Source organism: Saccharothrix sp. S26 (assembly GCF_021390395.1).
Classification (GTDB): Bacteria; Actinomycetota; Actinomycetes; order Mycobacteriales; family Pseudonocardiaceae; genus Actinosynnema.
The window spans coordinates 1-55326 of record NZ_JAJUWT010000022.1; the positions used below are offsets into that span (position 1 = coordinate 1).

The 55326-nt window shown below is 72.7% G+C and carries 60 protein-coding genes (1 of these 60 only partly in view); 27 read left to right on the forward strand and 33 right to left on the reverse strand.

The annotated features are described in order from the left end of the window. Positions 1-129: 129 nt before the first annotated feature. Entirely contained in the window at positions 130-648 is a 519-nt protein-coding gene (locus LZG04_RS30555) for an SRPBCC family protein (protein WP_233823445.1), read from the reverse strand. A 149-nt stretch (positions 649-797) separates the two neighbouring features. Between LZG04_RS30555 and LZG04_RS30560 the strand changes: the two genes are divergently transcribed. The 10 genes from LZG04_RS30560 to helR all read left to right on the forward strand — a co-directional run bounded on the left by LZG04_RS30560 (position 798) and on the right by helR (position 11176). Continuing rightward, positions 798-1313 carry an HAD-IIIA family hydrolase gene (locus LZG04_RS30560; protein ID WP_233823447.1) on the forward strand — a complete coding sequence of 172 codons (516 nt, stop codon included), beginning with the start codon at positions 798-800 and terminating at the stop codon, positions 1311-1313. Continuing rightward, positions 1310-2302, forward strand: coding sequence for a glycosyltransferase family 9 protein (locus LZG04_RS30565; RefSeq protein WP_233823449.1), 993 nt, complete (start codon positions 1310-1312; stop codon positions 2300-2302). The genes LZG04_RS30560 and LZG04_RS30565 overlap by 4 nt, the downstream gene beginning before the upstream one ends. Then, the gene (locus LZG04_RS30570) at positions 2299-3186 is read left to right on the forward strand and encodes a glycosyltransferase (RefSeq protein ID WP_233823451.1); all 888 of its coding nucleotides are present in this window, start codon (positions 2299-2301) and stop codon (positions 3184-3186) included. Before LZG04_RS30565 ends, LZG04_RS30570 begins: the two co-directional genes overlap by 4 nt. After that, entirely contained in the window at positions 3183-4388 is a 1206-nt protein-coding gene (locus LZG04_RS30575) for a glycosyltransferase (RefSeq protein ID WP_233823453.1), read from the forward strand. Before LZG04_RS30570 ends, LZG04_RS30575 begins: the two co-directional genes overlap by 4 nt. Then, on the forward strand, positions 4385-4960 hold the full coding sequence (locus LZG04_RS30580) for an SIS domain-containing protein (RefSeq protein ID WP_233823455.1): 576 nt from the start codon (positions 4385-4387) through the stop codon (positions 4958-4960). The genes LZG04_RS30575 and LZG04_RS30580 overlap by 4 nt, the downstream gene beginning before the upstream one ends. A 100-nt stretch (positions 4961-5060) precedes the next feature. Beyond that, the gene (gene rfaE2 / locus LZG04_RS30585; RefSeq protein WP_233823457.1) at positions 5061-6347 is read left to right on the forward strand and encodes a D-glycero-beta-D-manno-heptose 1-phosphate adenylyltransferase; all 1287 of its coding nucleotides are present in this window, start codon (positions 5061-5063) and stop codon (positions 6345-6347) included. Then, positions 6347-7027, forward strand: a complete 681-nt coding sequence (locus LZG04_RS30590; protein WP_233823459.1) for an SDR family oxidoreductase — start codon at positions 6347-6349, stop codon at positions 7025-7027. Before rfaE2 ends, LZG04_RS30590 begins: the two co-directional genes overlap by 1 nt. Further along, positions 7018-8196, forward strand: coding sequence for a cytochrome P450 (locus LZG04_RS30595; protein ID WP_233823461.1), 1179 nt, complete (start codon positions 7018-7020; stop codon positions 8194-8196). Before LZG04_RS30590 ends, LZG04_RS30595 begins: the two co-directional genes overlap by 10 nt. Before the next feature lie 29 nt (positions 8197-8225). Next, positions 8226-8723, forward strand: coding sequence for a DUF6328 family protein (locus LZG04_RS30600; RefSeq protein WP_233823463.1), 498 nt, complete (start codon positions 8226-8228; stop codon positions 8721-8723). 266 nt (positions 8724-8989) lie between these two features. After that, a complete protein-coding gene (helR, locus tag LZG04_RS30605; protein ID WP_233823465.1) occupies positions 8990-11176 on the forward strand; it encodes an RNA polymerase recycling motor ATPase HelR in 2187 nt (728 codons plus the stop codon). Between the two features lie 227 nt (positions 11177-11403). On the opposite strand, the gene LZG04_RS30610 is transcribed toward helR, so the two are convergent. The 3 genes from LZG04_RS30610 to LZG04_RS30620 all read right to left on the reverse strand — a co-directional run bounded on the left by LZG04_RS30610 (position 11404) and on the right by LZG04_RS30620 (position 13719). Beyond that, positions 11404-12078 carry a DUF6766 family protein gene (locus LZG04_RS30610; protein ID WP_233823467.1) on the reverse strand — a complete coding sequence of 225 codons (675 nt, stop codon included), beginning with the start codon at positions 12076-12078 and terminating at the stop codon, positions 11404-11406. 82 nt (positions 12079-12160) lie between these two features. Continuing rightward, the gene (locus LZG04_RS30615) at positions 12161-12529 is read right to left on the reverse strand and encodes a hypothetical protein (protein ID WP_233823768.1); all 369 of its coding nucleotides are present in this window, start codon (positions 12527-12529) and stop codon (positions 12161-12163) included. A 17-nt stretch (positions 12530-12546) separates the two neighbouring features. Continuing rightward, the gene (locus LZG04_RS30620; protein WP_233823469.1) at positions 12547-13719 is read right to left on the reverse strand and encodes a zinc-dependent alcohol dehydrogenase; all 1173 of its coding nucleotides are present in this window, start codon (positions 13717-13719) and stop codon (positions 12547-12549) included. 86 nt (positions 13720-13805) lie between these two features. Between LZG04_RS30620 and LZG04_RS30625 the strand changes: the two genes are divergently transcribed. Beyond that, positions 13806-14627 carry an SDR family oxidoreductase gene (locus LZG04_RS30625; protein WP_233823471.1) on the forward strand — a complete coding sequence of 274 codons (822 nt, stop codon included), beginning with the start codon at positions 13806-13808 and terminating at the stop codon, positions 14625-14627. A 76-nt stretch (positions 14628-14703) separates the two neighbouring features. On the opposite strand, the gene LZG04_RS30630 is transcribed toward LZG04_RS30625, so the two are convergent. Beyond that, on the reverse strand, positions 14704-15099 hold the full coding sequence (locus LZG04_RS30630; protein ID WP_233823473.1) for a ChaB family protein: 396 nt from the start codon (positions 15097-15099) through the stop codon (positions 14704-14706). 71 nt (positions 15100-15170) lie between these two features. Here LZG04_RS30630 and LZG04_RS30635 point away from each other — a divergent pair, with 71 nt between their 5' ends. Further along, a complete protein-coding gene (locus tag LZG04_RS30635; RefSeq protein WP_374202924.1) occupies positions 15171-16562 on the forward strand; it encodes an aldehyde dehydrogenase in 1392 nt (463 codons plus the stop codon). On the opposite strand, the gene LZG04_RS30640 is transcribed toward LZG04_RS30635, so the two are convergent. Together LZG04_RS30640 and LZG04_RS30645 are read right to left on the reverse strand one after the other, a co-directional pair. Further along, a complete protein-coding gene (locus LZG04_RS30640) occupies positions 16520-17122 on the reverse strand; it encodes a DNA-binding response regulator (RefSeq protein ID WP_233823477.1) in 603 nt (200 codons plus the stop codon). The two genes, LZG04_RS30635 and LZG04_RS30640, sit on opposite strands and share 43 nt — an antisense overlap. After that, entirely contained in the window at positions 17119-18249 is a 1131-nt protein-coding gene (locus tag LZG04_RS30645; RefSeq protein WP_233823479.1) for a histidine kinase, read from the reverse strand. Before LZG04_RS30645 ends, LZG04_RS30640 begins: the two co-directional genes overlap by 4 nt. Positions 18250-18358: 109 nt before the next feature. Between LZG04_RS30645 and LZG04_RS30650 the strand changes: the two genes are divergently transcribed. Together LZG04_RS30650 and LZG04_RS30655 are read left to right on the forward strand one after the other, a co-directional pair. Then, entirely contained in the window at positions 18359-19273 is a 915-nt protein-coding gene (locus LZG04_RS30650) for an ABC transporter ATP-binding protein (protein ID WP_233823481.1), read from the forward strand. After that, positions 19270-19959 carry an ABC transporter permease gene (locus LZG04_RS30655; RefSeq protein ID WP_233823483.1) on the forward strand — a complete coding sequence of 230 codons (690 nt, stop codon included), beginning with the start codon at positions 19270-19272 and terminating at the stop codon, positions 19957-19959. Before LZG04_RS30650 ends, LZG04_RS30655 begins: the two co-directional genes overlap by 4 nt. A 22-nt stretch (positions 19960-19981) precedes the next feature. On the opposite strand, the gene LZG04_RS30660 is transcribed toward LZG04_RS30655, so the two are convergent. The 6 genes from LZG04_RS30660 to LZG04_RS30685 all read right to left on the reverse strand — a co-directional run bounded on the left by LZG04_RS30660 (position 19982) and on the right by LZG04_RS30685 (position 26924). Beyond that, on the reverse strand, positions 19982-20455 hold the full coding sequence (locus LZG04_RS30660) for a VOC family protein (protein WP_233823485.1): 474 nt from the start codon (positions 20453-20455) through the stop codon (positions 19982-19984). Between the two features lie 613 nt (positions 20456-21068). Further along, complete coding sequence (locus tag LZG04_RS30665) at positions 21069-22352, reverse strand: UDP-glucose/GDP-mannose dehydrogenase family protein (protein ID WP_233823487.1); 1284 nt, start codon at positions 22350-22352, stop codon at positions 21069-21071. Next, positions 22310-23200, reverse strand: coding sequence for a glycosyltransferase family 9 protein (locus LZG04_RS30670; RefSeq protein ID WP_308199498.1), 891 nt, complete (start codon positions 23198-23200; stop codon positions 22310-22312). Before LZG04_RS30670 ends, LZG04_RS30665 begins: the two co-directional genes overlap by 43 nt. Beyond that, entirely contained in the window at positions 23197-24327 is a 1131-nt protein-coding gene (locus tag LZG04_RS30675) for a glycosyltransferase family 2 protein (protein WP_374202925.1), read from the reverse strand. The genes LZG04_RS30670 and LZG04_RS30675 overlap by 4 nt, the downstream gene beginning before the upstream one ends. After that, positions 24324-25940, reverse strand: coding sequence for a carbamoyltransferase C-terminal domain-containing protein (locus tag LZG04_RS30680; RefSeq protein WP_233823489.1), 1617 nt, complete (start codon positions 25938-25940; stop codon positions 24324-24326). The genes LZG04_RS30675 and LZG04_RS30680 overlap by 4 nt, the downstream gene beginning before the upstream one ends. 57 nt (positions 25941-25997) lie before the next feature. Then, positions 25998-26924 (reverse strand): UDP-glucuronic acid decarboxylase family protein, encoded by a 927-nt coding sequence (locus LZG04_RS30685; RefSeq protein ID WP_233823491.1) that lies wholly within the window; start codon positions 26922-26924, stop codon positions 25998-26000. Between the two features lie 57 nt (positions 26925-26981). Here LZG04_RS30685 and LZG04_RS30690 point away from each other — a divergent pair, with 57 nt between their 5' ends. Beyond that, a complete protein-coding gene (locus LZG04_RS30690; RefSeq protein ID WP_233823742.1) occupies positions 26982-27833 on the forward strand; it encodes a glycosyltransferase family 2 protein in 852 nt (283 codons plus the stop codon). 9 nt (positions 27834-27842) lie between these two features. Here the strand turns inward: LZG04_RS30690 and LZG04_RS30695 are convergent, their stop codons facing one another. Continuing rightward, entirely contained in the window at positions 27843-28343 is a 501-nt protein-coding gene (locus tag LZG04_RS30695; RefSeq protein WP_233823493.1) for a winged helix-turn-helix domain-containing protein, read from the reverse strand. 82 nt (positions 28344-28425) lie between these two features. Here LZG04_RS30695 and LZG04_RS30700 point away from each other — a divergent pair, with 82 nt between their 5' ends. Then, complete coding sequence (locus LZG04_RS30700; RefSeq protein ID WP_233823495.1) at positions 28426-29241, forward strand: aldo/keto reductase; 816 nt, start codon at positions 28426-28428, stop codon at positions 29239-29241. 40 nt (positions 29242-29281) lie between these two features. On the opposite strand, the gene LZG04_RS42740 is transcribed toward LZG04_RS30700, so the two are convergent. Then, positions 29282-29791 (reverse strand): DUF2087 domain-containing protein, encoded by a 510-nt coding sequence (locus LZG04_RS42740; protein ID WP_233823497.1) that lies wholly within the window; start codon positions 29789-29791, stop codon positions 29282-29284. A 62-nt stretch (positions 29792-29853) separates the two neighbouring features. Here LZG04_RS42740 and LZG04_RS30710 point away from each other — a divergent pair, with 62 nt between their 5' ends. Further along, on the forward strand, positions 29854-30651 hold the full coding sequence (locus LZG04_RS30710) for a hypothetical protein (protein ID WP_233823499.1): 798 nt from the start codon (positions 29854-29856) through the stop codon (positions 30649-30651). Between the two features lie 404 nt (positions 30652-31055). On the opposite strand, the gene LZG04_RS30715 is transcribed toward LZG04_RS30710, so the two are convergent. The 4 genes from LZG04_RS30715 to LZG04_RS30730 form a co-directional block, all read right to left on the reverse strand. Continuing rightward, a complete protein-coding gene (locus LZG04_RS30715; protein ID WP_233823501.1) occupies positions 31056-32192 on the reverse strand; it encodes an extracellular solute-binding protein in 1137 nt (378 codons plus the stop codon). 171 nt (positions 32193-32363) lie between these two features. Next, a complete protein-coding gene (locus LZG04_RS30720; protein WP_233823503.1) occupies positions 32364-32528 on the reverse strand; it encodes a hypothetical protein in 165 nt (54 codons plus the stop codon). Between the two features lie 406 nt (positions 32529-32934). Further along, positions 32935-35253: a glycoside hydrolase family 65 protein gene (locus LZG04_RS30725; protein ID WP_233823744.1), complete on the reverse strand. Its 2319-nt coding sequence runs from the start codon at positions 35251-35253 to the stop codon at positions 32935-32937. A 23-nt stretch (positions 35254-35276) separates the two neighbouring features. Further along, positions 35277-35993: an HAD family phosphatase gene (locus LZG04_RS30730; protein WP_233823505.1), complete on the reverse strand. Its 717-nt coding sequence runs from the start codon at positions 35991-35993 to the stop codon at positions 35277-35279. A 69-nt stretch (positions 35994-36062) separates the two neighbouring features. Here LZG04_RS30730 and LZG04_RS30735 point away from each other — a divergent pair, with 69 nt between their 5' ends. Continuing rightward, positions 36063-37367, forward strand: coding sequence for an NAD(P)/FAD-dependent oxidoreductase (locus tag LZG04_RS30735; protein WP_233823506.1), 1305 nt, complete (start codon positions 36063-36065; stop codon positions 37365-37367). A gap of 3 nt (positions 37368-37370) precedes the next feature. Here LZG04_RS30735 and LZG04_RS30740 read toward each other — a convergent pair whose 3' ends face one another. Further along, the gene (locus LZG04_RS30740; RefSeq protein ID WP_233823508.1) at positions 37371-37691 is read right to left on the reverse strand and encodes a DUF3140 domain-containing protein; all 321 of its coding nucleotides are present in this window, start codon (positions 37689-37691) and stop codon (positions 37371-37373) included. 105 nt (positions 37692-37796) lie between these two features. On the opposite strand from LZG04_RS30740, the gene LZG04_RS30745 reads away from it, so the two are divergent. Further along, on the forward strand, positions 37797-38171 hold the full coding sequence (locus LZG04_RS30745) for a hypothetical protein (protein WP_233823510.1): 375 nt from the start codon (positions 37797-37799) through the stop codon (positions 38169-38171). A 5-nt stretch (positions 38172-38176) separates the two neighbouring features. Further along, positions 38177-38308: a hypothetical protein gene (locus LZG04_RS42085; RefSeq protein ID WP_267938390.1), complete on the forward strand. Its 132-nt coding sequence runs from the start codon at positions 38177-38179 to the stop codon at positions 38306-38308. A gap of 4 nt (positions 38309-38312) precedes the next feature. On the opposite strand, the gene LZG04_RS30750 is transcribed toward LZG04_RS42085, so the two are convergent. Then, on the reverse strand, positions 38313-38930 hold the full coding sequence (locus LZG04_RS30750; protein WP_233823512.1) for an SRPBCC family protein: 618 nt from the start codon (positions 38928-38930) through the stop codon (positions 38313-38315). Beyond that, positions 38927-39271, reverse strand: a complete 345-nt coding sequence (locus LZG04_RS30755; RefSeq protein WP_233823746.1) for a helix-turn-helix transcriptional regulator — start codon at positions 39269-39271, stop codon at positions 38927-38929. Before LZG04_RS30755 ends, LZG04_RS30750 begins: the two co-directional genes overlap by 4 nt. Positions 39272-39387: 116 nt before the next feature. Between LZG04_RS30755 and LZG04_RS30760 the strand changes: the two genes are divergently transcribed. From LZG04_RS30760 to LZG04_RS30770, 3 genes are all read left to right on the forward strand, one after another. Continuing rightward, positions 39388-40035: a hypothetical protein gene (locus LZG04_RS30760; RefSeq protein WP_233823514.1), complete on the forward strand. Its 648-nt coding sequence runs from the start codon at positions 39388-39390 to the stop codon at positions 40033-40035. A 236-nt stretch (positions 40036-40271) separates the two neighbouring features. After that, a complete protein-coding gene (locus tag LZG04_RS30765) occupies positions 40272-41426 on the forward strand; it encodes a hypothetical protein (protein WP_233823516.1) in 1155 nt (384 codons plus the stop codon). Between the two features lie 83 nt (positions 41427-41509). Further along, a complete protein-coding gene (locus tag LZG04_RS30770; protein WP_233823518.1) occupies positions 41510-42274 on the forward strand; it encodes an ATP-binding protein in 765 nt (254 codons plus the stop codon). A 6-nt stretch (positions 42275-42280) separates the two neighbouring features. Here LZG04_RS30770 and LZG04_RS30775 read toward each other — a convergent pair whose 3' ends face one another. The 5 genes from LZG04_RS30775 to LZG04_RS30795 form a co-directional block, all read right to left on the reverse strand. Beyond that, positions 42281-42628: an STAS domain-containing protein gene (locus LZG04_RS30775; RefSeq protein WP_233823520.1), complete on the reverse strand. Its 348-nt coding sequence runs from the start codon at positions 42626-42628 to the stop codon at positions 42281-42283. Positions 42629-42710: 82 nt separating this feature from the next. Further along, positions 42711-43256 carry a hemerythrin domain-containing protein gene (locus LZG04_RS42090; RefSeq protein ID WP_267938392.1) on the reverse strand — a complete coding sequence of 182 codons (546 nt, stop codon included), beginning with the start codon at positions 43254-43256 and terminating at the stop codon, positions 42711-42713. A 44-nt stretch (positions 43257-43300) separates the two neighbouring features. Next, complete coding sequence (locus tag LZG04_RS30785) at positions 43301-44302, reverse strand: C40 family peptidase (RefSeq protein ID WP_233823522.1); 1002 nt, start codon at positions 44300-44302, stop codon at positions 43301-43303. Positions 44303-44426: 124 nt separating this feature from the next. Continuing rightward, positions 44427-44789 carry a DUF397 domain-containing protein gene (locus LZG04_RS30790; protein WP_233823524.1) on the reverse strand — a complete coding sequence of 121 codons (363 nt, stop codon included), beginning with the start codon at positions 44787-44789 and terminating at the stop codon, positions 44427-44429. Next, on the reverse strand, positions 44789-45664 hold the full coding sequence (locus tag LZG04_RS30795) for a helix-turn-helix transcriptional regulator (RefSeq protein WP_233823526.1): 876 nt from the start codon (positions 45662-45664) through the stop codon (positions 44789-44791). The genes LZG04_RS30790 and LZG04_RS30795 overlap by 1 nt, the downstream gene beginning before the upstream one ends. Positions 45665-45799: 135 nt before the next feature. Here LZG04_RS30795 and LZG04_RS30800 point away from each other — a divergent pair, with 135 nt between their 5' ends. Next, entirely contained in the window at positions 45800-46339 is a 540-nt protein-coding gene (locus tag LZG04_RS30800) for a Scr1 family TA system antitoxin-like transcriptional regulator (RefSeq protein ID WP_233823528.1), read from the forward strand. On the opposite strand, the gene LZG04_RS30805 is transcribed toward LZG04_RS30800, so the two are convergent. Further along, positions 46316-47209, reverse strand: a complete 894-nt coding sequence (locus LZG04_RS30805) for a PfkB family carbohydrate kinase (RefSeq protein WP_233823530.1) — start codon at positions 47207-47209, stop codon at positions 46316-46318. The two genes, LZG04_RS30800 and LZG04_RS30805, sit on opposite strands and share 24 nt — an antisense overlap. A 133-nt stretch (positions 47210-47342) precedes the next feature. On the opposite strand from LZG04_RS30805, the gene LZG04_RS30810 reads away from it, so the two are divergent. Further along, the gene (locus LZG04_RS30810) at positions 47343-48635 is read left to right on the forward strand and encodes a lytic polysaccharide monooxygenase (RefSeq protein ID WP_233823532.1); all 1293 of its coding nucleotides are present in this window, start codon (positions 47343-47345) and stop codon (positions 48633-48635) included. A gap of 20 nt (positions 48636-48655) precedes the next feature. Then, entirely contained in the window at positions 48656-49198 is a 543-nt protein-coding gene (locus LZG04_RS30815; protein ID WP_233823534.1) for a hypothetical protein, read from the forward strand. 10 nt (positions 49199-49208) lie between these two features. On the opposite strand, the gene LZG04_RS30820 is transcribed toward LZG04_RS30815, so the two are convergent. From LZG04_RS30820 to LZG04_RS30840, 5 genes are all read right to left on the reverse strand, one after another. Then, the gene (locus LZG04_RS30820) at positions 49209-50252 is read right to left on the reverse strand and encodes a LacI family DNA-binding transcriptional regulator (RefSeq protein WP_141976779.1); all 1044 of its coding nucleotides are present in this window, start codon (positions 50250-50252) and stop codon (positions 49209-49211) included. A gap of 378 nt (positions 50253-50630) precedes the next feature. Beyond that, a complete protein-coding gene (locus LZG04_RS30825) occupies positions 50631-51674 on the reverse strand; it encodes an endo-1,4-beta-xylanase (RefSeq protein WP_233823537.1) in 1044 nt (347 codons plus the stop codon). A gap of 40 nt (positions 51675-51714) precedes the next feature. Next, positions 51715-52533 carry a carbohydrate ABC transporter permease gene (locus LZG04_RS30830; protein ID WP_233823539.1) on the reverse strand — a complete coding sequence of 273 codons (819 nt, stop codon included), beginning with the start codon at positions 52531-52533 and terminating at the stop codon, positions 51715-51717. Continuing rightward, positions 52530-53384, reverse strand: coding sequence for a carbohydrate ABC transporter permease (locus tag LZG04_RS30835; protein ID WP_233823541.1), 855 nt, complete (start codon positions 53382-53384; stop codon positions 52530-52532). Before LZG04_RS30835 ends, LZG04_RS30830 begins: the two co-directional genes overlap by 4 nt. Then, positions 53384-54643: an extracellular solute-binding protein gene (locus LZG04_RS30840; protein ID WP_233823543.1), complete on the reverse strand. Its 1260-nt coding sequence runs from the start codon at positions 54641-54643 to the stop codon at positions 53384-53386. Before LZG04_RS30840 ends, LZG04_RS30835 begins: the two co-directional genes overlap by 1 nt. A 229-nt stretch (positions 54644-54872) precedes the next feature. Between LZG04_RS30840 and LZG04_RS30845 the strand changes: the two genes are divergently transcribed. Then, on the forward strand, positions 54873-55326 hold the 5' portion of the coding sequence (locus LZG04_RS30845; protein WP_233823545.1) for a LacI family DNA-binding transcriptional regulator. Its footprint extends 536 nt past the window's final position; 454 of the gene's 990 nt are visible here — the first part of the coding sequence; the start codon lies at positions 54873-54875; its stop codon lies off the right edge, out of view.

Consider the following 55326-nt stretch of genomic DNA (forward strand, 5'->3'; position numbering starts at 1 on the left):
TGCGAAAGCCCCGCGGCCGGAGCTCGCGGGGCTTTCGCACGTCGACTCAACTGCCGTCGACCGGCGGCCGGGGGTGGGGGAGCGGAGGGTCTGACCAGCTCCGCCGCCGCTCCCGGGCCGCCTCGGTGCTCATCGCAACGGGTCTCCCGGACGGCCCGCGTCCGGCAGGTCGTGACGCGTCTCGCCGGCCTGCGGCGGACGGCTCACGTCACCGCGCCACGCGCCGGTCTCCAGGCCGCGCCCCTCGATGAACTCCTTGAACCGCTCCAGGTCACCGGACACCCGGTGGTCGACCAGACCGATCGCCGCGCCGGCCTTCTCGGTCAGCGTCTGCGGGTCGTACTCCATCTGCACGTGGACCCGCGTGCGGCGCTCGTCGAGCCGGTGGAAGGTCACCACACCACCCTGCGGCGGGCCGTCGACGGTGTGCCACGCCACCCGCTCGTCGGGGTGCTGCTCGGTGATCTCCGCGTCGAACTCCCGCGTCACCCCACCGATCTTGGTGACCCAGTGGGTCCTGGTGGGAGTGACCTGGGTGATGCGCTCGACGCCCTCCATGAACTGCGGGAACGACTCGAACTGCGTCCACTGGTTGTACGCGGTCGTGACCGGGACCTCGACGTCCACGGACTTCTCGATCGTCGTCACAGCTAACAACCTCTCCTCGGGAATCGAGTTCGACACTTGAGTACCCCCCAACACGGGTTCCACACACATGTCAACCCATCGGCTGGTAACCGGGAGTAGCGCTTCTCCGGGAAGTGTTTGCTTCGCTTCTCACCGGCTAACTCTCCTCTGTGGACCAGTACCCCGACGCGGTTCTCTTCGACCGCGACGGCACGCTCATCACCGACGTGCCCTACAACGGCGACCCCGACCGGGTGCGCCCGATGCCCGGTGCGCGTGACGTCCTGCGCCTGCTGCGCGCCCACGGTGTGCGCACGGGCGTGGTCACCAACCAGTCCGGCATCGGTCGTGGTCTGCTCACCCGCGCCCAAGTGGACGCGGTGAACGCGAGGGTGGAGGCGCTGCTCGGCCGGTTCGGCACCTGGCAAGTGTGCCCGCACCACCCCGACGACGGCTGCGCGTGCCGCAAACCCGCGCCCACCATGATCCTCGACGCCTGCGAGGCCCTCGGCGCGCGCCCCGAGCGCACTTACTTCATCGGCGACATCGAGGCGGACGTCAAAGCTGCCCTCGCCGCCGGCGTCACGCCGATCCTCGTGCCCACCCCGGTCACCCTGCCCGACGAGGTCGACCGCGCGCCGCACACCGCGCCCGACCTCCGGTCCGCGTTGGCGATGGTCCTATGAGGACGATCGTGGCCAGGCTCGACAACGACGGCGACGTGCTGCTCGCCGGCCCGGCCGTGCGCGCCGCCGCGCACGCGGGCGAAGTCGTGCTGCTGTGCGGGCATTCCGGCGCGCAGGCGGCGGAGCTGCTGCCCGGCGTGCAGCGGGTCGTGCGCTGGGACTGCCCGTGGATCACCAACCCCGCGCCCGAGGTCCGCAACCCCGACATCGAGGGGATGGTGGCCCTGCTCAAGGGGATCCGCGCGGACGTGGCCCTGGTCCTGACCTCCTTCCACCAGAGCCCGCTGCCGCTGGCGCTGCTGCTGAAGCTGGCCGGCGTGCCGAAGGTCGTGGCCCGCTCCACCGACTACCCCGGCTCGCTGCTCGACGTCCGGCTGCGCGACGACCCGGACATCCCGGAGGCCGAGCGCGCGCTCCAGGTCGCACGGGCCGCCGGTTTCGAGCTCCCGCCCGGCGACGACGGCCGGCTGGCGATCGTCGCGCCGCCGGAGCCGGGCGAGATCGGGCCGTACGTCGTCGTGCACCCGGGCGCGTCCGTGCCCGCCCGCGCCTGGTCGCCGGACCGGTGCGCGCAAGCCGTCACGGCGCTCGCCCAAGCCGGGCACCGCGTGCTGGTCACCGGCGGCCCGAACGAGACCGCGCTGACCAAGCACGTGGCCGGCGCGCACGGCGTGGACCTCGGCGGCCGCACGACGTTCGCCGAGCTGGCCGGGTTGCTGGCCCGCGCGGACGCCGTCGTGGTCGGCAACACCGGCCCGGCGCACCTCGCCGCCGCCGTGGGCACGCCCGTCGTGTCCTTGTTCTCCCCCGTCGTGCCCGCCAGTCGGTGGGCGCCGCACGGGCCGCACGTGTTGCTGGGCGACCAGGACGCGCCGTGCCGCGACTCGCGCGCACGCGAGTGTCCGGTGCCCGGCCACCCGTGCCTCGACCGGGTGACGGCCGACCGGGTCGTCGCCGCCGTAGCCGACCTCGTGGGGGTGCGGACGTGAAGATCCTGCTGTGGCACGTGCACGGCTCGTGGACGAACGCGTTCGTCCGGGGCGGTCACGACTACCTGGTCCCCGGCCCGCCCAAGGGCATCGGCCTGGCCGGGCGCGACTGGCCGGCCGCCCGCGAGGTGGACGTGTCCGAGGTGCCCGATCTCGGGGCGGACATCGCGGTGCTGCAACGGCCGGAGGAAGTCGGCCTGGTGCCGACCGGGATCCCGGTCGTGTACCTGGAGCACAACACCCCCAAGTACCCGAACCAGACCCACCCGCTCAAGGACTGGCCGGGCACGATCGTCCACGTCACCCACTTCAACGACCTCATGTGGGACTGCGGCACCGCGCGGACCGTCGTCATCGAACACGGGGTGGTCGACCCCGGGCCTCAGTACACCGGTGAGCTGCCCCGTGCGGCCGTGGTGGTCAACGAGCCGGTGCGGCGCGGCCGCGTCGTCGGCACGGACCTGCTGCCCCGGTTCGCCGAGGCCGCGCCGCTGGACGTCTACGGCATGAAGACCGAGAAGCTGGGGGAGATGGGGCGCGGTGACCACGACCTGGTCTCGCTGCACCGCGAGCTGGCCCGGCGACGCCTGTACCTGCACCCGGTGCGGTGGACGTCGCTGGGGCTGTCGCTGATCGAGGCGATGCACCTGGGGATGCCCGTGGTCGCGTTGGCGTGCACCGAGGTCGTGCGCGCGGTGCCGCCGGAGGCGGGTGTGGTGTCCACCGACGTGGACGAGCTGGTGCGGGCGGTGGCCGAGCTGGTCGCCGACCCCGCGCTGGCCAGGCAGAAGGGGAAGCAGGCCAGGGAGTTCGCCCTGGCCCGGTACGGACTCGACGCCTTCCTGCGGAGTTGGGACCGGTTGCTGACAGGAGTGAGCGGATGAGGATCGCGATGGTGTCCGAGCACGCCAGCCCGTTGGCCGCCCTGGGCGGTGTCGACGCGGGCGGCCAGAACGTGCACGTCGCCGCGCTGTCGGCGGCGCTCTCGGCACGCGGGCACGACGTGGTGGTCTACACCCGCGGCGACGACCCGGACCTGCCCGAGCGGGTGCGCACCGAGCAGGGCTACGACGTGGTGCACGTGCCGGCCGGACCGGCGTGCGCGGTGCCCAAGGACGAGCTGCTGCCGCACATGGGCGAGTTCGCCCGGTTCCTGGAGCAGCAGTGGGACCAGGAGCGCCCGGACGTGGTGCACGCGCACTTCTGGATGTCCGGGCTGGCCTCGGTGCTCGCCGCGCGCAAGGTCGGCGTGCCCGTGGTGCAGACGTTCCACGCCCTGGGCACGGTCAAGCGCCGCCACCAGGGCGCGGAGGACACCAGCCCGGCCGAGCGGATCGGCATCGAGCGGATGATCGGGCGTGAGGCCGACCGGATCGCGGCGACGTGTGACGACGAGGTGGCCGAGCTGATGCGCATGGGCGTGCAGCGGTTGCGGATCTCCGTCGTGCCGTGCGGGGTGGACCCGGCCCGCTTCCGGCCCGAGGGCCCCGTGGACCGCCGCCGCTACCGGCACCGGATCGTCTCCGTCGGCAGGCTGGTGCCGCGCAAGGGTTTCCAGGACCTGATCACCGTGCTGCGGTCTTTGCCGGACACCGAGCTGGTCATCGCGGGCGGCCCGGTGGACGTCGAGTCCGACCCGGAGGCGCGGCGGCTGGCGGCGCACGCCGAACGCCTCGGCGTGCGGCCCCGGCTGTGCCTGGCGGGGCAGGTGTCGCGGGACGCGATGCCCGCGCTGCTGCGCTCGGCCGACGTGGTGGCGTGCGTGCCGTGGTACGAGCCGTTCGGCATCGTGCCGCTGGAGGCCATGGCGTGCGGCGTGCCGGTGGTGGCCAGCGCGGTCGGCGGCCTGACCGACACGGTGGTGGACGGCGTCACGGGCGTGCTCGTGCCGCCGCGCGACCCGGCGGCGCTGTGCCGGGCGCTGCACTCGCTGCTGTCCGACGAGGCCCGCCGCGAGGCGTGCGGCCTCGCGGGCCTGGACCGGGTCGGCGTGCGCTACACGTGGGACCGGATCGCCGAGGACACCGAACGCGTATACGAGCGGGTCACGGCGGGTCGGGCCGTGGCCGTGGGAGGAACCCGATGACAGTCGAGGCGCACTTGAACGGACTGGCCCAGTCGTTGGCCGGGCTGCGAGCCCAGGCGCCGCGCCTGACCCGCTGGGGCGGTGTGCTGGCCCGCAGGCTGGCCGACGGCGGCCGGCTGCTGGCGGCGGGCAACGGCGGGTCGGCCGCCGAGGCGCAGCACCTGACCGCCGAGCTCGTCGGCCGGTTCCGCGACGACCGGCGGCCGTTCTCGGCGATCGCGCTGTGCGCGGAGTCCTCCAGCGTCACCGCGATCGGCAACGACTACGGCTACGACCAGGTGTTCGCCCGGCAGGTCACCGCGCACGCCCGGCCGCAGGACGTGGTCGTGCTGCTGTCGACCAGCGGGCGCAGCCAGAACCTGCTGGAGGCGGCGAAGGCGGCCCGGGAGGCGGGCGCGCACGTGTGGGCGATGACGGGCCCGGCCCCGAACCCGCTGGCCGAGGCGGTGGACGAGGTGCTGGCGCTGCCCGGCGAGCCCGCGAACGTGCAGGAAGCCCAGCTGGTGGCCGTGCACGCCCTGTGCGCGGCGTTCGAGGCGGCTCTGCCGACGTCGGAACGGAGGGTCTCGTGAAGCTGGGCTGTGCTGGGTCGCCGCTGCTCCGCGGACGGCCGGCGAGGACGCCTGGACCGACGCGACCTCGCGGCGAGGGTGGCGGAGAAGGAGGGTTGTCGTGAAGCTGGTCGTCGTCGGCGACTCGTTGCTGGACATCGACGTGCTGGGCACCGCGGAACGCCTGTGCCCGGACGCGCCCGCGCCCGTCCTGGACGTGCGGGAGGAACGCGCCCGACCCGGTGGCGCGGGACTGGCCGCGGCCCTGGCCGCCGCCGACGGCGTCGACGTCACGCTGGTCAGCGCCGTGGCGGACGACGAGGACGGCCACCGGCTGCGCGAGGAGCTGGCCCGCGTGCCGAGCGTGCTCGGGCCGTCACCCGCGCCCACCCCGGTCAAGACCCGGCTGCGCTGCGGCGACCAGTCGATCGCCCGGCTCGACCGCGGCGGCGGGTCCGGCGTGCCGCAGGCCACCGACGCCATGCTCGACGCGGTGCTGGAGGCCGACTGCGTGCTGGTCTCCGACTACGGGCGCGGCCTGCTGCGCGACGAACGGCTGCGCGGCGTGCTCGCCCGCCGTCCCGTCGTCTGGGACCCGCACCCGCGCGGACCGGACCCGGTGCCCGGTGCGCGGCTCGTCACGCCGAACGCGGCCGAGGCCAAGGCGTTCAGCGGTCACGCCGACCCGATGGACGCCCTCGAAGCGCTGCGCGCGAAGTGGCGGGCACGGGCCGTCGTGGTGACCCTCGGGGCCGACGGCGCCCTGCTGCACGGTGGCGGCACGCCGGTCGCCGTGCCCGCGCCCCGCGTGCCGGTGGTCGACCCGTGCGGCGCGGGTGACCGGTTCGCGGTGACGGTCGCCGCCCGGCTCATGGGCGGTGCGGCGATGGACGACGCGATCGCCGACGGCGTCACGTCGGCCGCCGACTTCCTGAGTCACGGCGGCGCGTCCGGGTTCCGACCGGTCGACCGATTGTCCACAGTGGACGCGGTGCGGGCGCGCGGCGGCACGGTCGTCGCCACCGGCGGCTGCTTCGACCTGCTGCACGCGGGCCACGTCCGCACGCTGCGCGCCGCCCGGTCGCTCGGTGACTGCCTGGTGGTGTGCCTGAACTCCGACGAGTCCGTGCGCCGGCTCAAGGGCCCGGACCGGCCCGTCACCAAGGAGCAGGACCGGGTCGAGGTGCTGCGCGCGCTGGGCTGCGTGGACGACGTGATCGTGTTCGAGGACGACACCCCGGAACGCGTGCTGGCCGCACTGCGCCCGGACGTGTGGGTCAAGGGTGGCGACTACACCGTGGAGTCGCTGCCGGAAGCGGACTTGGTCCGGGGGTGGGGTGGGCGCACCGTCGTCGTGCCCTACCACCGCGGCCGTTCGACCACCGAGATGCTGTCGAGGAGGGGCTGATGCTCGGCCAGGTGTTGGTGACCGGAGGCGCGTCCGGCTTGGGCGCGGCGGTGGTGCACGCGGTGCACGAGTTGGGCGGGCAGCCGCTGGTGCTGGACAAGGCCGCGCCGTCGTCGTCGGAGGTGGCCGACTTCGAGTCGGTCGACCTGTCCGACACCAGGGCGGCGGAACGCGCGGTCAAGGCGATCGCCGAGCGCAACGGCGGCCTGCGGGCCGTCGTCACGGCGGCGGGCACCGACGCGTGCGGTCGGCTGGACGAGGTGTCCGGCGCGGACTGGGACCGGGTGGTGATGGTGAACCTGCTCGGCACCGCCGCGGTGGTGCGGGCGGCGCTGCCCATGCTGGACGGCGGCCGGGTGGTGACGATCGCGTCCACGCTGGGCATCAAGGCCGTCAGCGACGCCACCGCGTACTGCGCCTCGAAGTTCGGCGTGGTCGGCTTCACCCGGGCGCTGGCGGCGGAGACCGCGGGCCGGGTCGGCGTGACGCTGGTGATCCCCGGCGGCATGCGCACGCACTTCTTCGACGACCGCGCCGAGCAGTACCGGCCGCCGGACGACAGCAAGCTGAACCCGCCGGAGCGGGTCGCCGACGCGATCGTGTTCGCGTTGCGCCAGCCCGAGGGGTGCGAGGTGCGCGAGCTCGTCGTCGCCCACGCAGAGGAGGGGTCGTGGCCGTAGCCTCCCGGCTGGACACCGGGAGGGCCTTCGCCAAGGTGCTGCTGCCGACGCTGGCCAAGGGCGTGATCCTGCGCCGGCCGTCGGCGACGGCGCTGGCGGCGAAGGCACGGGCGGACGCGGCGGCGGTGGCGACGATGAAGCGGTTGCGGGAGCGGTACGGCCCGCAACCGCTGCGCCTGCGCGTGACCGGGCGCAGCGTCGCGCTGCTGCTCGACCCGCTGGACGTGGCGCGGCTGCTGGCCGAGTCACCGTCGCCGTTCGCCCTGGCCACCGTCGAGAAGAGGGCGGCGCTCAAGCACTTCCAGCCGCACGGCGTGCTGATCTCGACGGGGCGGGAGCGGGCGCGGCGGCGCGCGGTGAACGAGGACGTGCTGCGACCGGACAAGATCGACGTCCGGGCGATCGTGGCCGACGAGGCCGACCTGCTGCTGCGGCACGCCCGCGGCACCGGTCGGCTGACCTGGGACTCGTTCGCCCAGGCGTGGTGGCGGGCCGCGCGGCGGATCGTGCTCGGGTCGTTCGCGCGGGAGGACGTCGAGCTGACCGACATGCTCCAGACCCTGCGCGCGAACGCCAACTGGGCCTACCTGCACCCGCGCCGGGAGGCGTTGCGCCGGCGGTTCGAGGACCGCTTGTGCGGGCACCTGGAGCGCGGCGAGCCGGGCAGCCTGGCGAGCCTCGGGCCGGCCGACGAGCTGGTCGAACAGGCGCCCCACTGGCTGTTCGCGTTCGACGCGGCGGGCATCGCGACCATGCGCGCGCTGGCGATCGGCGGCGAGGGCGAGGCCGGGATCTGGGAGTCGGTGCGGTTGTGGCCGACGACGCCGGTGATCCTGCGCGAGAGCACCGAGCCGACCCGCTGGCACGGCACGTGGCTGCCCGCCCGCACCACGTTCATCGTGTTCGTGCCGTACTTCCACCGCGACCCGGACCGGCTGTCCCGCGCCGACTCCTACGCGCCGGAGAACTGGCCCGCGCCCGCCGACCCGGGTCTGGTGCCGTTCAGCGGCGGTCCGGGCATCTGCCCCGGTCGCGACCTCGTGCTGGTGGCCGGCGGCGCGATGCTGGACGCGTTGCGCCCGCACCTGGACGTGCCGACGCTGCACCCGCCGCTGCCCGCCACGCTGAACCACTTCGGGCTGTCGTTCGTCACCCGCAGTGATGATTGAAACACCACGCGGTTGGGTATGTGGTGGCGGTGAGTCAGGCTGAGGAGTCACACCAACGGCGGTTGGCCCGCAACCTCAACGAGTTGTTGCAGGAACTGCGAGTGGCCCAGGCGGGCGTGCAGATCCTGTTCGGCTTCCTGCTGTCCATAGCCTTCACCGACCGCTACGCCTCGGCCGACGGCTACATCCGCGTGACCCACCTGATCACGGTCCTGTTCGCCGCGGGCGCGGTGGCGCTGCTGACCGCGCCCGCGGCCTGGCACCGGCTGCTGTTCCGCCGCGGCAGGCGCGAGGACGTGATCGAGGTGGCGAACCGCTTCGCGATCGCCGGCCTGGCGTGCCTGGCGGTGGCGATGACCGGCACGATCCTGCTGCTCGGCGAGGTCGTCGCGGGCGGCTGGGTGGCCGTCGTGCTGGGCGTGTTCGCCGCCGTGGTGTTCGGCACGCTGTGGTTCGCCTGGCCGTGGCGCGAGCGCGTGCGCGACACCATCTCCGAGGGCGAGGACGACGAGGACCGCCTCGAGTGAGCGGGGATTCCGCGGTGATCGCCACTTCGTGAAGGTGCCGGGAAAGCCCCTCCTGCCACTTTCAACTTATAGCGCACCCCGGGTCTTGCGGCAAGCCCCCGGCCGTGCCGCAGAATTCTCCGGCAATGCCCGAGACCTGCGGAAACCGGAGCGCGTGAGCCACCCGTCGACTTGACACGCGGTGGAGAATGAAAAATCGGCGTGCACTCCGAAAGCACAGGAGTACCCGCCGAATCTAAATCGAGCTTAGCTGTTGTGAGGGGCACGTGTCAACTCAGGGGTATGAAGAGGAATTGCGTTCCGAGCGCGCCTACGTGGCCGATCTCCACCGGCGGCTCGACGTCGAGCGGGCGCGGGTGAAGGCGCGGTACGAGGCGGCGCTGCGGGGGACCGGCGGCACCGCGCTGGAGCGCGACGACGAGGTGCGCGCGCTGGCCAAGGACGCCAAGCGGCTGGCCGTGGCCGACAACGGGCTGTGCTTCGGCCGGCTGGACTCCGTCACCGGCGAGCGCTCCTACATCGGCCGGATCGGCCTGTTCGACGAGGAGCGCGACTACGAGCCGGTGCTGCTCGACTGGCGGGCACCCGCCTCCCGCCCGTTCTACGTCGCCACCGGGGCCAACCCGGAGAACATGCGCCGCCGTCGCCAGTTCCACACCCGCGGGCGGCAGGTGGTCGAGTTCACCGACGAGGTGCTCGGCCGCCCCGACGGCGCGCAACGCGGTGACGCGGCGCTGCTCGCGGCGGTCAACGCGCCGCGCGGTGAGGGCATGCGCGACATCGTGGCCACGATCCAGGCCGAGCAGGACGAGATCATCCGGCTCGACCACCCCGGCGTGCTGGTGATCGAGGGCGGTCCGGGCACCGGCAAGACCGTCGTCGCCCTGCACCGCGTCGCGTACCTGCTCTACACGCAGCGCGAGCGGATGGAGCGCCACGGCGTGCTCGTGGTCGGGCCCAACCCGGCGTTCCTGAACCACATCGGCCGCGTGCTGCCGTCGCTGGGCGAGTCCGACGTGGTGTTCACCACCCCCGGCGGCTTCGTGCCCGGTCTGCGGGTCACCGCCGAGGACGCGCCGGAGGTCGCGCGGCTCAAGGGCTCGCTGAAGATCCTCGACGTGCTCAAGGCGGCGGTGGCGGACCGGCAGCGGCTGCCGGAGGAGCCGCTGACCGTCGAGCTGGGCGGCGTGCGGGGGCGGATCGACGCCGAGACCGCGCAGTGGGCGCGAGAAGAGGCGCGTGCCGGCGGCCTGCCGCACAACGAGGCCCGCGCGGTGTTCGCCGAGATCGTCACCTACGTGCTCACCGAACGGGCGATCCCCCGGATCGGCAAGGACTGGCTGAGCCGGTCGGACCGCGAGTCGTGGGAACGGCTGCGCGCCGACCTGGTCAAGGAGCTCGCGCAGGACGAGGCGTTCACCGCCGCCCTGGACGAGCTGTGGCCGGTCCTGACGCCCCGACAGCTGCTGTCCTCGCTGTACACCTCGCCGGAACGGCTGCGCGCGGCCGGGGCCGACCAGGCGTTGTGGCGCGCCGACGGCGAGGCGTGGACGGTGTCGGACATGCCCTTGCTGGACGAGCTGGTCGACCTGCTGGGCCGGGACAAGGCCGACGACCGGGCCGCCGAGCGCGCGCGCAAGGCGGAGACCGAGTTCGCCGCCGGCGTGCTGGACAGCCTCGTCAGCCGCCAGGACTCGATGGACGACGAGGACCACCTGTTCGCCACGGACCTGCTCTACGCCGAGGACCTGGCGGACCGCGTGATGGAGCGCGACACCCGGGAGCTGGTGGAGCGCGCCTCGGCGGACCGGGACTGGACCTACCGGCACGTCGTGGTGGACGAGGCGCAGGAGCTGTCCGAGATGGACTGGCGGGTGCTGATGCGCCGCTGCCCGGGCCGTTCCTTCACCGTGGTCGGCGACCTCGCTCAACGCCGGTCGCCGGCCGGTGCGACGTCGTGGGACTCGGTGCTGGAGCCGTACGTGCCGGGCCGCTGGGTCTACCGGTCGTTGACGGTGAACTACCGCACCCCGGCCGAGATCATGGCGGTCGCCGCCGCGGTGCTGGCCGAGTTCGCGCCCGACGTCGCGCCGCCGGAGTCGGTGCGGGCGTGCGGCGTGCGGCCGTGGTCGAGGCAGGTGACGGAGGACGAGCTGCCCGCCGCGGTGGAGGAGTTCGTGCGGGCAGAAGCGGGCCGTGAGGGCACCAGCGTGGTGATCGGGCCGCCCGACGTGCCGGGCGCGGTGGCCGCGTCGGAGACCAAGGGGCTGGAGTTCGACGCCGTCCTGGTCGTGGAACCCGAGCGGATCATCGCCGACGGCCCGCGCGGGGCGGCCGAGCTGTACGTGGCGCTGACCCGGGCCACGCAACGCCTCGGCGTCCTGCACCGCGGTCCGCTGCCGGCGGCGTTGAGCGGGCTGGTCGAGCTGGGCACCCTCGCCGGCAGGGCTTAGCGGATCGCGGCCGGCCCCGGCGTTCGGGGCCGGCCGCGAAACGCCGGTTGGCGCGTTGTCGGCCGGGTCGTGTGGCGACACCCGGCTGCGGGTGCCGGGTGGCCGGACCGGTCGGTCGGGCGAGTGGCGTCGCCCCGGGCCGGCCGCGGACAGTGGTCGGCGGACTCGGCGGTCGGAACGCGTCACCCCGCGTCACCCGCGGACCTCGCGCCGGTCGCGGATGGCGGTCAGCCCGACTCGTCGGTCGAGTCGTGCGGCGCGCCCACCGGTTTCGACTGCGACGAGCCGCGCTGGCGCAGGTACACGCTGAACACCACCATCGAGCCGATGGCGAGGAACTCGGACTGCCAGTTCTGCAACGACCGGTTCCAGAAGTCCGCCGACAGCACGTAGTCCCACCAGGACACCGGGTCCTGGAACGAGTTGAGCTGGTCGTTGTTGTGCTGGCTGCGTCCGGCGATCGACTGGGTCAGCCACGAGCCGAGGAACAGCCCGAGCATGACCAGGCCGAGCGAGTTCGAGTACAGCTTCGTGCGCCAACCGCCCGCCTTCGCCCACGGCGGCGACTGCTCCTTCAGGTGCGCGCCGAGCAGTTGGTCCCGATCGGACTCGGCGCCCAGCCGCTCGGCGGTCTTCGACTCGGTCGACCCCTTCTGCATCAACCACACCGTGGCGAAGATGAACAGGAAGAACTGCAGGTACTCCGACTGCCAGTTCTCGGCCACGTCCACCGCGAACTCCGACGACGTCACGTACTGCCAGAAGCCGATCGGGTCGCCGCCGTCGGCGAGCAGGCGGTTGTTCAGGTCGGCGTTGCCCGAGAACGCCTGGCCGACCAACGACGCCAGGAACAGCAGGCCGAACGCCAACCCCAACCCGTTGTCGCGCAGGAACCTCTTCACAGGCCCACCAACCCGATGACGCTGAAGCACACCATCAGCGCGAGCACGCCGATCAGGTAGACGTAGAACATCCCGCGTTGCGTCACGGCCCACCCACCTCGCACTTGTACGGCCGCTCGCCCTGCGGTCGGCAGCCCGCGCCGGACACCCGCCAGCCCGAGGTCACGTCGCGCAGGAACAGCACGTCGTCCGACGTGCGGACCTGCGCCGCGTCACCCCACGCCTCGACCGACCGCACCGCGCCGCCGGGCACGTCCAGCGACGAGCACTCCACGTCCTCGCGGGCCTTCTCGGTCAGCAGGTCGCACGCCCGGTCCGAGTCGCCCGCGGCCACCGCCGAGGTGAACTCCTCCGCCGTCCGCCGGACCAGGTCGTCCGAGCTCGTGCCACACCCGCCCAGCACCAACACCGCCGGCAACGCCACGGCGGCACACCACCGAAAGCGGATCATTGCCGGACGATAGCCCCTCACGGGCGCAGCAGCACCTTGACCGCGCTGTCCTGCTTGCGCTGGAAGATGTCGTAGGCGTGCGGGGCCTGGTCGAGCGGCAGGTGGTGGGTGGCGAAGGAGTCCACGCCGAGCGGGTCGTCGTCGGTCAGCAGCGGCAGGATCTCCGGCACCCAGCGCCACACGTTGGCCTGGCCCATGCGCAACTGCACCTGCTTGTCGAACAGGGTCAGCATGGGCATCGGGTCCGCCATCCCGCCGTACACACCGGAGATGGAGATGGTGCCGCCGCGCCGCACGATCTCGATCGCCAGCCGCAGCGCGTGCAACCGGTCGACGCCCGCGGTCCGCATGAACGGGGCCGCGATCGCGTCCGGGAGCAGGCCGACGGCCTGGTGGGCGAGCTTCGCGACCGGCGCGCCGTGCGCCTCCATGCCCACGGCGTCGATCACGGCCTCCGGGCCGCGCCCGCCGGTGAGCTCGCGGATGTGGTCCACCAGGTGGCCGTCGCGCACGTTCAGCACGGTGACGCCGTGGCCGCGGGCCCGGGCCATGCGCTCGGGCACGAGGTCGACGCCGATGACGGTCTCCACGCCGCGGTGCTGCGCGATGCGGGTCGCCATGTCGCCGATCGGGCCGAGGCCGAGCACGACCAGGCTGTCGCGCGTGCCCGCGTACTCCACCGCCTGCCACGCCGTGGGCAGCACGTCGGACAGGTACACGAACCGGTCGTCCGCCGGGCCCTCCGGCACCTTGATCGGCAGCGTGTTGCCGAACGGCACCCGCAGGTACTCGGCCTGCGCGCCGGGCACCTGCCCGTACAGCTTGGTGTAGCCGAACAGCGCCGCGCCCGAGCCCTGCTCGCGGACCTGGGTCGTCTCGCACTGGGACTGCAGGCCCCGTTCGCACATGAAGCACGTGCCGCAGGAGATGTTGAACGGCACCACGACCCGGTCGCCCGGCTTGACCTCGGTGACCTCCGCGCCGACCTCCTCGACCACGCCCATCGGCTCGTGCCCGAGGATGTCGCCCTCGTCGATGAACGGACCCATCACCTCGTACAGGTGCAGGTCGGAGCCGCACAGGCCGGTGGACGTGATGCGGACGATGATGTCGGTCGGCTCCTTGAGGGTCGGGTCGGGCACGGTGTCCACGCGCACGTCCCGCTTGCCGTGCCAGGTGACGGCCTTCATGACGCTCCTCCCAGCTTGCCGGGTCGACTGCCCGGAGCGTTCCCGGCACGGCGTGTGGCAAACCCGGGCCGGGGTACCCGCACGCCATGAGCGCACCACTGCCCCAGGACCGGGTCGGCGCGCCGATGCGCGCGGTCGTCACCGGGGCCGACTCCGGCATCGGCAAGGCCGTCGCGGTCGCCCTCGCGGGCGGCGGCGTGGACGTCGGCATCACGTTCCACACGGACGCCGACGGCGCCGAGGCGACCGCCCGGGAGGTCCGCGAGCACGGCGTCCGGGCGGCCGTGCGGCAACTGGACCTGACCGACCTGCCGACCGCGGCGTCCGTGGTGGACGAGCTGGCGGCCGAGCTGGGCGGGATCGACGTGCTGGTGAACTGCGCGGGCACGGGGACCGCGCAGAAGGCCATGGACATGGACTTCGACACGTGGCGCAGCGTGCTGTCGGTGGACCTCGACGGCGCGTTCCTGTGCGCGCAGCGGGCGGCGAAGCACATGATCGAGGCGGGCCGGGGCGGTCGGATCATCAACATCACCTCGGTCCACGAGCACCAGCCGCGGGTGGGTGCCGCGCCGTACTGCGCGGCGAAGGCCGGGTTGGGCGCGTTGACCAAGGTGCTGGCGCTGGAGCTGGCCGAGCACGCGATCACGGTGAACTCGGTCGCGCCGGGGGAGATCTCGACGCCGATGACGGGCCAGGAGGACGTGGACCCGCGGACCGTGGCGCGGCCCGGTGTGCCCTTGGGACGTCCGGGGCACGCGGGCGAGGTGGCCTCGGTGGTGGCGTTCCTGGCGACGCCGGCGGCCGGTTACGTGACCGGCGCGTCGTTCGTGGTGGACGGCGGCATGACCTTGATGGGCCCTCAGGCGAGCCAGCTCCTGACCGATCGGTCCTGGCTGCGGACGTGACCGCCGGCTGACGGGACAACGGCCCGGGCGTCACGCGGTCCTTCCGCTCGTGACGCCCGGACCGTCCACAAAGGTGCTACGACCGGGCCTTCGCGGTCTTGCGGTTGTTCGCCTTGCCGATCGCGTCCACCAACTGCTGCTTGGTCATGGTCGACCGGCCGGGCACGTCCAGCCTCTTGGCCAGGTCGTAGAGGTGCTGCTTGCTGGCGTTGGCGTCCACACCGCCGGCCGTGCGGCCCTGCTTCGGCGTGCTGCGCGCCGCCTGCGCGTCGGACGGGCCCTTCTCCTTCTTCGGCTCCCAGTGGTCGCCCACCTTCTCGAACGAGTGCTTCAACGCGGCGAACGCGGTCCGGTGCGAGCGCTGGCCCTCGCCGTAGGTCTGCACGGCCGAGTCGTGCGCCTTGATCCACGTCCGCTGCGCCTTCTTCGACGAGCGCGCGATCGTGCTCGGCAACTCCTCACGTCCGGGCATGGCTCTCCCTCCTCGGGGCTTCGCCTCGGGTTTCACCTCGGCCACCGGGGTACCCGGAGCCCATGACGGACATGCGTGTCGATGCACTCGACGTCCACAGCCCGGTCGACGGTCAGCTGATCGGCTGGCTGCCCATCGCCACGGACGAGGACGTGGCCGGCTCGGTGCTCACCGCGCGTGAGGCGCAACCCGGCTGGGCGGCGACACCGGCCGCCGAACGGGGAGCCGCGCTCAAGGCCGCGGCCCAGGCGATCCGGGACCACGCGGACGACCTGGCGAACGTCCTGCACTCCGAGACCGGCCGCCCATTCGCGTCCGCGCGGGACGGTGTGCTGGCCGGGGTGTCCACGTTGGAGCAGTACGCGGAGCTGGGCCCGGTCCACCGCGGCCGGTCGTTGCGCGGCTCGCACGACGCCGCCGACTTCATGGTCCCCGAACCGCGCGGCGTGGTCGTCGCGCTCACCCCGTGGAACGACCCGGTCGCCGTCTCCTGCGGCCTGCTCGGCGCGGCCCTGGTCACCGGCAACACCGTCGTGCACAAGCCGAGCGAGCGGTGCCCGCACACGGGCGTGCTGCTGGCCCAGCTCATGGTCGACCACTTCCCGCCGGGCGTCCTGCAAAGCCTCACCGGCGACGCCTCGGTGGGCGCCGCGCTGGCCGCGTCACCGCACGTGGACGTCGTCGCGCACGTCGGCGGCACGGCCACCGGCCGCTCGATCGCCGCCGCCTGCGCGCGGACCGGTGCGAAGGCGCTGCTGGAGAACGGCGGCAACGACCCGCTGCTGGTCGACGCCGACGTGGACCCGGTCTGGGCGGCCGAGCAGGCGGCGGTCGGGGCGTTCACCAACGCGGGCCAGTTGTGCACGTCCGTCGAGCGGATCTTCGTGCACGAGGCCGTGGCCGAGGAGTTCCTGGCCGCGCTGTGCGAGCAGGCCCGTCGGTGGAACGCCGACCCGCAGCCCCTGGTGGACCTGCGGATGCGCGAGCACGTGCACGCGCACGTCGCCGAAGCGGTGGCGGACGGCGCCCGGCTCCTGGTCGGCGGCGAGATCGGGGACCGCGAGGGCGCGTACTACCCGGCCACCGTGCTCGACCACTGCACGCCGGACATGCGCGTGATGCGGGAGGAGACGTTCGGGCCGGTCGCGCCCGTGCGCGTGGTGCCGACGTTCGAGCTGGGCCTGGCGGAGGCGTGCGTGGACGAGCACGGCCTGGCCGCGACCGTGCTGACCGGGTCGATGGCGCACGCGCAGCAGGCGTGGCGGGCGCTGCCCGTGGGCACGGTGAAGGTCAACGCGGTGTTCGGCGGCGCGCCCGGCGGTGCGGCCCAGCCGCGCCGGATGTCGGGCACCGGGTTCGGCTACGGCCCCGAGCTGCTCGACGAGATGACGACGGTGAAGGTCGTGCACCTCGGCCAGGCTCAGATCCAGCCCTCGTCCCAGGCCAGCCGGGCGGCCTCGTAGCGGGTGGTCACGCCGAGCTTCGTCATGGCCGACGACAGGTAGTTGCGCACCGTGCCCGCGGCCAGGTGCGCCTCGCCCGCGATCGTCGCCACCGTGCCGCCCCGCAACGCGTGCCGCAGCACGTCCAGCTCCCGTGCCGTCAACGGGCACGCGCCCTCGGTCAACGCGGCGGCGGCGATCTCGGAGTCCACGTACCGCCGCCCGGCGTGCACGTCCCGCAGGATCGAGGCGAGCTGGGCGGCCGGCGTGGTCTTGGGCACGAACCCGCGCACGCCCGCGCTCAACGCCCGCCGCAGCACACCGGGCCGCGCGTGCCGCGTCACGATCACCACCGCCACGCCGTCCAGCCCGCGCACCGCCTCGGCCGCGAGCACGCCGTCGCGCCGGGGCATCTCCAGGTCGAACACGGCGATGTCGGGCCGGTGCGCCCGGACGGCCGCGACCGCCGCGTCACCGTCGCTGGCCTGGGCGACCACCTCGATGTCGTCCTCCAGCTCCAGCAACGCGGCCAACGCGCCCCGGATCAGATCCTCGTCGTCGGCCAGCACCACGCGGATCACCGGCCCACCCCGGCCTTCCCTACCAGCTCGAACCCCTCCGGTGGTGTCGGACCGGCCTCGACCCGCCCGCCCACGGTGGCGAACCGCTCGCGCAACCCGGCCAGCCCCGCGCCCGACTCGCCCTCGAACCCGGCCGGCACGCCGTCGTTGCGCAGCCGCACGCGCACCTGGCCGTCGACCACGTCGATCAGCACGTCGCAGCGCCGCGCCCGGCTGTGCCGCAGCACGTTCGTCGTGCCCTCCCGAACCAGCGCCCCGAACAGCGGCTGCAACGGCGGCGGCACGCCCGCCGCGTCGCCGGAGACGGTGGTCTCGATGCCCGCCGCCCGCAGCACGCCCACGGCGTTGGTGATCTCCGTGCCCAGGCTCGCCCGCCGGTAGCCCTGCACCACCTCGCGAGTCTCCTTCAACGCCGTGCGCGCCAGCTCCGCCACCTCGCCCGCGTGCCGCCTCGCCAGCTCGTCGTCCCGGCCGATCAGCCGCTGCGCCAGCTCGCCCTTCAGCGCGATCGCCTGGAGGTGGTGGCCCTGGATGTCGTGCAGGTCCGCGGCGAACCGCAGCCGCTCCTCGGCCACGGCCAGCGCCTCGGCGGTCCTGCGGGCCTCGTCCTGCCGCACCGCCATGTCCCAGATCCACAGCTGGGCCAGGTCGGCGAACACCAGCACGAAGATCATCAGCGCGGACATGATCATCGCCAGTCGGGCGTCCTCGCCGCCGGTCAGCCCGCCCACCGCGACCGTGAGCACCGCCATGACGGTCACCACCGGCCACCGGCTGCGCCGCGGCAGGATCGCGCCGACGTGCGCGATCACCAGGGCCGGCAGCATGGCCCAGGCGGGCAGGAACCCGCCCGTGCCGGTCGTCGCCGCCCACGCCGCCAGCGCCACCGCGAACGTGGCCGCGTGCTCCCACGGGGAGCCGTCACCCCGGCCCAACCCGACCATGGCCTGCCGCATGTACCGGACGTGCTGGACGGTCACGACGGCCACGGCCGCCGCCAGCAGCACCGACCTCGGCACGCCGCGGCCGTTGGCGAACAGGTCGACCACCGTGCCGAGGCAGACGACCACGCCGCCGGCCACCACGGTCCACCACGTGTAGTGGCGGAGCCTGTTCAGGGGAGTCACGCGGTCGAATCTACGAGTCCGGTCGCACGGTTGTCTGCTGACATCTGTCACAAGGACCGGTGCGCGCCGGCACTGGGGGACGCGTCCGTCGGGGACCAGCATGGCGGCCATGGGAGAAACGGTGATCGACGTGGCGGACCTCAGGTGCCGCTACGGTGACTTCGAAGCCGTGCGCGGGGTGGACTTCGAGGTCCGGAGAGGGGAGCTGTTCGCGCTCCTGGGCACCAACGGCGCGGGCAAGACCACGACCATGGAGACGCTGGAGGGGCTGCGCGCCCCGTTCGGCGGCACCGTGCGGGTGCTGGGCCTGGACCCGTTCCGCGACCGGGCGGCGTTGCGCCCGCGCACCGGGATCATGCTCCAGGACAGCGGGTTCCCGGCGGACCTGACCGCGCGCGAGCTGGCGGCGTTGTGGGGTGTCACGAGCGGTCGGCGCGCGACCGAGGACGTGCTGGAACGGCTGGACCTGGGGCACCGGCGCGACGTGCGGGTCAAGCAGCTGTCCGGGGGCGAACGGCGGCGGCTGGACCTCGCGCTGGCCGTGCTCGGCCGGCCGGAGCTGCTGTTCCTGGACGAGCCGACGACCGGGCTGGACCCCGAGTCGCGGCAGCGCACGTGGGACGTGGTGCGCGGGCTGCTGGCGGAGGGCACGACCGTCGTGCTGACCACGCACTACCTGGAGGAGGCCGAGTCGCTGGCGCACCGGCTGGCGATCCTGCACGAAGGGCTGGTCGCGGTGTCCGGCGCGTTGGCGGACGTGCTCGCCGCCCAGCCCGCCCGCATCGAGTTCGACCTGCCCGAACCGCTCGACGTGGGCGCGTTGCCCATGTTGTCCGGTGACGTGGTGCACCGGCCGAGCGGCCGGGTCGAGGTGCGCACCGCCGCGTTGCAGGACGACCTGGGGGTGCTGCTGGCGTGGGCGGGGCGGGAGGGCCTGCGGTTGGGCCGGATCCGCGCGCACCACGCGTCGCTGGAGGACGTGTTCCACAACGCCCGCACGGGCCGTGAGGTGGTGGCGGCATGATCGTCGCACTGGGCTTGGCCGAGCTGAAGCTCCTGCTGCGCAACCGCACCGCCGCCGCGCTGGCCGTGCTCATGCCGATGGCCGCCGGCCTGTACTTCGCGCTGGCCATGGACGGCGAGCAGACCGGCTGGACCATGGTGGTGACCCTGCAACTGCTGTTCTCGTTCGGGTTCACCGTGTACGTGACGGTGACGACCGCGTTGACCGCCCGCCGGCAGGACCTCTACCTGAAGCGGCTGCGGACGGGCGCGGCGTCCGACGTCGTGGTGCTGACCGGCGTGCTGCTGCCGGTGGTGCTGCTCGGGCTCGCGCAGGCGCTCGTGCTGACGGGCATCAGCGTGGTGGCGGGCGCGCCGATGCCGGCGCGGCCGGAGCTCGTGGTCGCCGCGCTGGTCGGCGGCCTGGCGCTGAGCTGCGCGGCGGGCGTGTTCACCAGCGGCGTCACCGGCACCGCCGAACTCGCCCAGATCACCACCGCGCCGTTCTTCTTCGCGCTGGTCGCCGGCGGCCTGGTCGGGTCGAGCGGCGCGGTGGACCTGCCGGTGTTCCTCGTGCCCGGCACCGGCCTGGGCACGCTGGTCGCCGCCGCGTGGGGCGGCCCGACCGACCAGGTCGGCCCGGCCGCCCTGTCCTTGGCGCTGTGGGCGATCGCCGCCACCGCCCTGGCCACCCGGTTCTTCCGCTGAGACCCGCGCGGCTGAGCCGCGGTCAGCCGGTGGGGGAGAAGTCCGCGCTCCGGACGTACTCCATCGCCTCGGCGAACGCGGGGTCGGCCACCCGGGCGGTCAACTCGTCCGGGGTCGGCTCCGCGACGCGCTGGTGCACCCACCACAGGTTGCCGAACGGGTCGCGCACGCGGCTGACCCGGTCGCCCCAGAACAGCTCGGTCGGCTCGGTCACGACGACCGAACCGCGCGCCACGGCCCGGCGCAGCACCTCGGCGTCGTCGGCGACGTAGAGCCGCAGGAACGCGGGCGTGGCCGGCCAACCCGGCCGGTCGAACATCATCACCACCGAGTCGCCGACGCGGACCTCGGCGTGGCCGATCAGCCCGTCGGCCTCGACGCGGCCCAGCTCGACGCCGTCGAGGACGTCGACGACGAAGTCGATCAGCTCGGCGGTGCGGCCGGCGGTGATGATCCACGGTGTGACGGTGTGGTAGCCGTCGGGCACGACGTTCACGGGTTCGTCTCCTCGTCCGGTGGGGGCGGTCGCGTCCGCCACCGACGACGGTAGAGACGATGTAGGTCAGGTCCGGTCCTACTCAGGCGGCGGGATCTCCAGCCCGGGCCGCCCGCCGACCACCGGCGGGCCGCGTCCTCAGGGCCGGCGCCGACAGACACCGGTCCTTCTCGGCGGCCACGTCCGGGCCCAGGTCCTGCCAGTAGCCGAGCGTGCGCGACCTCCGCACGGTGCTCGGCGGGGTCGTGCGCGTACCCGCCGACCAGCTCGCGGACCCGGTCGACGGTCTCGGCGACGTGCCGCTCGGGCACCCGCACCGACACCTGCCACAGCCCGTGGCCCCGGCCCGCCGGCAGCGGCCACGGCGAGCAGCTCCACCCGCGACCGGTGGGGCCCGCCGACCACCCGTGCCGTGATCGTCAGCGCCGCGAAGTCGGGTGGTCGCGCCGGGGCGCACCAACGTGCTGGACCGCTTGGCCCCCGCCCCGGGCGACACCCCTTGCCCGCCGAGCGGTCGCGGACCTCGTGCGCCGGGTGTTCGGGCTGCCGGACGGGCGCGTGAAGGGCAGCGGCTGACGAGCAGTCGCCTGGGTCGGGGCGGGTGGCCGCGCGGTCACCTCGCGGCGGTCGGGCGGCCCAGGGACACCAGGTGGAAGCCTGCCTCCGTCACCTTCTCCACCGGCAGCAGGTTGCGCGTGTCCACGATGACCGGGCGGGTCATCGTGGCGGCCAGGTGAGGCCAGTCCAGCTCGGCGAACTCCGGCCACTCGGTCAGCACCACCAGGCCGTCCGCGCTGTCCGCCACCGCCTCGGCCGACTCGCGCACCCGCACCGGGCCGCAGTCCGCCGAGACGCACGGGTCGTAGCCGGTCAGCCGCGCGCCCTCCTCCGCCAGCAGCGAGGCCACCGCCAGCGCGGGCGAGTCGCGCAGGTCGTCGGTGCCCGCCTTGAACGTCAGCCCGAGCAGCCCGAGCCGCACCCCGTCCAACCGGCCGCCCACCGCGTCACGCACCAGCCCGACCACGCGGCGCGCCTGGTGGCCGTTCGTGCCGATCGTCGCGCGCAGCAACGGGAAGTCGACGCGCGCGTCCTCCGCCGTGGACAGCAACGCCCTGGTGTCCTTGGGGAAGCAGGAGCCGCCCCAACCGGGCCCCGGCTCCAGGAACGCCGCCCCGATGCGGTCGTCCAGCCGCATCCCCTCGGTGACGTCGCCGATGTCCGCGCCGACCCGCTCGCACAGCTCGGCCAGGCTGTTGACGTACGACAGCTTCATCGCCAGGAAGCAGTTGCTGGCGTACTTCACCAGCTCCGCGCTCGCACTGCCGGTGACCAGCGCCGGTGCGCCCGTGCCCGCGTACAGCGCGACCACCCGGCGGGCCGCCTCCTCGGCCTCCGCGCCGACCACGACCCGTTGCGGCCGCAGGAAGTCGTCGACCGCGTGCCCCTCGCGCAGGAACTCCGGGTTGGACACCACCTGCACGTCCGACCGGCCCACCAGCTGCGCGACCAGCTCGGCCGTGCCGGCGGGCACCGTCGACTTGATCACCAGCACGCAGCCGGGCCGCACCGCGTCCCGCGCCTCCAGCAACACCGCGTGCACCGCGGACAGGTCGGCCGCCCCGTCCTCGCCGGTCGGCGTCGGCACGCACAGGAACACGAAGTCCACATCGGACAGCGCCTCCGCGTTGCCCAGCACGAACCGCAACCGCCGGTCCCGCAAGCCCTCCGCGACCAGCTCGGCCAGTCCCGGCTCGTGCGCGCCGATCTCGGCCCGGCTCAAGGCCGACACCTTCCCCTCGTCCACGTCCGCGCACACCACGGTGTGCCCGAGCCGCGCGAAGCAGGCCGCGGTGGTCAACCCGACATAGCCCGCGCCGATGACGCCGATCCTGGCCACGGTCCACCTCCCAGTAGCGATCGCGCGGCGTCCAGCACCTCGTCTGCGGTGATCCCGAGCAGCCCCGGGTCGGGTCGGTCGGCGAACGTGTCGCCGGTCGTCCCGCGCCAGAGCACCCGGTGCGGCCCGGACCTCGGTCCCCACTCGGCGGGGGACACGGGCCCGAACAACACCACGGACGGCGTGCGGTAGGCGGTGGCGACGTGCGCCACGCCGGTGTCGCCGCAGATGACGAGTCGTGCGCCGGCCACGAGGTCCAGCAGCCCGGCCAGGTCGCCCGTGCGGGTGCGCCCCTGCGCCACCTCGCGCACCAAGGGCTCCTCGGCGGGGCTGCCGGTCACCACCACGTCCGGTCCCAGCGCCCGCGCCACCGCCGCGAACCGGTCCGCCGGCCAGCGACGCGCGCCGTGGCTGGCACCGGGGTGCACCACGATCTCGCCGTTGCGCGGCACCGGGGGCAGGTGCAGGTCGTCCGGGTCGCACGCGATGCCGAACTGCGCCAGCAGCCGGCACCACCGCAGCACCTCGTGCTGGTGCGCGGGCCACGGCACGTGCACGCCGTGCGTGATCAGCCGGGCGGGGTGCGTGGCGCGCAGCAGCTCGGTGCTCTGCGGCCCGCACCCGTGCAGGTTGACCGCGAGGTCCGGGGAGTCGAAGTCGATCGGCACGAGCCCCTCGGTGGGCAGCAGCCGGTCGACGGCGTCGATCCGGGCCACCGCGTCGGCCAGCCACGCGGGCGCGGCCAGGGTGATCTCGGCGTCCGGGTGCGCGCGGCGCAACCCGCGCAGCGCGGGCACGGCCGTCAGCAGGTCGCCGAGGCCGAGCGCGCGCAACACCAGGATCCTCACGACCGCACCACCCCCGACCCGCCGCGGGACCGGCCCGCCGAAGACCCGTCGCCGCGGGTGCGCAGCCGGTCCAGCGCGTCCGCCACCGACCCGACCCGGCGGCGCGGCCGTCCCGGCTCCGTCACGTCCGAGCGGCGCGGCCGTCCCGCCGTCGTCGCATCCGGACGACGCCCTGCCACCGGCACGGCCCGGTGGCGGATCTCGCCGCGCAACCGGTGCGCGCACGCGGCGGGCGGGATGGCGACGCTCGTCACCACCATCTTCAGCACCTCGTCGCGGGTGCGCGGCCCGGGCGCGATGCGCTGCGCGGCGAACCAGCCGGTCAACCCGGCCCACGCGCCACCGAACGCCAAGGCGGCCTTCCGCCACCCGAGAAGTCCGCAAAGGGCCGCGACCGCCCCCGACGCCGTGGTGGCCGCGTGCCACGGCAACCGCCCGGGTACGCCACCGAGCCGCTCACGCCACTGCGGACCCAACAGCCGACGCACCAACGCGTCGTCGGCGTTGCCGCGCTGCTGCTTCAGGCTGGCGAAGAACCCAGCCTCGCGCACCGGGTGCGTGGTCACGCGGTCGCCGTTGACGATCCGGTACCCGTGCGCCTGCACCCGCAACGCCAGCTCGGCGTCCTCCCGGTACGCGCGGGGGAAGCGCTCGTCGAACCCGCCCGCGTGCACCAGCGCCGCCCGCCGGTAGGCCATGTCCGCGGTGATCCACCGCGCGTCCGCCAGCCCCGCCGTGCCGCGCTCCCAGTCGGTCGGCCTGCGGTCGGGCGGCAGCGGCACGACGATCCGCGCCTGCGACGCGCCCACGTCCAGCCCCAGCTTCGCCAGGTCCGCCGTCAACCGCTGCTTCCAGTCGTGCGGCGGCACCACGTCGTCGTCCAGGAACGCGACCCACTCGCAGCACGCGGCACGCCACCCGGCGTTGCGCGCGGCGGCCGGTCCGCGCCCACCGGTGCGCAGCACGCGCGCCGAGTGCGTCGCCGGCAGCGGTCCGGGCTCGGGCCGGTCGTCCACCACGATGATCTCGCGCGGCGGCGGCCCCACGCCGTGCTCCAACGCCTCCAGCACGACCCGCAGGCTGTCCCGGCCGACGGTGGGGACCACCACCGCGTAGTCGACGCTCATCGCCGACGCACCACGAACCGGCCGATGGCCAGCAGGTCCACCGGGGCCGAGCCGAAGCACTCCAACGCGTCACGCGGGTCGTCCACCATCGGCCGCCCGGCCGTGTTCAGGCTCGTGTTCACCACCACGGGCACGCCGGTGCGCCGGTCGAACTCGCGGATCACCCGCGCCATCAACGGCTCGGTCTCCGGGTCCACGGTCTGCACCCGCGCCGTGCCGTCCACGTGCACGACCGCCGGGATCCGGTCACGCCACTCGGGCCGCACGTCGTGCACGAAGAGCATGTAGGGGCTGGGCAGCGGCCCCCGTTCGAAGAGCTCGGCCGCGCGGTCGGCCAGCACCATCGGCGCGATCGGCCGGAACTGCTCGCGCCCCTTCACGTTGTTGAGCCGTTCCAGGTTCTCCGCCCTGCCCGGGTGCGCAAGCAGCGACCGGCGGCCCAACGCCCGCGGCCCGTACTCGCTGCGACCCTGGAACCAGGCGACCACCTGGTCTTCGGCCAACGCCTCGGCCACCGCGACGGCCACGTCGTCCGGCTCCTCATAGCTGATCTTGGCGGTGCGCAGGCAGTCCTCGATCTGGGCGTCGGTCCACGACCGGCCCAGGTCCGCGCCCGGCATCGCGGCGGCGGGCTCACCGGCGTCGGCCACCACCTGCAACGCCGCGCCGAGCGCCGTGCCCGCGTCACCGGCCGCCGGCTGCACCCACACCTCGTCGAACGGCCCCTCGGCGAAGATCCGCGTGTTCGCCACGCAGTTGAGCGCCACGCCGCCCGCCATGGCCAGCCGCTTCTGCCCGGTCCGCTCGTGCAGCCACCGGACCAGGTCCAGCAGCACCTCCTCGACCCGCACCTGCACGCTGGCCGCCAGCTCGGCGTGCTCGCGCGTCATCTCGTCGTCCGGGCCGCGGCGCTTGGCCAGCGTGGCCCAGTCCAGCGGCATCACCGCGAACCCGCCGTCCTCGGTCGCGTAGACGTGCTCGCGCAGCAGGTCCAGGTGCTTGGGCTCGGCGTAGGAGGCCAGCGCCATCACCTTGTACTCGTCGCTGGAGCGCAGGAAGCCCAGGTGCTCGGTCAGGTCCTCGTACAGCAGGCCCAACGAGTGCGGAAGGTGCTGCGCGGCCAGCGTCTCCAGCCGGTGGCCGCGGTAGCTGCCCGCCAGGTGCGAGCGGCACTCGCCGCGACCGTCGTTGACCAGCACGGCGCAGTCGCCGTCGAACGGCGCGGCCAGGGCGGTGGACGCGGCGTGCGCCAGGTGGTGCGGCACGAACCGCACGATCGCCGGGTCCAACCCAGGCAGCGCGGTGGCCAGGAAGTACGGCGCGCGGCGCGCGTACTCGGTGCGCAGGTCCTCCCACGGCACCTCGTTCGGCTCGACCAGGTCCGGGTCGTAGGAGTACGCGACCGCGTCGAGGTCGGCCGGCGTGAGGCCCGCGTGCTCCAGGCACCAGCGGGCGGCCTGTTCGGGCTGCTCCCACGCGGAGAACGGCACCGGCCGCTTGCCGTGCTTGCGCCGGGAGAAGCGTTCCTCCTCCGCGGCGGCCACCACCTCGCCGTCCACCACGAGGGCGGCGGCGGGGTCGTGGAAGACCGCGTTGATACCGAGCACGCGCACGGCTTTCCCCTTTCGCTCCAACTCCTGTGTGGACCGTCGCAGGCCGACTTCGGTCGACTACCCGACGAGTTCCCGGTCAAACGACCGCCGCAGCCCTTCGTCCAACCCGATCTCCGGCTGCCAGCCCAGCACCCGGCGGGCCAGCGAGATGTCCGGGCGCCGGCGACGCGGGTCGTCGGTCATCGCCTCGACGTGCTCGATCGCGGACGTGCTGCCGGTCAGCTCCACGACCTTGCGGGCGACCTCCAGCACGGTGACCTCCTCGGGGTTGCCGAGGTTGACCGGGCCCGGGTGGTCGCTCTCCGCCATCGACAGCAGGCCGCGCACCAGGTCGTCCACGTGGCACAGCGACCGCGTCTGCCTGCCGTCGCCGTGCACGGTCAGCGGCTCGCCCGCGCGGGCCTGCCGCACGAACGTCGGGATCATCCGGCCGTCGTCGGGCCGCATCCGGGCGCCGTAGGTGTTGAAGATGCGCACGATGCCGGTGTCCACGCCGTACTCGCCGCGGAACGCGCAGGTCATCGCCTCGCCGAAGCGCTTGGCCTCGTCGTAGACGCTGCGCGGGCCGATCGGGTTGACGTTGCCCCAGTACGTCTCGCGCTGCGGGTGCTCCAGCGGGTCGCCGTACACCTCGCTGGTGGAGGCGATCACGATCCGCGCGTCCTTGCGCCGCGCCAGCTCCAACGCGTGCAGCGTGCCGAAACCGCCCGTCTTGAGCGTGTCGACGGGCATGCGCAGGTAGTCCACCGGCGAGGCCGGGCAGGCCAGGTGCATCACCAGGTCCACGTCGCCGAGCAGGTCCAGCGGCTTGGTCACGTCCTCGACCACCAGGCCCAGCCGCGGGTCGTCCGGCAGGTTGGCCGGCGACCCGGTGCGGAAGTCGTCCACGCACACGACCCGAGCGCCGCGCTTGAGCAGCGCTTCGCACACGTGCGAGCCGAGGAACCCGGCCCCTCCCGTCACCACCACCCGTTCGAATCCCATGACCAGGGCCTACCCGTGGAGCGCGGGAGTAACCACCACTGGCCGGGGTAGTACTCGCTGGTGTCCCAGACGACCGTGGTGATCGCGACCCGTGACCGCGCCGACGACCTCGCGCGCACGCTGGGCCGTCTCCAGCGGCTCGACGTGCCGGTGATCGTGGTCGACAACGGCTCGTCCGACGACACGGTGGCGCGGGTGCGGCGCGAGTTCGACCAGGTCGAGGTGCTGGCCCTGGGGCGCAACGAGGGCGCGTTGGCCCGCAACCACGGCGTGCGGCACGCGAGCACCCCGTACGTCGCGTTCAGCGACGACGACTCCTGGTGGGCGCCCGGCGCGTTGCCGTGCGCGGAGGAGCTGTTCGCCCGCCACCCCCGGTTGGGGCTGGTCGCGGCTCGCACGATCGTGGAACCCGACGGCCGGCTGGACCCGGTGTGCGTCGAGATGGCGCACTCGGCGCTGGGACGTGACGACGACCTGCCCGGACCGTCCGTGCTGGGTTTCGTGTGCTGCGGCGCGATCGTGCGGCGGTCGGCGTTCCTGCGGGTCGGCGGGTTCCACCCGGTGCTGTTCTGGCCCGGCGAGGAGCGGTTGTTCTCCTGGGACCTGGCCGCGGCCGGCTGGGCGTGCTGCTACGTGGACGACGTGGTGGCGCACCACCAGCCGTCGCCGTCCCGGCCGCCGTCGGCGTGGCGGCGGCGCGTGGAGCTGCGCAACGACCTGCTCACCACCTGGCTGCGCCGTCCGCCCGCGGTGGTGCTCGGCGAGACGTTCGCGCTGGCCAGGCGGGCCGCGGGGGACCGGGACGCGGGCGCGGCGCTGGCCGCGGCGCTGCGCCGGCTGCCCGGCGTCCTGCGCCACCGCCGCCGGTTGCCCGCCGAGGTGGAACGACGGGTGGCGCTCGTCTGCTGACGCGGCCGTTCACCCGATCGGCGCGTCCCGCTCCACGACGACGTCCCCGGCGTGGTCCACCCGGTACCCGACCCCGCGCACGGTGGTGATGATCGACGCGGCTTCGCCCAGCTTGTGCCGGATGCGCCGCACGTGCACGTCCACCGTGCGGGTGTCGACCGTGCTCGTGGTGCCCCACACGCTGGCCATCAGGGCGGTCCGCCGGTGCACCCGGTGGGGGTTGGCGCACAGGTGGTGCAGCAGGTCGAACTCCAGCCTGGTCAGCCCCACCGGCACGCCCCGGTGCAGCACGCGGCGCGAGTCGACCAGGATCCGCAGCGTCGGCTCGACCCGCGCGGACGGCAGGTCGACCACCACGTCCGCGTCCGGCAGGTCCAGCGCCGAGCGCAGCGCCTCGGCCAGCCGCCCCGCCGCGGCCACCACCCGCGTGTCGGTGGCGCTCACGCGGATGACGACCGTCACCTCGACGTCCGTCGGGTCGACTCCCGTCACCTCGGGCAATGCCGTCACGGTGTGATCGGACCAGTGCGGCGTGACGCGCGTCAACGCGTTCCAGCACGTGGGAACCGTTGACAGCGGGCATCATGAGGTCATGAGGACCATCACCCTGAACAACGGCGTCACCATGCCGCAGCTCGGTTTCGGTGTCTTCCAGGTGTCCACTGAGGACACCTACGACGCGGTGACCGAGGCGTTGCGGGTCGGTTACCGCAGCATCGACACGGCCGCCGCCTACCGCAACGAGGAGCCGGTCGGCCGCGCCGTGGCCGACTCGCCCGTGCCGCGCGACGAGATCTTCGTGACCACCAAGCTGTGGAACTCCGACCAGGGCTACGACGAGGCGCTGCGCGCGTTCGACGCGAGCGCCGAGCGGCTCGGCCTCGACCGGGTCGACCTGTACCTGGTGCACTGGCCGGCGCCCAAGCAGGACCGGTACGTCGACAGTTGGCGCGCGTTGGGCAAGCTGCACGCCGACGGCCGGGTCCGGGCGATCGGCGTGTCCAACTTCCAGCCCGCGCACCTGGAGCGGATCGTGGACGCCACCGGCGCGGTGCCCGCGGTGAACCAGGTCGAGCTGCACCCGTGGTTGCAGCAGGCCGAGCTGCGCGCCTTCCACGCCCGGCACGGCATCGTGACCGAGGCGTGGAGCCCGCTGGCGCAGGGCGCGCTGCTGGCCGACCCGGTGATCACCTCCATCGCCGCCAAGCACGGCCGCACGCCCGCGCAGGTCGTGCTGCGCTGGCACGTGCAGCTGGACAACGTGGTCATCCCCAAGTCGGTGACGCCCAGCCGGATCGCGGAGAACTCCGCCCTGTTCGACTTCGAGCTCGACGACGAGGACATGACCGCCATCAAGGGCCTGGACCGGGGTGAGCGCACCGGTCCCGACCCCGACACGTTCGGCTGAGGTGGGCCGAAGATCGGACCATCGAACGGCTTGACGGCCGTTACACGCTCACCGGGCCGCCGGAGCGCCAGTAGACGCCGGCGTCCCGGCTGAGCAGCCCTTCGTCCACGAGGTACCGGCGCACGGTCACGTGGTCGACCTCACCGCCCTCGCACCACCGCTTCAGCACCTCCACCACGTCGCGCTCGGGGTACCGTCTACCCGGCTCGAACGCGGTGCTCACCTGTTCGAGCACCGCCCGCCTGCGCCCGCGCTGCGCGGGGAGCTTCACCAGCCGCCCATCCCGCACGAACGGGTCCTCCTGGACCCGGTTCGCCTGGTCGACCCGGGTGGCCTCCTTGAACAGCTCCTCGCGCAGTCGCAAGCCCGAGCCGTCGGTGACGACGAGCCCCGCCGACCGCAGTCGGCGCAACGAGTTCTCGACCCGCCGAGCGTCCAACCCGGTCGCCTCGGCGACGTCCGCGGTCGTGCGGGCGCCGAGCACCAGCGCGGCCGCCACGCGCAACCTTTCGGGCTCGGCCAGCAGTCCGATCAGTGAATCAGGGGTCACGCTTCGAGCTAACCGAACCCGGCGGTCTGGTGCACGCCCATTTCGGGCGGACCTTAATAGCCGTGCGCACTGATCACCTCTTCCCCCTGGCGTCGGTGGAGCCGGTTTTCGGCATGCCGATCGAGAACGCCCGCAAGTTCCAGCAGGTGGCCGCCGAGCAGGACCTCGTCATCGACGTGCGGGCGACGAACCCGCACGCGGTGGCGTGGCTGCGCGAGGGTGCGCTGCCCAAACCGGAGGCGGTGAAGGCCAAGACCATCGACGACCTGGACGTCCGGCTCGGCGCGGCCCGCCGCCACCGCGGCCTGGTCGGCTACTTCCGGCCCGAGTTACCGCGCGTCGACCTGCACGACCGGCTGCTGCGCCGCTACGACCAGCGGCGCGTCGAGTTCGAGGCGTTGAGCGACAAGATGGCCCAGTTCGAGCGGCGGGGCGAGTACGTCGTGCGCGACGGCGTGGTGCACGGTTTCGACCGGCGGGGCGGGCTGCGGCCGCTGACCGGCGACCACGACGTGTTCGACATCCACGCCTCCGGCGGCGCGGAGCTGAGCCGCCGGCGCTACGACCGGGCGGTGGCGACCATGATGTCGATGGACATGGGCGTCACCCACGGCGCCCACATGTACTGGCGGCCCACCACCAAGTCCGACCTCGCGATGTTCGAGTCGATCGCCCTCAGCGGCGACCCCAAGCTGCGCTTCCACCCGGACGGCACCGTGACCGCGGGCGCCTACCGCGGCTTGAACGCGGGCACCAGGGCGATCACCACGCCCGCCAGGGCGGCCCGCCCGTACGACAGGGTCTCCCACGTGGGCAGGCCCAGGACTCCGGTCTCCTCGGCGTCGGTGATGAACAGTTGACCGTAGAGCAGCAGCAGGAGGACGCCGTAACACCGCGCGTGCCGGTGCCGCCAGGCCAGCAGCACGCCGGCCAGGCCCGTGCACACGTACAAGGTGTGGACGGCGCCCTCACCCATGGGCAGGAACGGGATGGACGCGAGGACGATCTGGAGCATCCCGACCACCAGTGCGAGCGCTTGTGCCCGGCTGAAGGATCGGGGCTGCTCCTCGGTCCCCGGCCGGGTCTTCTTCCCGGTACGCCGTTCGGTCACGGCTGCCTCGTTCCGCATGACAGCGGGTTACCCGCGCCCGTTCGGCTCATCCTGGCCCCCCGACGGCTTACCCCTATGGGTCATATCGCCCAACACCGTCCGGCATTACGGCTAATCGAGGGGTCACGGGCAGCTCAGCGGCCTGCGCCGCGATCAGCGCAGCAGCGGTTCGATCTCTGCCTTTGCCTCGGCAATCGCCTGATCGGGGCGGCGCTCGCCGCTCAGCACGCGCGTGGCCATCGTGGCCAGCGCGCGGGAGATCCCCGCGTACTCCGCGCCGTAGGCGGTGGGGGCGCGCGCCGACCGCAGCTGCGCGGTGAAGCCGGGCAGGTTCGGGTCCCACTGCCAGGCCAGGGCGTCCACGGTGTCGGCGCGGTTGGGCAGCGCGGACAGGCCGCCGCCGAACTCGGTGGCGTTGTCGGGCTGCTCGGCGAGCCAGGTCAGCACGTCCCAGGCCCGGTCGACCCGGCCGTTGCGCCCCACCACGGCCGTCTCGCCGCCGAGCAGGCCCGCGGCTCCCGCCGCGCCGTCGGGCAGCGGGGCGGCCGCCCAGTCCAGCCCGGCGGTGTTGAGCGCGGGGATCGAGGCCGGTCCGGTGATCGCCATCGCGCAGCGGCCCTCGGCGAAGCGCTGCCGCACGTCGTCGTCGGTCCAGCCCAGCGCCTCGGCGGGCGTGCTGCGGTCGGTGTTCACCAGGTCGTCGAGGAAGGTGAGGGCGTCGAGGGAGGGCTGACCGCCGAGGTCGGCCACGTCGCCGCCCGCCTGCCACAGCAGCGGCAGGAACGCGGTGGTCAGGTCGTCGCCCTTCGCGCCGAAGCACAGCCCGGAGCGGTCGGCCGAAGTCAGGGCCTTAGCCGCGGCACGCAGCCCGTCCCAGGTCGTCGGCGGTTCGGTGAGGCCGGCCGCGGCGAAGTGGTCGCGGTGGTAGACCAGCGCGGTGGTGGTGCTGCGCAGCGGCACGCCGTGGACGCGCCCGTCCCGGGTGACGCTCTCGCGCACCGGCGGGAGGAACCGGTCGGCCGGGGCCCACTGCTCGAAGCGGTCGGTGAGGTCTGCCAGGGCGCCGCTCGCGGCCAGCCGGGGCAGGTCGGCGGTGCCGACGGCGGCGATGTCGGGGAACACGCCGGACGCGGTCGCCTCGGCGAGCTTGGCCTCGAACTCGGCCCGGGGCAGCGAGGTGCGCTCGATCCGCACGTCGGGGTGCTCCTGGCGGTACCGGGTGAGGAGGCTGTCCACGGCCTGGTCGGCCATGGGGGAGTGGTTCAGGTAGTCCCACCAGGTCAGTGTCACCTGATCGGGAGACTCGATCTGCTCTGCGTTGCACGCGCCGGCGGCGAACAGGGCCACTGCACAGAGCAGCGCTCGTCCACGCATTCCGCTCCACCCTTCGGGGTAGGCGACCTTTACGGCATGTGCTCGTCCTACTCCGCTGCGTGAGGCGGTGTCAAGATCTCCGGTGGTTCAGACCTCTGGTCGGGTGTGGTCCGGCGGCCGGGGCGGTGACTGCGCCGCGGGAGGCGACGCGTGCTCACCCGGTTCGTCCGGCGGGGCCGGCCGGGCGGGGTCGGGCAGGAAGTCCGCGAGGTAGGTCGCCGCCAACTCGTCGTAGATCGGTGTTGAGCTCACGTCCCGGCATCCTGTCCGGCCGCGGGCAGCGGCGCTGCCCCTCTCACTCCTGTGGGTTACCTCTCGCACGGGAAGCGCCGATCCAGCGCCCGTACGATTGCGGAAAACCGTCGGCGCTGGTCACGGCGTCGGCCGGGTGCGGTCCGACACCCGCCGCGCGGTCGTGCCGACCGGGGGATGACCGGGATCACGCGGCCGCCATCGGGATCGGTGATTGAAGCCCGGTAACAGGGGTACTCCTCGCTGCGATGAGGGCTTAGGCGGCCACCGCCCCCCCAACTGGCCGCCTGCCAAGTCCCGGCCGGACTCCCCTCCCCCCAAGAGTCCGGCCGGGCACCTCGTCCGGCGATCTCGGTGCCACACCGGGGTTTCGCCGTTCCGGGGTACCCGGAACGGCTGTGAACGATCAGCGGACCGGCGGCACCCGGCGCGCGGGCGCCCGGTTCACCGGCTGGCTCAGCTCGGGCGGCACGGGCGCGTCTGGTGTGGACATCGTGACCGGCCAGCCCGGTTCCACCACGATCGGCTCGCCGTGGTGGCTGGTGCGCAGCGCCTCGCCCGCCACGATCCGGTAGGTGACCGAGCCCTCGTCCACCTCCACCGCGAGGCGGGTGCCGCGGAACGACAGGCGGAACGCCATCCCGGTCAGGCCCGGCGGCAGGCGCGGCGCGAACGACAGCTCGCCGCCGTGGTCGCGCATCCCGCCGAACCCGGCCACCAACCCGATCCACGCGCCCGCCAGCGACGCCATGTGCAGTCCGTTGTGGACGTTGCGGTGCAGGTCGTGCAGGTCGGTGAACGCCGCCTCGGCCAGGTAGTCGTAAGCCAGCCGCAGCGCGCCCACCTCGGCGGCCAGCACCGCCTGCGTGCCGGCCGACAGCGACGAGTCGCGCACCGTCCGCCGCTCGTAGTAGGCGAAGTTGCGGGCCTTCTGCTCCGCGGTGAAAGCGTCGCCGCGCACGTGCATGGCCAGCACCAGGTCGGCCTGCTTGACCACCTGTTTGCGGTACAGGTCGAAGTACGGCCGGTTGAGCAGCAACGGGTACTCGTCGGGGTCGGTGCCCTCGAAGTCCCACTCGGCGTGCGAGGTGAACCCCTCGTTCTGCTGGTGCACGCCGAGCAGCTCGTCGAACGGGACGAGCATCCCGTCGGCGGCCTTGCGCCAGTCCTGGACCTCCTCGGCGGTCACCTCCAACCGCTCGGCCACGTCGGGGTGCCGGTCGCACGCGTCCGCCGCGCCGCGCAGGTTCTCCTGCGCGATGAGGTTGGTGTAGACGTTGTTGTCCACCACGGCCGAGTACTCGTCCGGCCCGGTCACGCCGTCGATGCGGAAACCGCCGTGCTGGTCGTGGTGCCCCAGCGAGGTCCACAGCCGCGCGGTCTCGACCAGGATCTCCGCGCCGCACTCGCGTTCGAACGACCGGTCGCCGGTCGCGTTCACGTACTGCGCCACGGCGTGCGCGACGTCGCCGTTGACGTGGAACGCGGCCGTGCTGGCGGGCCAGTACGCCGAGCACTCCGCGCCGCTGATCGACCGCCACGGGAAAGCCGCGCCGCGCTGGCCCAGCACCTCGGCCCGCTCCCGCGCCTTGGGCAGCGTCGAGTGCCGCCACCGCAACGCGTCCCGCGCCGCCTCGGGCACGGTGTAGGCCAGCACCGGCAGCACGAACATCTCGGTGTCCCAGAACGCGTGCCCGTCGTAACCCGGACCGGTCAGCCCCTTGCCGGGGATCGCGCGCGTCTCACCGCGCACCGCCGCCTGCATGATGTGGAACAACGCGAACCGCAGCGCCTGCTGGAGCTCGTCGTCGCCGTGCAGCTCGATGTCCGCGGCCTCCCAGAAGTCGTCCAGGAACCGCCGCTGCTCGGCCAGCAGGCCGTCCCAGCCGGTCTGCCGCGCGCCCGCCAGCGCCGCCTCGACCTGCGCCCGCAGCGCGGGCACGGACCGCTGCGCCGACCAGCCGTAGCCCAGGTACTTCACCAGCCGCAGCTTGCCGCCCGCGGGCACGTCCACGGCGGCGGTGAAGCGGGCCAGGTCGCCCTCGGCGCGGATCTCGGTGCGCACGCCGTCCTGGACCTCCAGCTCGTGGTCCATCGCGGCGGCCATCCGCAGCCCCGAGTTGCGCGCGTGGTGGGCCAGCACCGCCCGGTAGTCCTCGGCGTGCGCGAAGTCCGACACCAGCGGCTCGTTGAGCGCCGCCGCCACCCGCGGGTCGTCGCCCTCGTTCTCCACCGGCTCGTTGGCCAGCAGGTCGGACTGCACGACGAGCTGCACGTCCTCGCTCGGCTCGACCTCGTAGAGGATCGCCGCGACCGCGCGCTGCGTCAGCGACACCAGCCGCTCGGTGCGCACGGTCACCCGGCGGCCGGTCGGCGACTCCCACTCCGTGCAGCGGCGCAGCGTGCCGGTGCGGAAGTCCAGCTCGCGCTGGTGCACGTGGGCCCGGCCGTAGCGCATGTCCAGCGGCTCGTCCTCCACCAGCAGGCGGATCACCTTGCCGTCGGTGACGTTGACGACCGTCTGCCCGGCCTCGGGGTAGCCGTAGCCGGACTCGCCGTAGGGCAGCGCGTGCTCCTCGTAGAAGCCGTTGAGGTAGGTGCCGGGCAGACCGCGCGGCTCGCCCTCGTCCAGCGTGCCGCGCATCCCGATGTGCCCGTTGGACAGCGCGAACACCGACTCCGTCCGGCGCAGCTGGTCGACCGCGAGACCGTCCCACCGCACCATCCAGGGGTGGACCTCCCAACCGCTCACAGCAGCTCCGCCAGGTCCTCGACCACGACGTCCGCGCCGTGCGCCAGCAACGCCTCCCGCTGCCCGGTCCGGTCCACGCCCACCACGTGCCCGAACCCGCCCGCGCGCCCGGCCCGCACGCCCGCCAGCGCGTCCTCGAACACCGCCGCGTGCTCCGGGTTCACGCCCAGCAGCCGCGCGCCCGCCAGGAACGAGTCCGGCGCGGGCTTGCCCTTCAGCCCGTCGCGGCTGATGACCACGCCGTCCACCAGCGCCTGCACGAACGGGCTCAGGCCCGCCGCGTCGAGCACCTTGCGCGCGTTGGCCGACGAGGTGACCACGCCGATGCCCAACCCCTCCTCCTCGACCGCCTTCAGGTACGGGACCGTGCCCGCGTAGGGCGTCACGCCTTCGTGTCGGATGATGGCCTCCAACAGGTCGTTCTTGCGGTTGCCCACGCCGTGCACGGTGTCGGCGTCGGGCGGGTCGTCGGGCTGCCCCTCGGGCAACGTGATGCCGCGCGAGGCGAGGAACTCGCGCACGCCGTCGTAGCGGGGGCGGCCGTCGACGTACTTCAGGTAATCCGATTCGGCGAACGGCGGCTCGCCGCGCGGGCGCAGGAAGTCGTCGAACGTGCGCCGCCACGCGCGGCGGTGCAGCACGGCGGTGCTGGTCAGCACGCCGTCGAGGTCGAAGAGACAGGCGGTGATCGCGTCAGGCAGTCCCAGGGCCATGGTCGTTGTCTACCCCTTCCCGGTGGTGGGTACCCGCTGGCGTAACGCACGTCGGCGGAGGGATCGGTCATGGGCAAGCCGCGGGTGCTGGTCGTGGGAACGGGCTTCGCGGGCTACCACTGCCTGCGCACGCTGGAACGCGTGCTGCCCCCGGACGCCGCCGAGCTGGTGGCGGTGAACCCCACCGACTACATGCTCTACGTCCCGCTGCTGCCGGAGGTCGCGGGCGGGTCGCTCGACCCGCGCCGGGTGGCCGTGCCGCTGCGGCCCAAGCTGCCGCGCACCCGCCTGGTGCAGGCGCACGCCACCGGGCTCGACCTGGCCGCCCGCACGTGCACCGTGGTGGACGTGGAGGGGCGGGAGCAGGTCCTGGAGTGGGACCGGCTGGTGCTGACGGCGGGCTCGGTGACCCGGCTGCTGTCCATCCCGGGCGTGGCCGAGCACGCGTTCGGGTTCAAGTCGGTCGCCGAAGCGGTGTTCCTGCGCGACCACGTGCTGCGGCAGGTCGAGCTGGCTGAGCAGGCGACGGACCCGGCCGAACGGGCGGCGCGAGCGACGTTCGTCGTGGTCGGCGCGGGGTACACGGGCACGGAACTGGTGGCGCAGGGGCAGCAGCTGACCCGGTCGGCGTTGCGCGGGCGCACCGGGTTGTCCGAGTCGGAGATCAAGTGGGTGCTGGTGGACATGGCGCCGCGCGTGCTGCCGGGTCTGGACGAGCGGCTGTCCGGGCCGGCGGCGAAGGTGCTGCGGGCGCGGGGAGTGGACGTGCGGCTGGAGACCAGCGTCAAGGAGGTCACCGAGCACTGCGCGAGGCTGACCGACGGCAGCGAGATCCCCACCCGCACGCTGGTGTGGTGCGTGGGAGTGCAGCCCGACCCGCTGGTCGAGGCGGTCGCGCTCACCACCGCCAAGGGCCGCGTGGTCGTCGACCCGACCTTGGCCGTGCCGACGCACCCGCACGTGTTCGCGGCCGGTGACGTGGCCGCCGTGCCGGACGTGTTCAACGACGGCAAACCCACGCCGATGACCGCGCAGCACGCCCAGCGCCAGGGCAAGCTCGCCGGTCGCAACGTCGCCGCCTCCCTCGGGCACGGCGACGTGAGCACCTACCGGCACCGCGACCTCGGGTTCGTGGTCGACCTGGCCGGCTCGCAGGCGGTGGCCAACCCGCTGCACGTGCCGCTGACCGGGCTGCCCGCCAAGGCCGTGGCGCGCGGCTACCACCTGCTCGCGATGCCGGGCAACCGGCTGCGGGTCGCCGTGGACTGGCTCACCGACCTGCTCGCGCGCCGCCAGGTCGTGCAGTTCGGGCTGGTGCCCGAGGCGGGCGTGCGGCTGGGTGACGTGGAGAAGGCCGCCGCCCGCCACGGGTGAGCCTCAGGCGGGCTTGAGCGGGTCGTGGCCGATGGACATGAGCCGGTGCCGCCAGTGCGCCTCGCCCGCCGTGGGCTCCAGGTCGTCACGCCGCTGCTCGCGCACCCGCTCCACGACCTTGCGCATCACCCGCACGTCCTCGGTGGTCAGGTCCGTGCGCCGCTTGCGCAGCACCCGCAGCACCTCCTGGCCGGTGGGCGTGCCCGCCTGGTCGGGCACGGTCTCGCTGTCCTCGTCCGCCGAGCGGGTGCGCAGCCAGTCCTCCAGTTCGTGCGAGGTCATGTTCACCACGCGGTGGAACTCGTCCCACAAGGTGTCGGTCATGGGGGAGAGGTTGCCCCCCGCGCCGGCGCGTGAAACCGGACGTCTTTGCCGAACCCGAACATCCGCCGCACGCGCTCCACACCCTGTCCGGTGATCGTGGTGGTCATGAACCCATGGATCCGCCTCGCGGTCGTCACGACCGCCGCGTTCGGTCTCACGTCCACCGGCGTCGCGGTCGCGCAGGACTACGCGCCCATCACGATCAGCCCCGAACAGGTGAAGAAGCTGTGCGAGCAGCGCGTGCCGAAGGTCGAGGAGCGCATCACCCGGCTCACCACCCGCATCAACGGCCCGGCCGACGTGCCCGGTTCGACGGCCTGGCTGCGCGAGCAGGCGCGGCAGGCGCGTGAGGCGGGGGACACCGCCCGGGCCGAGCGGCTGGAGCGGCGGCTGGAGCGGCGTGACGCGCAGGTGGCCCGGCTGGGTGACGCGCAGCGTCGCGTGGACCGGTTCCAGGAGTCGCACTGCGGGGTGAGGTGAGGGGCGTGATCACGGCGGTCGTGCTGCTGTTCGCGGTGGTCGGGTGCCGTGCCGACGACGCCGTGCCCGCGGACCCCGGCTTCGACGGGATCGAGTCGACGCTGGACGGCGTCGAAGCCGAGGTGGACGAGCCGTAGCGCGTCAGTCGACGTCCGGCGTGTACTGGCCCTTGGCCATCGCGACCGCCGCGGCCAGCTCGTCCGCCGTGGCGGTGCCCGACGCGACCACCGCCGCCGCCCACGCGTCGATCGACCCGGCGTTGAACCGCTGGGTCTCCGGCGCGTTGGCGGCGGCGACGGGGTCGAAGTCGTCGCCCACCTCGCCCGCGACGTACAGGGCCAGGCCGAGCAGCGCGCCGTCCCACCCGGGGCCGACGTACAGCGCGCCCGCGCCGCTGCCCGCCATCGCCTTGGGCACGATGTGCTCCAGTTCGACGGTGGTCCGCTCGTCGTCGTCCTCGGTGAGGCGCAGCTCCACGACGCTGGTCGGTGCTCCCCAGGTCACCCTCAGCAGCTTCGATGGCGCACAGGTGAGGATTTCGCCGCTCGCGTTGCCCTCCACCTGGAAGCCGCCGCCCTCGCGCAGGTCGCCGCTGACCGGCAGGAACCAGCGCTTGAGCCGGTCCGGGTCGGTCACCGCGTCCCACACGTCCGCCGCCGTCGCGGCGTAGGTGCGGCGCAGCAGCACGCCGATGGTCTCGTCCGAGCCCGCGTTCACCTCGCGGTGGATGGCCTTGAGCTGGTCGGCGATGTCGATCACTGTTCTTCCTCCTTGAGTCGCCTCTCGCGCTTGCCGCGCGCGAGTTCGGTCGCGAGCGCGTCGAGGTGCCCGCTCCAGAACCGGCGGAACCGGTCGAGCCACTCGTCCACCTCGCGCAGTCCGCGGTCGTCCACCGCGTAGAGGCGTCGGGTGCCCTCCGCGCGGACGCGGGCGAAGCCGTTCTCGCGCAGCACCCGCAGGTGCTGGGAGACGGCCGGCTGCGAGATGCCGAACTCCCGGCGGACCACCTCCGTGACCGCGCCGGAGGTCTGCTCGCCGTCGGAGAGCAGCTCCAAGATGCGGCGACGGACCGGGTCGCCGAGTACGTCGAACGCGTGCACGACCAGCATCTTTCAGTCTGGGCTTATATAAGTCAAATCTAAGGCTCAGGAATTGTCGGTGGTCGGTGGCACTATCTCGAACGGATGTTCGGTACGCGTTCGAAGGGAGCCATGCGATGCGTGTTCGACTCGATCCCCGTCAGTGGCCCGGCCGTGTCATCCCCGAGACCGACGCCGAGATCGACACGGCGGTCGAGGCGCTCTGCCTGCGAGCCACCTGGCCCGACGCCCACCGCGCCGCCGTGCGCCGGGTCGTCGAGCCGTGGTTCGGCGAGGGGTGGAGCGTCGATGCCCTGCTCGCGGCGGTCGACCGCAGGCCGGACGGCACCAGGCAGGGCAGCCCGCGCAACCGCGACCAGGTGGCGCACGACTTCCTCCGTGCGCGGCTGAGGTCGTGGTGGCAGGGGGGCGCGCGGCGTGCGCGCCCCCCGGTGGCGGGCATGACGCTGGGCGCCTGGTGGCGGATCAACCGGCGCAACGCCCGCCTGACCGAGCCACGGCCCCGGCGGCCGTTGAGCGCGGCGGGCAGCTTGGCGCGCGAGCAGTCGCGGGAGCGGGTGCGGGCGCGGGTGAAGGACCCGGTGGAGCGGTCGCGCGAGTTGGCGCGGCGGCGGCAGGAGGTGCTGGACAGCCTGCTGGTGCCGGGGCAGCGGGTGCCGACGTTCGACGACGCCCGCAAACTGCTCGCCGACGTGCGACTGCCCGCGCACCCGGTGTGCAGTCGGTGCGGGTGCAGGCAGGGGGTGCTGCCGAACGCCGCTTGACACGTCCTTAGTCTGTGGTTCCCGACACGGTGAATTCGGCCGACGGGTCGTGTGCTTTCGGGTCGAGCTGGTGGCATCGACGTCCTGACTCGCGGGTGACCCCACGCCCGCGATGCCCCGACCGGCCACCCGAGCCGCGCGCGACCGGTCGTGACGCGTCCGGTCGACGTCCCTGTTCCGCAAGACTGTGGCCGTAGGAGTTGGCAGTGTCCTGGTTGTTCACCATCGTCCTGTGCGTGGCGGCGTTCGTGGCGGGCGCGGCAGTCGTCTGGCTGCGCCTGAACCCCACCATCCGCGACCTGCGCACCCGCCTCGACCAGCCAACCCCCACCTCCACCACCCCGACCACCGCAGCGAAGCCGGAAGCCGCGTCGGAACCCGAACCTGCCCGCACCCCGGTCGCCGCCACCACCCCGACCACCACCGCCACCGCCGCGATCCCTGCCCCGACGACCGCGCGGGAGCCGGAAGCCACGCCTGAGCCCGAGGTTGTCCGCGCCCCGGTGGCCGCCGAGATCCCCGCCGCCGCCACGACCACCGCTGCCGCCGCGACCCCTGCCCCGACAACCGCGCCTGAGTCGGAAGCCGCGTCGGAGCCCGAGCCTGCCCGCGCCCCGGTCGCCGCCAAGACCCCCGCCACTGCCGACTCCGCCACCAGCACCCCGGCCGCCTCCGCCACCGCCGCGATCCCCGCCCCGGCCGCCGCGCCTGAGTCGGAAGTCGCGCCTGAGCCGGAGGTTGTCCGCGACCCGGTGGCCGCCGAGACCCCTGCCGCCTCTGCCACCGCGACCGCCACCCCGGCCGCCGCGCCGAAGTCGGAAGTCGCGCCGGAGCCGGAGGTTGTCCGCGACCCGGTCGCCGCCGAGATCCCCGCTGCCGCCACGACCACCGCTGCCGCCGCGATCCCTGCCCTGACAACCGCGCCGGAGCCGGAGGTCGCGCCGGAGCCGGAGCCTGTCCGCGACCCGGTGGCCGCCGAGACCCCCGCCCCTGGCGCGATCCCTGCCCCGGCCGCCGCGCCCGAGCCCGAGTCCATCCGCGAACCGGTCGACACCAAGGCCCCTGAAGCGGTTGAGGTGCCGGAGGTCGTTGCGCGGCCGGAGGCCACTCAGGAGCCTGGGATCGTCGCGGCGCCGGAGGTCGCGTCGGAGCCGGAGGCGGTCGTGGAGCCGAAGGTTGTCCAGGTGCCGGAGGTCGTCGTCCAGGAGCCCGAAGCCGCCGAGGCGCTGCCCGTCAAGGCGAACTCCAAGTCGATGATCTTCCACACCCCCGACTCGCCGTACTACAAGCGCATGAAGGGCGATGTCACGTTCCGCTCGGTCGCCGAGGCCGAGCGCGCCGGCTACACGCAGTGGACCCCGAAGCCCAAGGCGGCCTCCTCCGCCCGCTGAGGTAGGCCGTCCGGACTACCCGTTCCTCCCGATCAGGCGAATAGGGTTACACCGCGCGGGTATTCACCGGTCGGGGTGACCTGATGCCAACGCGAGACCGCGGGCCGGGTGCCGGCGAGGTGCCCGGGCTCGCGCTGCACCGCACCGACATCGGCGGTGCGGCCGTGGTGCGTCCGACCGGCCGGCTCGACCTGACCACCTACCGCGAGCTGCGTGACGGCCTGCTCAAGTGCGCGGTGGACGAGCCGACGGCGGTCGTCGTGCGGTTGGGTGACGGGTTCGAGTGCGCCACGCCCGCGTTCCTGGCGGTCTTCGCCACGGTGCGGCTGCGCGTAGCGGAGTGGCCGGGCGTGCCGGTGATGCTGGTCGGCGAGTCGCCCTCGCACCGCCGGGCGCTGGCGGCCAACGGCATGCGCGCCGTACCTCGGTTCACCTCGCTGGCCGCCGCCCTGGCCGCGGTCGGACGCCCGCCCGACCGCACGTGCGACGAAACGGTGCTGCCGGACTCGCCGGCCAGCGGCCTGCTGGCCAGGCGGTTCGTCCGCGAGGCGTGCACCCGCCTGCGCGTCACGCACTTCGTCCACGACGCGGTCACCGTGGCCACCGAACTGGTCGAGAACGCCGTCCGGCACGGCCGCTCCACGCCGGTGCTGCGCCTGGAGCTGCGCGACGGCCGACTGACCGTCACAGTGCGCGACGACAACCCGGACCCGCCCCGCGAGCCGAAGCCCGAGCCGCGTCACCCGCGCGGCTGGGGCCTCACGCTCGTGTCGGCGCTGAGCCGCACGTGGGGCTGCTACCCGTGGCCGCGGGGCGGCAAGGTCGTCTGGGCGGTCCTGGGCGACTGACCGCGCTCAGCTGGCCTCGCCGACCGCTGACACGATCGTGAAGTGGCCGGTCAGGTCGGTCAGCGCCAACGGCTGGAGCACCACCCTCGTGGTCGCCACCAACCGCAGCGCCGCACCCTGCTCCTCGCACCGCGACCGCAGCGCGATCAGCAGGTTGATGCCGGTCGACCCGAGGAACGTCACGCCGGACAGGTCGAGCACCAGGGCGCGGCTGACGCCGCCGAGCCTGCGGCGGACGAACTCCTCCACCGCGGGCACCGTCGCCATGTCCAGCTCGCCGGCCACGGCGACGACCACCACGCCCACGGACGCCTCACGGGCCGTGAGCGTGACGGCGTCGGCGAAATCGTCCATGTCCACCCCTGGGTGCGGTCGGCAGGTGCGGCTGCCTGCTCGACCGCACCCAGCCTAGGCCCAAGGTGGTTGTGAGCGCCCGTCAGGACGCGTGCAGCTCCTTCTCGAGCTGCGCCTTGCTCATCCCGGACGCGCCCGACACGCCGGCGTTGCGCGCCTGCGCCAGCAGCTCCTCGCGGGTCGCCTCACCCGGCCGGTCGCCCAGGTGCTTCGCCCGGCTCTCCGCGAACGCGCGCCCCAGCTCCTCGCGCCGCTGGTCGTCGAGCCGCTCGCGCATGCCGGGCAGCACCGACGACTCCTCTTCCTCGACGTGGTGGGTCACGGACTCGACCAGCTCGCGCAGCACGCCGTCGAACGCGGGCGACGTCGGGTCGGTCGCGGCCAGCTTGGCCAGCAGCTGCTCGGCCTCGGCGTGCTCCTCCTGGCTGTGCTCGACCTCCTCGGTCTCGCCCGCCTCGTCCTTGGCGACCGGGTAGACCTCGGCCTCCTCCGCGCGGCTGTGCGCGGTGAGCACGGAGACCAGCACGGGCACCAGCAGCGGGCGCTTCTCCGGGTGGTCCTTCAGCTCGGCGAACAGCCGCTCCACCTCGCGGTGGTCCTGCATGATCAGATCGACAACGTCGGGCATTGCTCCTCCGTCACTCGTGGTGGCGCAGGAGTAGTACCCGGGATTCAGCCGATCACGCGTCGGATGACGTTCACCGGTCCGATGGACTCGATGTCCTGGACCTTGACCGGCACGCCCTCGGTGGAGGCGTGCACGGCCCGCAGGCCGTCGATCGCCATCGCCACGTGCGTCTGACCCGAGTAGTAGATGATCAGGTCGCCGGCCCGGACCTCGTCGCGCGACACCGACCGGCCGATGGTGGCCTGGCCGTAGGTGGTGCGGGGGATCGCGATGCCCGCCGTCCGGTACGCCGCCTGCATGAGGCTGGAGCAGTCCCAGGTGTTCGGGCCGTTCGAGCCGTACACGTAGTCCTTGCCGCGCTGGGCCAGCGCGAACGCCAGCGCCTCGCCCGCCTTGCCCGCCGGCACGGGGATCGCGCTCATGTCGCCCTTGTTGTTCAGCGCCGCGCGCTGCGCGGGGCTCAACGAGCGGTAGGCGTCCCGGGCCTGGGCGATCTGGCCGTCCAACGCGGCCTTGCGCTGGTCGATGTCCGCGATGGCCTTGTTCGCGGCGCCGGCCGCCTCGCCCGCCCGGTGGGCGGCGTCGTTGGCCAGGTCCACGGCGTCGGAGAGCCCCTGCAACGCCTCCGCGTTGTCACCGGCCAGCACGCCGAGGGCGGACATGCGGTTGAGGAAGTCCTGCTGCGAGTCGCTGACCAGCAACGCGGACAACTGGCTGAACCGCGCGCCCTCGAACGAGGCTTCGGTGAGCAGGTCGACCTGGCCGCGCAGCGCTTCCTGGGCCTGCTGGGCCGCGGTGAGGTCGCGGTTGGCCTGGTCGAGCGCGCCCTGGGCGCCGGCCAGCGCCTCCTGCGCCCGCAGGTGCTCCTCGTTGAGCGCCTCGGCCTCGTGGGAGAGATCGGTGTACCTCTTCAACGCCTCGGCGGCGTCGGGTGCCTCGGGCTGGGCGACGGCCAGGTGCAGGGGCATCGCGCCGCCGAGCAGCGCGGCGACAGCGGTGGCCGTCAGGGCGGCGCGGACGGTGCGCTGAGCGGATTTCGACGCCACGGTTCGCGCGATCCTCCTTGAGCCGGGTGGGGGCCCGAACGGGTCACCCCCGCTCAGGTCTCGGACAGGTTACGGAACCCGTCCACGCCCGTCCATGAGGGGTCCGCTTCCGTGACCTGCCGACTCAGGCGACGGCGGCGGAGTGGGTGAACTCGCCGGCGCGCACGCCGCGCATGAACATCTCCCACTCGCCCCGCGTGTAGCGCAACGCGGTGCCGTCGTGGCGGGAGCGCAGGATCGTGCCGCCGCTCGGCGCGGGCAGGACGGCCAGCGCGCCGTCGACGTCGACCGCCCCCGCCAGCAACTGGCGCAGGAAGTCGTCCCACCGCGCGGCGTCGAGCGTGATCACGGGACCGTCGCCGCGGTCCTTGGTGTCCCGCACCCGGACCGCGTCGCCGTCGAACCGGACTTCGACGCAGTCACCCGATGCCGTGCTGAAGCTGCTCTTGAACCAGCCGCGCGTCAGTGCCGAGGAGGTGAAAGACATCAGTGCTGCTCCATCTCGTGGTAGACCGCATCGATGAACTCGCGCGAGTCGCGGTCGTCGAGCGCTCGGTCGAACGTCTCCGCGAAGCTCGCCGTCGATTCGAGTATTACTTGGCGTTTGTCGATGATGACACCGCTGATCGCTGTCTCCTGGTACATCAAGTCGCCGAGCCTGTTGGAGCGAAAGGAAAGGATCTTCAACGCCGCGCCGAGCAACGGGTGCGCCCCGGCCGTGAAAGGGATGACCCGGATGCGGACGTGATCGCCCTTGCGGTCCAGGACTTCCAGCAGGTGGGCGAGTTGCCGCCGCATCGCGTCGAGTTCGCCGACCCGTTGGCGCAACGCGGCTTCGCCGAGCACGACGTCGAGCCGCAACGGGTGATCGCCGTCGAGCCGCAGTTGGCGCGCCAGCCGGGTTTCCAGCCTCGGCCCGACGTCGACCGGCCGGATGTAGGGCGTGCCGGCCTGCATCACCGCCCGCGCGTAGTCGGCGGTCTGCAACAGCCCCGGGATGATGTCCGGCGCGTACTCGTAGACCTTCTCCGCGCCCGCCTCCAGCCCCAGCAACCGCAGGAACTCGTCGGAGTACAGGCGCGCGTAGTCGTACCACCACTCGCGCCGCTCGGTCCGCGCCCGCATCGATTCCAGGTCGGCGCGTTCGTCGTCCGGCAGCTCGTAGGCGTCGGCCAGGTCGTCGAGCTTCGCCGCGGTGAGGCGGCGCTTGCCGGACTCGATCGCGGAGAGGTTCGTGCCGCCGATGCCCGTCGCCTTGCCGACCGCCGCGGCCGTGAACCCGAGCCGTTCCCGGTGCTCCCGCAGCCGCAGCCCGAGCTCCCACGCCTGCACCGTGCTGGAGGTCGGGGCGTCGTCGCCCATGTCCTTGGTCCCGTCGTTCTGTGGTCACGACGACACAGAGCGTAGCGATGGTCCACTCGTTCGATGAATCGACATCCCGATAAGTATCACGATAGCTTCGCGGGGGACAGCGTTCCCGTCGAAGGTGATCACTTGATGGAACTCAAGCCCGCGTTGCGCAGCCGCCTGCTCGGCCTGGAACTGCGCCGGGTCCGCGAGGCCAACGGCCTGACCGTGGCCGAACTCGCCTCCCGAACGCGGCAGTCGCCGCAGCGGATCCGGGAGCTGGAGAACGGCGTCGCGGAGTCGCGGACGCCCGACCCGACCATGTGGTGCGCGTGGGGCACGGAGGCGACCAGCGTGATCAACGTGCTGTGCCGCGCCGCGGAGCGGATCGACGTGCTCGCGCCGCTGGGGCTCAACCCGGTCTTCGAACAGCTCGACCCCGACCGCTGCACCGTCTACGTGCTGGAGGGCACCGCGATCGACCGCACCGACGTCACGGTGCGGGTGATCCCGCGCGGCGCCGGGTACTGCCCCGGCGTCGAGCACCCGTTGACCCGGTTCACGCTCGCGGACGGCCCGGCCGTCGTCTTCTACGCCTACCTGCACCGCGCGATGTTCACCGAGGAGGCCCGGCACCTGCGGTCGGCGTACGAGCTGTTCGAGTGCCTAGCCGAGCTGACGCGCGGCTAGCTCGAGCCCGGTGAGGTCCGTGCGCCCGCCGGGGTGGCGGACCGCGCGACCCGCGGCGGCCGTGGCCAGCCTGCCCGCGTCGTCCGGGGCGTCACCCCGCGTCAGGGCCACGGTCAACGCGGCCACGAACGCGTCACCGCCGCCGGTCGTGTCCACGACGTCCTCGTCGGTCAACCCGATCACCGCCGAACCGCCGTCCCACGTCAGCACGTTCGCCTCGCCCGGCACCTCCAGCGCCACCACCGACGGGCCGCGCGCCAGCAGCTCGCGCCCCGCCCGCACGGCCGCGTCCGCCCCGGTGATCGACCGCCCGGTCAACGCCTCCGCCTCGCGGTGGTCGGCGCGGACCACGTCGGCGGCGGCCAGGAGCTCGGCCTCGCGCCCGGCCGGCGCGCCGTCCAGCACGACCAGCCCGCTCGCCGCGCGCACCGCCGCCAGCGCCGCGTCGGCCGGTTGCTGCAACTGCACGACCACGGCGTCCGCGCCGGTCAGCGTCGACGCCGCGGCCCGCACGTCGTCGACCGTCACCAGGGTCGCCTCGGGGACGTCCTCCAGGTACCGGTACGCGCCGTCGCACACGACGTCCACGATCAGGGCCGTCCGGGTGCCCCGCCGGCACACCACGGCGGCCGTCGCTACGCCGTCCGCGTCGAGCCGCTCGACCAGCGAGCGGCCCTCCCGGTCGTCCCCGACGACGCCCACCAGCGCGGCCGTTGCGCCGAGCTGCCTGGTGCCCCGGGCGATGTTCGCGCCCTTCCCGCCGAGCATTTCGCGACGTTCCAGGACCTCCGCGCCGGCACCCGATCCGGGCACTTCGGGCACCACCAAGACCAGGTCACGGGCTATCTGACCGACCACCGCGATCCGCATGCCAAGGCGGTACCCGACGGCAACCAGTTGAAACGAGTCGTTGACGTGGCGTCACCAGTAATGCGATCGTGATTCTGGGAGCGCTCCCAGCCTCGTGGTTCACAGATCACCGTCGATCTGAAGGAGAAGGTCCTTGCGACTCAAGCGCTTTGGGGCGTTGGCCGTGGCCGCGCTCGGTATCGTCGGTGTGACCAGCGTCTTCGTCCAGAGCGGCGTGGCGTTGGCGCACGGGTCGATGACCTACCCCGCCAGCCGCACCTACGCCTGCTACGAAGACGGCAGGGCGGGCAGCGGCGGCGGTGACCTGAACCCGACGAACCCGGCGTGCGTCGCCGCGGTCCAGATCGGTGGCAAGCAACCCCTGTGGGACTGGTACGGCAACCTGATCAGCCTGGCGGGCGGCCGGCACCGCGAGATCATCGCGGACGGCGACCTGTGCGGGCCGACCACCAAGTACGACGCCTACAACCTGCCCCGCGCCGACTGGCCGACGACCACGTTGCAGGCGGGCGCGCGGATCAACTTCAAGTACAACGCGTGGGCGCCGCACCCCGGCACCTGGGACCAGTACGTCACCAAGGACGGCTTCGACGTCACGCAGCCGCTGAAGTGGTCCGACCTGGAGCCGGTGCCGTTCGACAGCATCACCAACCCGGTGGCCGTCGGCGGCGAGTACTCGTGGAACGGCACCCTGCCGAACAAGAGCGGCCGCCACATCATCTACTCGATCTGGCAGCGCAACGACAGCCCCGAGGCGTTCTACAGCTGCTCGGACGTGATCTTCACCGGCGGCAACAGCGGCGGTGACACCCAGGCGCCCACGGCCCCGGGCACGCCCACCGCGACCGCCACGGCCGACGCGGTGTCCCTGAGCTGGTCCGCGGCCACGGACAACTCCGGCGTCAGCGGCTACACCGTGTACCGGGAGGCCGGCGCCACCGACGTGGCGGTCGCGACGACGTCGACCACCTCGGCCACCGTCACCGGCCTGGCCGCCGACACCGCGTACCAGTTCTACGTGGTCGCGCGGGACGCGGCGGGCAACACCTCGCCGCCCTCGGCCGTGGTGTCGGTGCGGACCGCCACCGGCGGCGGCACGACGCCGGGCGCGTGCTCGGTGACCTACAGCGTGCCCAGCTCGTGGTCGGGCGGCTTCACCGCGAACGTGACGGTGAAGAACACGGGCACCAGCGCGGTCAACGCGTGGCAGCTCGTCTGGGACGTCCCCGCCGGTCAGGGGATCAGCCAGGCGTGGTCGGCCGAGGTCGCCGTCTCGGCGGGCAAGGCCACCGCGAAGGGCGCGAGCTGGAACCAGAACATCCAGCCGGGCCAGTCGGCGACCTTCGGGTTCAACGGGACGTCGCAGGGGACGCCCGTGAAGCCGACGTCGTTCGCCCTCAACGGCGCTTCCTGCGCCGCGGCCTGATGTTGGGTCGATGCGCGGCCGTGGTCGCGCTCCTGGTGGGGTCGGTCGCCTGCTCCTCGGCGGCGACCGACCCCGCCGGCCTCGTCGGCGCCAACGGCCTGGGCGCCAACGCCCTCGGCCCACCGCTGGCCACCCCGGCGGAGGTCGGCGAGTGGGTCCGGGAGAAGACGGGGCAGTGCGACGAGGTCGTGCCGCGGACGATGGAGGAGTTCACCGACTTCGTCGGCCCGCTGCGGGCGAAGCTCTACGCGCCGCACGTGGCGGAGTGGGCGACGTGCGCGGCGGGGCCGTACGAGCGGCTCGGGCTAGTGGTGTTCCGGCGCGAGCAACTGAAGGACTTCCAGCAGGCGTGGCAGGCCGCGATGGCGAGCGGCGAGGTGTCCGACAACCCGGACTTCGGGTTCGGCAACGGCTTCGCGCTCAGCGGCACGCTCGGCCTGGAAGTGCTGGGACTGCACGAACTGCGTTGCACACCGGTGGAGCCCGGTGAGGAGGTGGGGCACACCCAGCCCGCGGAGGCGGAGGGGTGCACCTACGTCCAGAAACCGGGCCACCACCACTAGAGGCGGCTCGTCAGCGTGGCGCGGCGGTGCTCTGACGCACCACCAGCGTGGTGGCAAGCTCGATTCGGCGGTGTTCGGGCTCTTCACCACGTGCCAACGTGATGGCGAGACGGGTGCCCGCCGCGGCCATGTCCTGCAGCGGCTGCCGGACCGTGGTCAGCGGCGGGCCCACCCATTGCGCGACCGGGAGGTCGTCGAAGCCGATGACGCTGAGGTCTTCGGGGATGCGCAGGCCGGCCGCCCGTGCCGCCTCGTAGACGCCGAGGGCCTGCAGGTCCGACCCGGCGAAGACGGCCGTGGGCGGGTCGGGCAGGTCCAGCAGCGGCGCGAACTGGGCGCGCCCGGACTCCACGTGGAAGTCGCCGTAGCGGACCAGTGCGGGGTCGTAGGCCAGGCCCGCGGTCTCCAGCGCGGCGCGGTAGCCGTCCACGCGGGCGCGGCTGCACAGCACCCGTTCCGGGCCGCCGATCATGGCGATGCGGCGGTGGCCCAGCTCGATGAGGTGGCGGGTGGCGGTCAGGCCGCCGTTCCAGTTGGTGGCTCCTATGGAGGGCGTCTCCAGCTGGGGTTCGCCGATGGGGTCGACCACGACGACCGGGATGTCCCGCGCGCGCAGCTTCGCCAGTTGCGAGGACGTGAGGTCGGAGAAGACCGAGATCACGGCCAGGGGCTTGCGGGCGATGACGCCCTCCAGCCAGCCGTGACCGGGCGTGAGCCTGCCCTGGGACTCCGACAGCACGAGCGCGAGGCCCTGCTCGGCGGCGACCTGCTCCGCACCGCGGATGATCTCCAGCGCCCAGGCGCTTTCCAACTCGTGGAACATCAGTTCCACCAGGTTGGACCGTCGCGACCGCTCGTCCGCCCGTCGCTGGTAGCCGTGCCTTCGGATGATCGCCTCGACCCGTTCCCGGGTGTGCGGAGCGACGTCCGCGCGACCGTTCATCACTTTCGAAACAGTCGGAACCGAGACCCCGGCCTCTGCCGCGATGGCGGCAATGGTGATCTTGCCCGAGGCTGTGCCATCCGAGGGTGACGGGTCGGCTTTGGTCGGCATGGGGGCAGTCTACGGCAGCCCCGCCCAGTTCCGGCCGCTGGACGCGGGAGAGCGGCGGTGGGTTGTTCGTCACGCGGTGTGCGCGTTACCGGGTCGAAACATTCGCTACGTGGATCGAAACTGTCGAATGTCCGGTTGCTCCCACTGCCCGCACTGACGAGGTTACCCAACCCCAGACGACCCTAACCACCAAATGAGACTGTCCCGAGCGTTGAACTCACCGGTCCTGAACGTAGGACACGCGCGTTCCGAGCGTAGGACTCACGCGCGAGTCCTACGTTCGGAACGCGCGTGTCGAGCGCTCGGGACCGGTGAGTTCGACGGTGGGGGAGGCTCGGGCCCGCTGGGAGAGGTGTGGCGGGCCCGAGCCCGGTCGGGTCAGCCCCGGCGGCGCGTGCCGCCGAGCGAGAGGTCGTCGCGCAACGCCCGGTAGGCGGGCTTGGCGGCGAAGTTCTCGTCGAGGATGTTGGCCGCACCTTCACCCTCGAACACCCCGGGCACCCAGGAGTACTTGTCCGTGTACCCCCAGACCGTGAACGACAGGCACCGCGGCGTGAGCAGGCATGCCTTGAGCATGGTGCTGTAGACGTTCGCCTGGGCCTGGAGCTTCACCGAGTCGGACGGCATCACCATCCGCACGTCGGCCTCGGTCACCGCGGTGCGCAACCCCAGGGCGTCGAACCGCCCCAGGTTCTCCCGCATCGTCTGCGGCGCGTAGCCCGCCGTGTGGTGGGCCTGCACGCCGACGCCGTGGATCGGCACACCCTGTCGCTTCAAATCCCGCACGAGGGCGTACACGCCGTCGCTCTTGGCGTTGACGTCCTCGATGTTGTAGTCGTTGTAGAACAGCAGCGCGCCGCGGTCGGCCTCGTGCGCCCACCGGAACGCGTCCGCGACGTACCCCGGCCCCAGCGCCCGCAGCCAGACGGTGTCACGCAGCGTCCCGTCCTCGTTGAACGCCTCGTTCACCACGTCCCACTGCCAGATCTTGCCCTTGAAGTGCCGCACGGTGGTCTGGATGTGCGCCTTCAGCACCGAGCGCAGCTCGGTGGCGGGCAGGCTCGACAGCCACGCCGGGTTCTGGTTGTGCCAGACCAGCACGTGCCCGCGCACGCTCTGCCGGTTGGCCCGCGCGAACGCCACCAGCTCGTCCGCCGGGCCCCACTGGTACCCACCGCGGGTGGGCTCCAGGGCCTCCCACTTCATCACGTTCTCGGCCGTGACGCTGTCGAACTCCGACGCGATCCGCTCGCGGTACACCTGGTCGTTCGCCAGCGCCGCCATGTCGACGGCGGTGCCGATGCCCAGGTCGTGCCGTGCCGCGAGCTGCCGGAGCGTCGGCTCCGGCGCCGCTGCCGCCGCGGGTGCGACGGCAGCGGCCAACGACCCCACGACCGCCAGAACGAGCGCGACTGTGCGCATGGACGTCCCTTCCGAGCCAACGAGCCGAAGAGAACCGGACCTACTTGCCGAAACCGGCCGTGAGGCCGCTGAGCAGGAACCGCCGCCCGATCAGGTACACCACGAAGATCGGCAGCACGGACAGCGTCACGGCCGCGAGCAGCGCCGGCACGTTCGTGCCGAACTGCCCCTGGAAGTCCCACAGCCCGAGGGTGAGCACCCGCGACGATTCCGACTGGGTGAGCACCAACGGGAAGAGGAACCCGTTCCACGCGTTGAGCGCCGTGTAGACCACGACCGTCATGATCGCCGGCCGCGCCAGCGGCAGGACCAGCGACACGAGCACCCGCATCGGGCCGGCGCCGTCGATCGCCTGCGCCTCGTACAGCTCGCGCGGCACGTCACGCAGGCTGTTGACCAGCACGAGCATCGCCACCGGCAGCGCGAACGCCGCTGTCGGCAGGATGATCGCGGTCAACGTGTCGTACAGCTGCATCCGGGTGATCATCAGGTACACCGGGATGATCGTGGCCTGCGCGGGGATCGCCAGCCCCATCAGGAGCAGGGTGAACCCGCGCTGCACGAACTGGCTGGTGTTGCGCACCACCGCGTACGCGGCGGGCACGGTCACCAGCACCACGATCGCCACCGTCGCCACGGTCACGATCACGTTGTTCAGCAGGTACTGGCCGAAACCGCCGGTCAGCACGGTGACGTAGTTGTCCAGGGACAACGCGTCCGGCATCTCCCACACGCTCTTGCCGAGGTACTCGGCACGCGTGCGCAGCGACACCGTGACCAGGTAGAGCAGTGGTCCGACGACGATCGCCAGCCACACCAGGGCGAAGATCCCGGCGGGCCAGTTGGGACGAGACTTCACGACCCCTCCTGCTGGCTGCTCATCTGGCGGAACCCGCTCCAGCGCATCACCGCGAGCGACAACGCGGTGCCGAGCACGACCAGCACGACCGCGATCGCGCTCGCGTAGCCCATCTCGAACCCGCTGAAGCCGGTGATGTACATGTGCAGCGGCAGGATGCGGGTCGCGGTGCCCGGTCCGCCGTTGGTCAGGATGAGCACGGTGTCGAAGGTGGTCAGCGAGCCGACCAGCATCAGCACCGACGACGTGACGATCGTGTACCGCAGCTGCGGCAGCGTGATGTGCCGGAACTTGCTCACCCGCGAGGCGCCGTCGATGGTCGCCGCCTCGTACAGGGACGGCGGTACCGCCCGTGCCGCGCCTTGGTAGAGCAAGGTGTGGAACGGGATGAACTGCCACGAGATCACGAGCACCACCGTGTAGAGCGCGATGTCGGGGTCGCCCAGGAACAGCGGTCCGCCGACGAACGCGCCGAAGTTCGGCTCGAGCAGCGCCTGCCACAACAACGCGATGGCGGCCGTGGACAGCAGCAGCGGCAGGAAGAAGATCGAGCTGAGCACCGCCCGGGACCGCTGCTTGCCGGCCGCCCAGACCCCGATCAGCAACGCGATCGGGGTCTGGACGAGCCACGACACGACCATCAGCACCAGGGTCCGCCACACCGAGGCACGCGCCTCGGCGTCGTCGAGCAGCCGGGACCAGTTCTCGCCGCCGTTGAGCGTCGGTGTGCCCAGCCCGTCCCAAGCGGTGAAGCTCAGGTAGATCACGAGCAGCATGGGCAACGCGGCGAACAGGGCGAAGAACGCGAACGCCGGCACGGCATACCAGGCCGAAGGCCGCTGGGACGACATCAGCGCGCGGCCACCGCGTCGACGAACTGCTGCGGCGAGACCTTGCCCAGGAAGAACTCCTGGAGCTGCGTGAGCATGGAGGTCGCCTTGTCGGCGGGCAGGTCCTGGTCCCAGGACAGCTGGAAGTTCTTCGACTCCAGCACCAGCTCGTAGATGAAGGACGCGTACTCCGGGTTCGGCGACTTCTTGAGCTTCTCCTCGGCGCCCACCACCGGCGGGACGTCACCGGCCTCGATCAGCGCCTCGACGTAGGAGTCCTTGTGCAGCTCGGTGGTGACGAACTTCTTCGCCGCGTCCAGGCTCTTCGAGTCCTGGGTGGCCGAGTAGAAGTTGCTCACGTTGCCGACGAGGTTGCCCGCGTCGCCCTTGCCGCCGGGGATCGACGGGAACGCCACCCAGCCCAGGTCGCCGTTCTTCACGAAGTCCGGGCTCTGGTCGAGCTGGTTGGTGTACTCCCACGAGCCCATGAGGTGCATCGCGGCCTTGCCCTGCGCCAGGATGGTCGACGCGCCACCGGCGTCGTAGCCGACGGAGGCGAAGTTGCTGCCGAACGCGCCCCGGTCGATGAGGTCCTTGAGCTTGGTCATGGACTCGACCACGGCCGGGTCCTTCCAGCCCTCGGGGCCCTTGTCGCGGATGTTCTTGAACACCTCCGGGCCGGCGACGCGGTCGAGCACGTACTCGGCCCACATCAGCTCGGTCCACGCCTGCGTGCCGGCCAGGGCGATCGGGGTGATGCCCTTGGCCTTGAAGGTGTCCACCAGCGTGAGCAGCTCGTCCCACGTGGTCGGAGGCTGGGCGCCCGCCTCGGTGAAGACCTTCTTGTTGAAGAACAGCAGCACGGGCTGCATGCCGCGCATCGGCACGCCGTAGTACTTGTCGCCGAGCTTCGCGCCGTTCAGCACGCTGGGGATGAACGCGTCCTTGGCGGCCTTGTTCTCCTCCAGCACGGAGGTCAGGTCGGCCACCTTGCCGGCGTCGACGTACTCCTTGAGGTTGCCGCCGCCCCAGTTGAAGAACAGGTCGGGGGCCTGGGGGGAGCCGATGGCGACCCGGAGCCGCTGCTTGTACGGGTCGTTGCCGAACGTCTCCAGCGAGGCGTTGCCACCGCCGGCCTTGAACGAGTCGATCGACTTGTTCTCGATCTTGTTGAGGACCGGGTCCTCGAGCGCCCAGATCTTCAGCGCGCCCGCGTTGCTCTCGCCCGGACCGGACGTGCCACACGCGGACACCATTGCTGTCACGGCGACTAGCCCCATCGCGATGAGGGGACGCACCCATGAACGGCGGGACATGCGACCGCCACCCTTCTGCCACGCTGCGGATTTGTTCGTGGCATCGAAATATTTCGAAACATCCACGACTTGCGCAGACCTTAGGCGGGTGTCCAATCGGTGTCAAGCGTCACCATTCGGCGTGTCTCGGTGATGTTTCTGCACGTCAGGAGGTCACTCTTGTGTTTCGATCGAGTTTCGATACTATCGGCGCATGCGTCGAGCCACGTTGGCCACGATTGCCGCAGCAGCGGGGGTGTCTCTCCCGACGGTGTCCAAAGTCCTCAACGGGAAGGACGACGTCGGCGCGGAGACCAGGGCTCGTGTGCGGCAGTTGCTCGCCGAGTACGACTACGTGCCGGTGGGGTCCCGCAGGGCCTCCGGCCACCTGCTGGTGGACCTCGTGTTCACCGCCCTGGACAGCCCCTGGGCGGTGGAGATCATCCGTGGCGTCGTCGACACCGGACTGCACGTCGTGGTGTCGTCCACGGACAAGCCCCGTCAACACACGTCGTGGGCGGCGTCGCTGGTCGAGGCCAGGCGCGCGGGCGCGCTCCTGGTCACCTCCCAGCTGACCGCCGCCGACCGGCGGGTGCTGGCCAACTCCCGCATCCCGGTCGTGGTCATCGACCCGGTGGACCTGCCGCAGCCGAACGTGCCCAGCGTCG

Excerpts from the sequence above, each read along its gene's own strand:
- LZG04_RS30565 (WP_233823449.1), top strand. The coding sequence starts at position 1,310 with ATGAGGACGATCGTGGCCAGGCTCGACAACGACGGCGACGTGCTGCTC.
- LZG04_RS30575 (WP_233823453.1), top strand. The coding sequence starts at position 3,183 with ATGAGGATCGCGATGGTGTCCGAGCACGCCAGCCCGTTGGCCGCCCTG.
- LZG04_RS30580 (WP_233823455.1), top strand. The coding sequence starts at position 4,385 with ATGACAGTCGAGGCGCACTTGAACGGACTGGCCCAGTCGTTGGCCGGG.
- LZG04_RS30590 (WP_233823459.1), top strand. The coding sequence starts at position 6,347 with ATGCTCGGCCAGGTGTTGGTGACCGGAGGCGCGTCCGGCTTGGGCGCG.
- LZG04_RS30615 (WP_233823768.1), bottom strand. The coding sequence starts at position 12,529 with ATGATCCGCTTTCGGTGGTGTGCCGCCGTGGCGTTGCCGGCGGTGTTG.
- LZG04_RS30620 (WP_233823469.1), bottom strand. The coding sequence starts at position 13,719 with ATGAAGGCCGTCACCTGGCACGGCAAGCGGGACGTGCGCGTGGACACC.
- LZG04_RS30625 (WP_233823471.1), top strand. The coding sequence starts at position 13,806 with ATGAGCGCACCACTGCCCCAGGACCGGGTCGGCGCGCCGATGCGCGCG.
- LZG04_RS30630 (WP_233823473.1), bottom strand. The coding sequence starts at position 15,099 with ATGCCCGGACGTGAGGAGTTGCCGAGCACGATCGCGCGCTCGTCGAAG.
- LZG04_RS30635 (WP_374202924.1), top strand. The coding sequence starts at position 15,171 with ATGCGTGTCGATGCACTCGACGTCCACAGCCCGGTCGACGGTCAGCTG.
- LZG04_RS30650 (WP_233823481.1), top strand. The coding sequence starts at position 18,359 with ATGGGAGAAACGGTGATCGACGTGGCGGACCTCAGGTGCCGCTACGGT.
- LZG04_RS30655 (WP_233823483.1), top strand. The coding sequence starts at position 19,270 with ATGATCGTCGCACTGGGCTTGGCCGAGCTGAAGCTCCTGCTGCGCAAC.
- LZG04_RS30675 (WP_374202925.1), bottom strand. The coding sequence starts at position 24,327 with ATGAGCGTCGACTACGCGGTGGTGGTCCCCACCGTCGGCCGGGACAGC.
- LZG04_RS30685 (WP_233823491.1), bottom strand. The coding sequence starts at position 26,924 with ATGGGATTCGAACGGGTGGTGGTGACGGGAGGGGCCGGGTTCCTCGGC.
- LZG04_RS30700 (WP_233823495.1), top strand. The coding sequence starts at position 28,426 with ATGAGGACCATCACCCTGAACAACGGCGTCACCATGCCGCAGCTCGGT.
- LZG04_RS30725 (WP_233823744.1), bottom strand. The coding sequence starts at position 35,253 with ATGGTGCGGTGGGACGGTCTCGCGGTCGACCAGCTGCGCCGGACGGAG.
- LZG04_RS30730 (WP_233823505.1), bottom strand. The coding sequence starts at position 35,993 with ATGGCCCTGGGACTGCCTGACGCGATCACCGCCTGTCTCTTCGACCTC.
- LZG04_RS30735 (WP_233823506.1), top strand. The coding sequence starts at position 36,063 with ATGGGCAAGCCGCGGGTGCTGGTCGTGGGAACGGGCTTCGCGGGCTAC.
- LZG04_RS30740 (WP_233823508.1), bottom strand. The coding sequence starts at position 37,691 with ATGACCGACACCTTGTGGGACGAGTTCCACCGCGTGGTGAACATGACC.
- LZG04_RS30745 (WP_233823510.1), top strand. The coding sequence starts at position 37,797 with ATGAACCCATGGATCCGCCTCGCGGTCGTCACGACCGCCGCGTTCGGT.
- LZG04_RS30760 (WP_233823514.1), top strand. The coding sequence starts at position 39,388 with ATGCGTGTTCGACTCGATCCCCGTCAGTGGCCCGGCCGTGTCATCCCC.
- LZG04_RS30770 (WP_233823518.1), top strand. The coding sequence starts at position 41,510 with ATGCCAACGCGAGACCGCGGGCCGGGTGCCGGCGAGGTGCCCGGGCTC.
- LZG04_RS30775 (WP_233823520.1), bottom strand. The coding sequence starts at position 42,628 with ATGGACGATTTCGCCGACGCCGTCACGCTCACGGCCCGTGAGGCGTCC.
- LZG04_RS42090 (WP_267938392.1), bottom strand. The coding sequence starts at position 43,256 with ATGCCCGACGTTGTCGATCTGATCATGCAGGACCACCGCGAGGTGGAG.
- LZG04_RS30790 (WP_233823524.1), bottom strand. The coding sequence starts at position 44,789 with ATGTCTTTCACCTCCTCGGCACTGACGCGCGGCTGGTTCAAGAGCAGC.
- LZG04_RS30795 (WP_233823526.1), bottom strand. The coding sequence starts at position 45,664 with ATGGGCGACGACGCCCCGACCTCCAGCACGGTGCAGGCGTGGGAGCTC.
- LZG04_RS30800 (WP_233823528.1), top strand. The coding sequence starts at position 45,800 with ATGGAACTCAAGCCCGCGTTGCGCAGCCGCCTGCTCGGCCTGGAACTG.
- LZG04_RS30805 (WP_233823530.1), bottom strand. The coding sequence starts at position 47,209 with ATGCGGATCGCGGTGGTCGGTCAGATAGCCCGTGACCTGGTCTTGGTG.
- LZG04_RS30820 (WP_141976779.1), bottom strand. The coding sequence starts at position 50,252 with ATGCCGACCAAAGCCGACCCGTCACCCTCGGATGGCACAGCCTCGGGC.
- LZG04_RS30825 (WP_233823537.1), bottom strand. The coding sequence starts at position 51,674 with ATGCGCACAGTCGCGCTCGTTCTGGCGGTCGTGGGGTCGTTGGCCGCT.
- LZG04_RS30835 (WP_233823541.1), bottom strand. The coding sequence starts at position 53,384 with ATGTCGTCCCAGCGGCCTTCGGCCTGGTATGCCGTGCCGGCGTTCGCG.
- LZG04_RS30840 (WP_233823543.1), bottom strand. The coding sequence starts at position 54,643 with ATGGGGCTAGTCGCCGTGACAGCAATGGTGTCCGCGTGTGGCACGTCC.